The sequence below is a fragment of the Pseudomonas californiensis genome (assembly GCF_021147775.1).
GTDB classification, from domain to species: Bacteria; Pseudomonadota; Gammaproteobacteria; order Pseudomonadales; family Pseudomonadaceae; genus Aquipseudomonas; species Aquipseudomonas californiensis.
Window position 1 is genome coordinate 230,685 of record NZ_JAGTPK010000002.1, and the last position, 57,671, is coordinate 288,355.

At 58.7% G+C, this 57,671-nt stretch carries 44 protein-coding genes, 3 tRNA genes and 2 pseudogenes (2 of these 49 cut by a window edge); 27 read left to right on the forward strand and 22 right to left on the reverse strand.

Annotation, left to right across the window (positions count from 1 at the left end; genetic code table 11):
• From KDX37_RS03170 to KDX37_RS03200, 7 genes are all read right to left on the reverse strand, one after another.
• Positions 1–849 carry the 5' end (the start) of a vWA domain-containing protein gene (locus tag KDX37_RS03170; protein WP_231651223.1) on the reverse strand. The gene continues 870 nt to the left of window position 1, outside the view, so only the first 849 of its 1,719 coding nucleotides appear in the window; its start codon is at positions 847–849; its stop codon lies off the left edge, out of view.
• Positions 846–1,904, reverse strand: a complete 1,059-nt coding sequence (locus KDX37_RS03175; RefSeq protein ID WP_231651224.1) for a vWA domain-containing protein — start codon at positions 1,902–1,904, stop codon at positions 846–848. Before KDX37_RS03175 ends, KDX37_RS03170 begins: the two co-directional genes overlap by 4 nt.
• Positions 1,897–2,391, reverse strand: coding sequence for a DUF4381 domain-containing protein (locus KDX37_RS03180; protein ID WP_231651225.1), 495 nt, complete (start codon positions 2,389–2,391; stop codon positions 1,897–1,899). Before KDX37_RS03180 ends, KDX37_RS03175 begins: the two co-directional genes overlap by 8 nt.
• The gene (locus KDX37_RS03185; RefSeq protein ID WP_231651226.1) at positions 2,388–3,332 is read right to left on the reverse strand and encodes a DUF58 domain-containing protein; all 945 of its coding nucleotides are present in this window, start codon (positions 3,330–3,332) and stop codon (positions 2,388–2,390) included. Before KDX37_RS03185 ends, KDX37_RS03180 begins: the two co-directional genes overlap by 4 nt.
• Positions 3,333–3,336: 4 nt before the next feature.
• Positions 3,337–4,296 (reverse strand): AAA family ATPase, encoded by a 960-nt coding sequence (locus tag KDX37_RS03190; protein WP_003342804.1) that lies wholly within the window; start codon positions 4,294–4,296, stop codon positions 3,337–3,339.
• Between the two features lie 239 nt (positions 4,297–4,535).
• Positions 4,536–5,282 (reverse strand): amidohydrolase family protein, encoded by a 747-nt coding sequence (locus tag KDX37_RS03195; RefSeq protein WP_231651227.1) that lies wholly within the window; start codon positions 5,280–5,282, stop codon positions 4,536–4,538.
• Positions 5,283–5,324: 42 nt separating this feature from the next.
• A complete protein-coding gene (locus KDX37_RS03200; protein WP_231651228.1) occupies positions 5,325–5,684 on the reverse strand; it encodes a hypothetical protein in 360 nt (119 codons plus the stop codon).
• Positions 5,685–6,064: 380 nt separating this feature from the next.
• Between KDX37_RS03200 and KDX37_RS03205 the strand changes: the two genes are divergently transcribed.
• Positions 6,065–10,921: an NAD-glutamate dehydrogenase gene (locus KDX37_RS03205; RefSeq protein WP_231651229.1), complete on the forward strand. Its 4,857-nt coding sequence runs from the start codon at positions 6,065–6,067 to the stop codon at positions 10,919–10,921.
• Positions 10,922–11,023: 102 nt separating this feature from the next.
• Here KDX37_RS03205 and KDX37_RS03210 read toward each other — a convergent pair whose 3' ends face one another.
• Entirely contained in the window at positions 11,024–11,920 is an 897-nt protein-coding gene (locus KDX37_RS03210) for a DMT family transporter (RefSeq protein WP_406641146.1), read from the reverse strand.
• A gap of 92 nt (positions 11,921–12,012) precedes the next feature.
• On the opposite strand from KDX37_RS03210, the gene KDX37_RS03215 reads away from it, so the two are divergent.
• Positions 12,013–13,344, forward strand: a complete 1,332-nt coding sequence (locus tag KDX37_RS03215) for an aminotransferase-like domain-containing protein (RefSeq protein WP_231651231.1) — start codon at positions 12,013–12,015, stop codon at positions 13,342–13,344.
• Between the two features lie 505 nt (positions 13,345–13,849).
• On the forward strand, positions 13,850–14,401 hold the full coding sequence (locus KDX37_RS03220; RefSeq protein WP_231651232.1) for a DsbA family protein: 552 nt from the start codon (positions 13,850–13,852) through the stop codon (positions 14,399–14,401).
• A 63-nt stretch (positions 14,402–14,464) separates the two neighbouring features.
• Here KDX37_RS03220 and KDX37_RS03225 read toward each other — a convergent pair whose 3' ends face one another.
• The 3 genes from KDX37_RS03225 to KDX37_RS03235 are packed head-to-tail and all read right to left on the reverse strand — an operon-like array spanning position 14,465 to position 15,988.
• Positions 14,465–14,896 (reverse strand): carboxymuconolactone decarboxylase family protein, encoded by a 432-nt coding sequence (locus tag KDX37_RS03225; RefSeq protein ID WP_231651233.1) that lies wholly within the window; start codon positions 14,894–14,896, stop codon positions 14,465–14,467.
• Between the two features lie 28 nt (positions 14,897–14,924).
• On the reverse strand, positions 14,925–15,545 hold the full coding sequence (locus KDX37_RS03230) for an FMN-dependent NADH-azoreductase (RefSeq protein ID WP_231651234.1): 621 nt from the start codon (positions 15,543–15,545) through the stop codon (positions 14,925–14,927).
• On the reverse strand, positions 15,542–15,988 hold the full coding sequence (locus tag KDX37_RS03235; RefSeq protein ID WP_231651235.1) for a GNAT family N-acetyltransferase: 447 nt from the start codon (positions 15,986–15,988) through the stop codon (positions 15,542–15,544). The genes KDX37_RS03230 and KDX37_RS03235 overlap by 4 nt, the downstream gene beginning before the upstream one ends.
• Before the next feature lie 97 nt (positions 15,989–16,085).
• Here KDX37_RS03235 and pdxR point away from each other — a divergent pair, with 97 nt between their 5' ends.
• Positions 16,086–17,486: a MocR-like pyridoxine biosynthesis transcription factor PdxR gene (gene pdxR / locus KDX37_RS03240; RefSeq protein ID WP_231651236.1), complete on the forward strand. Its 1,401-nt coding sequence runs from the start codon at positions 16,086–16,088 to the stop codon at positions 17,484–17,486.
• A gap of 98 nt (positions 17,487–17,584) precedes the next feature.
• On the opposite strand, the gene acnB is transcribed toward pdxR, so the two are convergent.
• Positions 17,585–20,185, reverse strand: coding sequence for a bifunctional aconitate hydratase 2/2-methylisocitrate dehydratase (gene acnB / locus KDX37_RS03245; protein ID WP_231651237.1), 2,601 nt, complete (start codon positions 20,183–20,185; stop codon positions 17,585–17,587).
• A gap of 400 nt (positions 20,186–20,585) precedes the next feature.
• On the opposite strand from acnB, the gene KDX37_RS03250 reads away from it, so the two are divergent.
• The 6 genes and pseudogenes from KDX37_RS03250 to KDX37_RS03275 form a co-directional block, all read left to right on the forward strand.
• Positions 20,586–21,056: a DUF1289 domain-containing protein gene (locus KDX37_RS03250; protein WP_231651238.1), complete on the forward strand. Its 471-nt coding sequence runs from the start codon at positions 20,586–20,588 to the stop codon at positions 21,054–21,056.
• Positions 21,057–21,137: 81 nt separating this feature from the next.
• Positions 21,138–21,749: a tRNA-(ms[2]io[6]A)-hydroxylase gene (gene miaE, locus KDX37_RS03255; protein ID WP_231651239.1), complete on the forward strand. Its 612-nt coding sequence runs from the start codon at positions 21,138–21,140 to the stop codon at positions 21,747–21,749.
• 171 nt (positions 21,750–21,920) lie between these two features.
• Complete coding sequence (locus KDX37_RS03260; protein ID WP_231651240.1) at positions 21,921–22,409, forward strand: MarR family winged helix-turn-helix transcriptional regulator; 489 nt, start codon at positions 21,921–21,923, stop codon at positions 22,407–22,409.
• Positions 22,406–23,889 (forward strand): annotated as a pseudogene (locus KDX37_RS03265) (efflux transporter outer membrane subunit). The gene KDX37_RS03260 and the pseudogene KDX37_RS03265 overlap by 4 nt, the downstream one beginning before the upstream one ends.
• A gap of 5 nt (positions 23,890–23,894) precedes the next feature.
• Positions 23,895–25,115: an HlyD family secretion protein gene (locus KDX37_RS03270; RefSeq protein WP_231651241.1), complete on the forward strand. Its 1,221-nt coding sequence runs from the start codon at positions 23,895–23,897 to the stop codon at positions 25,113–25,115.
• Positions 25,116–25,160: 45 nt separating this feature from the next.
• A pseudogene (locus KDX37_RS03275) lies at positions 25,161–26,717 on the forward strand (DHA2 family efflux MFS transporter permease subunit); the annotation flags it as partial.
• A gap of 78 nt (positions 26,718–26,795) precedes the next feature.
• Here KDX37_RS03275 and KDX37_RS03280 read toward each other — a convergent pair.
• Complete coding sequence (locus tag KDX37_RS03280; RefSeq protein WP_231651243.1) at positions 26,796–27,548, reverse strand: UDP-2,3-diacylglucosamine diphosphatase; 753 nt, start codon at positions 27,546–27,548, stop codon at positions 26,796–26,798.
• A complete protein-coding gene (locus tag KDX37_RS03285) occupies positions 27,545–28,048 on the reverse strand; it encodes a peptidylprolyl isomerase (RefSeq protein WP_231651244.1) in 504 nt (167 codons plus the stop codon). The genes KDX37_RS03280 and KDX37_RS03285 overlap by 4 nt, the downstream gene beginning before the upstream one ends.
• A 207-nt stretch (positions 28,049–28,255) precedes the next feature.
• Between KDX37_RS03285 and KDX37_RS03290 the strand changes: the two genes are divergently transcribed.
• Both KDX37_RS03290 and cysS read left to right on the forward strand, forming a co-directional pair.
• On the forward strand, positions 28,256–29,950 hold the full coding sequence (locus tag KDX37_RS03290; protein ID WP_231651245.1) for a glutamine--tRNA ligase/YqeY domain fusion protein: 1,695 nt from the start codon (positions 28,256–28,258) through the stop codon (positions 29,948–29,950).
• A gap of 24 nt (positions 29,951–29,974) precedes the next feature.
• The gene (cysS, locus tag KDX37_RS03295) at positions 29,975–31,366 is read left to right on the forward strand and encodes a cysteine--tRNA ligase (protein ID WP_231651246.1); all 1,392 of its coding nucleotides are present in this window, start codon (positions 29,975–29,977) and stop codon (positions 31,364–31,366) included.
• 281 nt (positions 31,367–31,647) lie between these two features.
• Here cysS and KDX37_RS03300 read toward each other — a convergent pair whose 3' ends face one another.
• Positions 31,648–33,516 carry a sigma-54-dependent Fis family transcriptional regulator gene (locus KDX37_RS03300; protein WP_231651247.1) on the reverse strand — a complete coding sequence of 623 codons (1,869 nt, stop codon included), beginning with the start codon at positions 33,514–33,516 and terminating at the stop codon, positions 31,648–31,650.
• Positions 33,517–33,816: 300 nt separating this feature from the next.
• On the opposite strand from KDX37_RS03300, the gene KDX37_RS03305 reads away from it, so the two are divergent.
• The 6 genes from KDX37_RS03305 (at position 33,817) to KDX37_RS03330 (ending at position 39,857) form a co-directional block, all read left to right on the forward strand.
• Positions 33,817–34,911: an ABC transporter ATP-binding protein gene (locus tag KDX37_RS03305; RefSeq protein ID WP_231651322.1), complete on the forward strand. Its 1,095-nt coding sequence runs from the start codon at positions 33,817–33,819 to the stop codon at positions 34,909–34,911.
• Positions 34,911–36,020 (forward strand): ABC transporter ATP-binding protein, encoded by a 1,110-nt coding sequence (locus tag KDX37_RS03310; RefSeq protein WP_231651248.1) that lies wholly within the window; start codon positions 34,911–34,913, stop codon positions 36,018–36,020. The genes KDX37_RS03305 and KDX37_RS03310 overlap by 1 nt, the downstream gene beginning before the upstream one ends.
• The gene (locus tag KDX37_RS03315; RefSeq protein ID WP_231651249.1) at positions 36,017–36,886 is read left to right on the forward strand and encodes a carbohydrate ABC transporter permease; all 870 of its coding nucleotides are present in this window, start codon (positions 36,017–36,019) and stop codon (positions 36,884–36,886) included. The genes KDX37_RS03310 and KDX37_RS03315 overlap by 4 nt, the downstream gene beginning before the upstream one ends.
• Positions 36,887–36,896: 10 nt before the next feature.
• A complete protein-coding gene (locus KDX37_RS03320) occupies positions 36,897–37,697 on the forward strand; it encodes a carbohydrate ABC transporter permease (protein WP_231651250.1) in 801 nt (266 codons plus the stop codon).
• A gap of 12 nt (positions 37,698–37,709) precedes the next feature.
• Positions 37,710–37,982 carry a DUF2160 domain-containing protein gene (locus tag KDX37_RS03325; protein ID WP_231651251.1) on the forward strand — a complete coding sequence of 91 codons (273 nt, stop codon included), beginning with the start codon at positions 37,710–37,712 and terminating at the stop codon, positions 37,980–37,982.
• A gap of 69 nt (positions 37,983–38,051) precedes the next feature.
• Positions 38,052–39,857 carry an ABC transporter substrate-binding protein gene (locus KDX37_RS03330; RefSeq protein WP_231651252.1) on the forward strand — a complete coding sequence of 602 codons (1,806 nt, stop codon included), beginning with the start codon at positions 38,052–38,054 and terminating at the stop codon, positions 39,855–39,857.
• A gap of 104 nt (positions 39,858–39,961) precedes the next feature.
• On the opposite strand, the gene folD is transcribed toward KDX37_RS03330, so the two are convergent.
• The gene (gene folD / locus KDX37_RS03335; protein WP_231651253.1) at positions 39,962–40,816 is read right to left on the reverse strand and encodes a bifunctional methylenetetrahydrofolate dehydrogenase/methenyltetrahydrofolate cyclohydrolase FolD; all 855 of its coding nucleotides are present in this window, start codon (positions 40,814–40,816) and stop codon (positions 39,962–39,964) included.
• A gap of 296 nt (positions 40,817–41,112) precedes the next feature.
• Between folD and KDX37_RS03340 the strand changes: the two genes are divergently transcribed.
• From KDX37_RS03340 to KDX37_RS03380, 9 genes are all read left to right on the forward strand, one after another.
• Positions 41,113–41,189: transfer RNA gene (locus KDX37_RS03340), tRNA-Arg, on the forward strand.
• A gap of 50 nt (positions 41,190–41,239) precedes the next feature.
• Positions 41,240–41,315: transfer RNA gene (locus KDX37_RS03345), tRNA-His, on the forward strand.
• Positions 41,316–41,371: 56 nt separating this feature from the next.
• Positions 41,372–41,456: transfer RNA gene (locus tag KDX37_RS03350), tRNA-Leu, on the forward strand.
• 371 nt (positions 41,457–41,827) lie between these two features.
• Positions 41,828–43,138: a trigger factor gene (tig, locus tag KDX37_RS03355; protein ID WP_231651254.1), complete on the forward strand. Its 1,311-nt coding sequence runs from the start codon at positions 41,828–41,830 to the stop codon at positions 43,136–43,138.
• A gap of 91 nt (positions 43,139–43,229) precedes the next feature.
• Positions 43,230–43,871 carry an ATP-dependent Clp endopeptidase proteolytic subunit ClpP gene (gene clpP, locus KDX37_RS03360; protein ID WP_002552734.1) on the forward strand — a complete coding sequence of 214 codons (642 nt, stop codon included), beginning with the start codon at positions 43,230–43,232 and terminating at the stop codon, positions 43,869–43,871.
• Between the two features lie 106 nt (positions 43,872–43,977).
• Entirely contained in the window at positions 43,978–45,261 is a 1,284-nt protein-coding gene (gene clpX / locus KDX37_RS03365) for an ATP-dependent Clp protease ATP-binding subunit ClpX (RefSeq protein ID WP_231651255.1), read from the forward strand.
• 207 nt (positions 45,262–45,468) lie between these two features.
• Complete coding sequence (gene lon, locus KDX37_RS03370; protein WP_231651256.1) at positions 45,469–47,865, forward strand: endopeptidase La; 2,397 nt, start codon at positions 45,469–45,471, stop codon at positions 47,863–47,865.
• A gap of 146 nt (positions 47,866–48,011) precedes the next feature.
• Positions 48,012–48,284 carry an HU family DNA-binding protein gene (locus KDX37_RS03375; protein WP_002552737.1) on the forward strand — a complete coding sequence of 91 codons (273 nt, stop codon included), beginning with the start codon at positions 48,012–48,014 and terminating at the stop codon, positions 48,282–48,284.
• A gap of 205 nt (positions 48,285–48,489) precedes the next feature.
• Entirely contained in the window at positions 48,490–50,367 is a 1,878-nt protein-coding gene (locus KDX37_RS03380) for a SurA N-terminal domain-containing protein (RefSeq protein WP_231651257.1), read from the forward strand.
• Positions 50,368–50,418: 51 nt separating this feature from the next.
• On the opposite strand, the gene fabI is transcribed toward KDX37_RS03380, so the two are convergent.
• The 6 genes in view from fabI to KDX37_RS03410 are tightly spaced (at most 18 nt apart) and all read right to left on the reverse strand, a layout consistent with a single transcriptional unit that may run on beyond the window.
• Entirely contained in the window at positions 50,419–51,213 is a 795-nt protein-coding gene (fabI, locus tag KDX37_RS03385) for an enoyl-ACP reductase FabI (RefSeq protein ID WP_231651258.1), read from the reverse strand.
• An 18-nt stretch (positions 51,214–51,231) separates the two neighbouring features.
• Positions 51,232–52,842, reverse strand: coding sequence for an ABC transporter ATP-binding protein (locus KDX37_RS03390; protein ID WP_231651259.1), 1,611 nt, complete (start codon positions 52,840–52,842; stop codon positions 51,232–51,234).
• Between the two features lies 1 nt (position 52,843).
• A complete protein-coding gene (locus KDX37_RS03395) occupies positions 52,844–53,863 on the reverse strand; it encodes an ABC transporter permease (RefSeq protein WP_231651260.1) in 1,020 nt (339 codons plus the stop codon).
• A 1-nt stretch (position 53,864) separates the two neighbouring features.
• Positions 53,865–54,938, reverse strand: a complete 1,074-nt coding sequence (locus tag KDX37_RS03400) for a microcin C ABC transporter permease YejB (RefSeq protein ID WP_231651261.1) — start codon at positions 54,936–54,938, stop codon at positions 53,865–53,867.
• A gap of 1 nt (position 54,939) precedes the next feature.
• Complete coding sequence (locus KDX37_RS03405; RefSeq protein ID WP_231651262.1) at positions 54,940–56,796, reverse strand: extracellular solute-binding protein; 1,857 nt, start codon at positions 56,794–56,796, stop codon at positions 54,940–54,942.
• Positions 56,796–57,671: the 3' portion of an extracellular solute-binding protein gene (locus tag KDX37_RS03410; RefSeq protein ID WP_231651263.1), read on the reverse strand. 951 nt of this gene lie beyond the right edge of the window; the window shows 876 of its 1,827 coding nt (coding positions 952–1,827); the start codon falls outside the window, past its right edge; it ends in the stop codon at positions 56,796–56,798. The genes KDX37_RS03405 and KDX37_RS03410 overlap by 1 nt, the downstream gene beginning before the upstream one ends.

Below are 57,671 nucleotides of genomic sequence, written 5' to 3' on the forward strand. Positions count from 1 at the left end.
ACTTCGCAGATCCTCTTCATCGTTGCGAGCCTGACGGTAGCTGCCGCCCACCTGATCGGCAAATTCATTGAGGCTGGTGCTGTCCAGGCGGGAAACCAGAATCGCACCTTGTTCATCCTTGAGCAGGCTGCCGTTCTCCTGCGTTACCGGGGCGCCGTCGGCAGTGCCCACGCCGAGTATCAGCAACGGCGGCGATTGTCCGCGTAACGCGTCATGAATGCCTTGGCGTTCCTGTTCGCTCAGCGACGAGCCGATCAGCAGGATACGGCCCTGGCCCAGCGCGCCCTGCTTGAGCAATTGCAGCGCTTTTTTCACCGCCAGATCGGCGCGTTGACCCGCGACCGGCATGATCGACGGCTTGATGGCTTCCAGCAGATTGTGGCTGGTCACCAGGTCGTCGGAAAGAGGCACCAGCGTATGGGCACTGCCGGCGTACACCACAATGGCAGTCTGCGAGTCACTGCGTGCCTGCAACAGGTCGAGCAATTTACGCCGTGCCTGTTCCAGTCGTGTGGGAGACACATCGGTGGCGAGCATCTGCGGTGTGAGTTCCAGCAGCACCACCAGAGGATCCACCGGTTTCTGGCTGATCTGCTCGACCCGCTGCCAGCTGGGGCCAAGCAGCGCGAGCAAGGCCAGCAACCACGCAAGGCTCAGCACGATCCACGGGAGCTTGCTGTTACCGCCACGCCCGCCATTCAGCAACACTGAATGGAACGCGGCTGGCAGGAGGATCTGCCAACGTCCTGCGCGCTTTTGTCGATGCCACAGCTGCCATATCAAGAGAATGAGCAACGGCACGATCAGCAACCACCAGGGACGGAACCAGTGCGGCCAGAGAGCGATCATCGTGACCTCCGCAGGCGATCGAACCGTTCGCGCCAGCCGATGGCCCTCCAGCGTGCAAGCAGCCGTTGCAGCGCGTTGTTCGGCCACAGGTCGCGCACCACCAGACCTGCGCTCAGCAGCAGCGCCAGGGCCAGCGGCCATTGGTAAAGCACCATCGCCGGGCGGGCTTGAGTGGGTTGCTGGGCAACGGGTTCGAGTGCGTCAAGGGTGGCGCGGATCTTTTCCAGTTGATCGCCGTCGCGTGCGCGGAAGTACTGACCACCGCTGATGCTGGCGATCGTCTTGAGGGTCGGCTCATCCAGGTCCAGGCTCGGGTTCAGCTCCAGCATGCCTTGAACCCCGCTTTGATCGGGGTCTGCACCAATGCCGATAGGATAGATTTTCACGACTTCTTCGGCGGCCAGACGTGCAGCCGTGATCGGGTCGATCTGCCCGCCATTGTTGGCGCCGTCGGTGACCAGTACCAGCACCCGGCTGTTGGCGGGGCGTAACCTCAGGCGTTTGAGGGCCAGGCCGATGGCATCACCGATGGCGGTGTTTTTGCCTGCGATGCCGATTTTTGCCTCATCAAGCCAAATGCGTACAGTACGTCGGTCGAAGGTCAGCGGCGCCTGAACGAAGGCCTGGCTGCCGAACAGAATCAGGCCGACGCGATCACCTTCGCGACCTTCCAGAAAGTCCCCGAGCAGATGCTGGACCAGCACCAGTCGGCTGACTTCATCGGTGCGCCACTGCATGTCGGGGTAATCCATGGAGCCGGACACATCCACTGCCACCAGCAGGTCGCGGCCGCTGGCGGCCACGGGCAGCGGCTCGCCCAGCCATTGCGGGCGAGCGGCAGCGATCAGCAACAATAGCCAGATCAGCAGAAAAGGCGCGCGTTGCCGCCACGCTGGCAGGTTGGCCTTGGCACGGCGTCCGCTGAGCCCTTCCAGTTCGCTGAGAAAACTGACCTTGAGCGCCGCCTCACCGCTGTCGGCCGTGGGCAGCACCACGCGCATCAGCCACGGCAATGGCAGCAAGGCAAACACCCACGGCCAGACGTACTCAAACATGCTTGCGGATCCAGGTGTCGACCGCCTGCGTCAGCCCGGTGATGGCTTTGTCATCGAGCCTGCATTCAGGCTTGTACGCGCCCTCGACCAGAATCATCCAGCGAGTCAACCCTGCGGCCGGGCAGCGATTGTCGAGAAACGCCAGCCATTTTCGGCCATTGAGCGTGTGGCTCTGGCTGTGCGGGTAGTGGTTGCGGCACAGACGCTTGAGGAGCCCGTTGATCTGTTGCAGCCATGCACCGGCAGGTGCGCCGTCATAGGGTTTGGGTAGGCTGGCCAGTTCGACCAGCGCTGCGGCGCGAACCGGATCGAGGGGCTGTTCGGCGCGGGCTTTGCTGGTCTTGATCGGCAGCATCGTGCGCAAACGCCAAAGCCCCCAGCCCGCTGCGGGGATCAACAGCAATAATAGCCACCAGCCCGGTGCTGGCGGCCAGAAACCAACGGCTTCGGGTGCGATCAGAGGTTGTAGCTGATCAAGGGGATTCATTTGCGTTTCGCCGGACGCTGGGCATTCAGGAACTCGCGCAACTGCTCGACGAGTCCGAGCTGAGTACTGAGCGGTATGAGCAGCACACGCAGTTTTTGCGCGAGCAGCTCCCAGCGTGCCGAACGTTCTTCGCCCTGAGCGCGATAGGCGCGGCGCATTTCCGGGTCGAGGGTGTCGAGTTCCAGTTGCGCACCGCGTTCGGCAAAACGCAGCAGGCCGGCAGCGGGTAACGCGCGGTCCAGCGGGTCGGCGAGCGGCAGCAGCAACAGGTCGCTGTGCCGCGACAACAGACTCAATTGCTGTTCGGCTGCATCGGACAGGGCGCGCTCGTCGCACAACACGATCACCAGACTGCCCGGGCGCAATACTTCACGGGCGCGTCGCAACGCAGTGCCGAACGCATCGCGGTCAGCGGGGATTTCAGTGTGCAGCGACTGATTGACCCGCACCAGCCTATTGAGCAACTGCAACAGGCTCTGCTTGCTGCGTCGCGGTTTGATCTCGTAATGCTCGTTGTCGCCAAACACCAGCCCGCCGACCCGGTCGTTGTGTTCCAGCGCCGCCCAGCCCATCAGCGCCGCTGCCTGGGCGGCGAGTACCGACTTGAACATCAGGCCCGAGCCGAAGAACAAGCGGCGGCTCTGTTCCACCAGAATGAAAATGGGCCGCTCGCGTTCTTCATGGAACAGCTTGGTGTGTGGCTCCTGGGTCCGAGCAGTGACGCGCCAGTCGATACTGCGCACATCGTCGCCAGCCTGATAGACCCGCACCTGATCGAAGTCCACGCCACGGCCACGCAACTTGGAGTGGTGCAGGCCAATCAGCGGACTGCGTCGACTGGGCGTCGAAAACAGCTGCACTTCTCGAACGCGATGACGCATCTCGATCAGTTCGCTGAGGGTGACACGAATGCCCGGCTGGGGGATCAGGTAGGGTTGCATGAGATCAGGCGACGGCGACGACGTCGAGGATCCGTTGAATCACGCGGTCCTGATCGATGCCCGCAGCTTCGGCTTCGAACGACAGGATGACCCTGTGACGCAGTACGTCGAACAGAACCGCTTGAATGTCTTCAGGGCTGACGAAATCACGTCCGGCCAGCCATGCGTGGGCGCGGGCGCAGCGGTCCAGCGAAATGGAACCCCGTGGGCTGGCGCCATAGGCGATCCACTCGGCCAGCTCCGGGTCGAACTTGGCAGGCGTACGGGTGGCCATGACCAGCTGCACAAGGTATTCCTCCACCGCGTCAGCCATGTACAAACCGAGTATTTCCTTGCGTGCAGCAAAGATTGCCTGTTGGCTGACGCGACGTTCCGGCTTGGTTTCGCCGTTCAGGGCCTCGCCGCGCGCCTGCTGGAGAATCTTGCGTTCAACGGCTGCATCGGGGAAGCCGATCTTGACGTGCATCAGGAACCGGTCGAGCTGCGCTTCGGGCAGCGGGTAAGTGCCTTCCTGCTCGATCGGGTTCTGAGTGGCCATGACCAGAAACAACGGCGACAGGTCGTAGGTGCTGCGCCCCACGCTGACCTGACGCTCGGCCATGGCCTCAAGCAGTGCCGACTGAACCTTGGCTGGCGCGCGGTTGATTTCATCCGCCAGCACCAGATTGTGGAAGATCGGGCCCTGCTGGAACACGAAGCTGCCGGTTTCGGGGCGATAGATTTCGGTGCCGGTGATGTCGGCGGGCAGCAGGTCAGGCGTGAACTGGATGCGGTGAAATTGTGCCTCGATGCCTTCGGCCAGTTCTTTGATGGCTTTGGTCTTGGCAAGCCCCGGAGCACCTTCGACCAGCATGTGGCCGTCGGCGAGCAGGGCAATCAGCAGGCGTTCGATCAGCTTTTCCTGGCCGAGGATTTGCGTTGAAAGAAATGTTCGCAGCGCAATCAGCGCTTCACGATGTTCCATCGGTGACGGTTCCTGGCAGGGTAATCAGCTGTTTCGGTCGACCGATAGCTGGGGGCGATACTTTAATCCATCCAGGCTGTTATCGACTAACGACTAGAGCGTTTTTTATAGTGTTTAGAGACAAGTAAGACGTTTATTTGGGAATTGCCCTACAACTTGCGTCTGTTGCGTGTAGGGAACGGTGGTCATTAGGCTGTTGTTCAGCGCCGTAATACCACCGTATTTGTTTAAAATCCGTGTCAAAGCCGGTAAAAGTGTGCCGCATTTTCCCACAAGACTTTGTGTGCCCCTGTCTCGCCCAGCGCCTCGGTCACCAGGTCGATGTCATTTTTCTCGAACGGTCTGGGCGCCCGAGTCGACGGCAGGTCGGTACCGAACATCAGCGCGTCTGGATTGGCGGCGTATAGGTCTTTCAAGGCAGCCTGCACCGGAAAGTCGACACGCCCAAAGCCACACGCCTTGATCCGCACGCCGCGCTCGGCGAGACGCAGCAAAACCGGCAGGCCTTCGGCACTCAGGCCCAGATGATCGACGCTGATTGCGGGCAGTTTGCTGATTCTGTCTTCGATCTCGGCCAGCTCGCGGGAGTCGATGTACAGCTCCGAGTGCCAGCCTGCCTGCCGGTGAACCCGTAGTGCCAGTGCTTCCAACTGATCGAGTTGTTCTGAACCGCCGCGCTTGAGGTTGAAGCGCAGCGCGCGCACGCCGAAGCCATTGAGGGTTTCCAGCTCTGCGTCGGTGACGGAAGCAGGCAATTGCGTGACGCCGACAAAGCCCGGCCCCAGACGGCGCAGCGCCTCTTGCAGATACCTCTGATCAAAGCCTTGAAACGAACCGGACACCACGGCACCCCCGACAACGCCCAATGGCTCGACGACCGCCAGATAATCCTCGACGCCAAAAGGCTCGGGCAGAAAGCCGTTGTTGGCCTGGAGCGGGAAGTGCGGGTCAATGATGTGGCAATGGGCATCAAATATCCGGGGCATGGCTGACTCCTGTTGGCGAGGTGAGGGTGCGGACAATTGCGATCAGTTGATCTCGCTGACGTAAGTACCGACATCTTTCAGAATGATCTGCAGCGTTTCTTGTATGTCCTGCAGACTGCTCGCAGGTGTGCTGTGCTGGATCTCGTACTGCTCGTGACCGTCGAGCTGCTTGCCGTCCGCAGGCGTCAGTTCCACCAGCAGGCGCTGTGCGCTAAACGTTACCTTCAGGGTCGACACGGTCAGGGTCTTGTCATCGCGAACGGTGATGTCCACTTCGTTTTCATCAGGGAAGCGCGACAGTGAAAACAGCTCGCCTTGTTCGGAATGGCAGCACAGCAGGGCCATATCGTCGTATTCGTCGTCGCAAGGGTCGGCGATGAAGCTGTCGGTCTTGATGAGCATAGGGGGTTCCAAATGGCGGGCCGGGAGGATGAGTTGCGGATTTTGCCACTCCCGGATGAATTTTATCGGTCAATATTGGCACGACCGTGCGGGCTGGGCTGCTGACTGATGACCGAATATGTCGCAGCCTCGTAAGTAGTGTCGTGTCCGCTCTCGTTAAGCTGCACCAAAGACGAGCAGTCGTGTAAAAAGGACTGCCGTACCTGCCGATTTTTCTGGCAGGCACCCCGGAATTCAAATGTGACTACCCGGACACATCAGGCGTTAGTACTTTAGCTTTACACTCGATCCGGTGGTGCCGGTGCAATTGGATGCCCGCACCCACGGTCGCAACACCTTCTTCAAGCCTCCCCAATAAAAGCCAAAGCGGAGTACCACAGATGGCGTTCTTCACCGCAGCCAGCAAGGCCGACTTCCAGCATCAACTGCAATCGGCACTGGCTCAGCACATCAGCGAACAGGCTCTGCCACAAGTGGCGCTGTTCGCCGAGCAATTCTTCGGCATCATTTCTCTGGATGAACTGACTCAGCGTCGTCTGTCAGACCTGGCTGGCTGCACGCTGTCTGCCTGGCGTCTGCTGGAGCGCTTTGAGCACGCGCATCCACAGGTACGGGTGTACAACCCTGATTACGAGCGTCACGGATGGCAATCGACTCACACCGCCGTTGAAGTGCTGCATCACGATCTGCCATTCCTGGTCGACTCGGTTCGTACCGAGCTGAACCGCCGCGGCTACAGCATCCATACCCTGCAAACCACCGTACTGAGCGTGCGTCGCAGCGCGACCGGCGAGTTGCTTGAGCTGCTGCCCAAGGGCGCGGCCGGCGACGACGTGTTTCAGGAATCGCTGATGTATCTGGAAATCGACCGCTGCGCCAACGCCAGCGAGTTGAACGTGCTGGCCCGCGAGCTGGAGCAGGTACTGGGTGAGGTGCGTGCTGCGGTAGAAGATTTCGAACCGATGAAAGCCCGCCTGCACGAGCTTTTGGCGAGCATTGATGCCAACGAATACAACACCGATGTCGAAGAAAAAGCCGAGATCAAGGTCTTTCTGCAATGGCTGGTGGACAACCACTTCACGTTCCTCGGTTATGAAGAATTTGAAGTCAGCAACGATGCCGAAGGCGGTCAGCTGGTTTACGACGAGTCGTCTTTCCTCGGCCTCACCAAGCTGCTGCGTCCGGGCCTGAGCCGTGAAGAGCTGCACATCGAAGATTACGCAGTCAAATACCTGCAAGAGCCCAAGCTGCTGTCCTTCGCCAAGGCCGCCGTGCCTAGCCGTGTGCATCGCCCTGCGTATCCTGACTTTGTCTCGATTCGTCAGATCGATGCGTCCGGCAAGGTCATCAAGGAATGCCGTTTCATGGGCCTGTACACCTCGTCCGTGTATGGCGAGAGCGTCCGGCAGATCCCGTACATTCGTCGCAAGGTCGCAGAAGTAGAGCGTCGTTCCGGTTTCGATGCCAAGGCGCACCTGGGCAAGGAGCTGGCGCAGGTGGTAGAAGTCCTGCCACGTGATGATTTGTTCCAGACCCCGATTGACGAGCTGTTCTCCACGGTCATGTCGATCGTGCAGATTCAGGAACGCAACAAGATCCGCGTGTTCCTGCGCAAAGACCCGTACGGCCGCTTCTGCTACTGCCTCGCCTATGTGCCGCGCGATGTCTATTCCACCGAAGTACGCCAAAAGATCCAGCAGGTACTGATGGATCGCCTGAAGGCCAGCGACTGCGAATTCTGGACGTTTTTCTCGGAGTCCGTACTGGCGCGTGTGCAGCTGATTTTGCGCGTTGACCCCAAGATCAATCTGGAAATCGACGTTTCCCAGTTGGAAAACGAAGTCATCCAGGCGTGCCGTTCGTGGAAGGACGACTACGCCAGTCTGGTGGTCGAAAGCTTCGGTGAAGCCCACGGCACCAATGTGTTGGCCGACTTCCCGAAAGGTTTCCCGGCAGGTTACCGCGAGCGCTTCGCGGCGCATTCGGCTGTGGTCGACATGCAGCACGTGTTGAGCCTGAGCGAAACCAATCCGTTGGTGATGAGTTTCTACCAGCCGCTGGCCGGTGATCGCCAGCAACTGCATTGCAAGCTGTACCACGCCGATACGCCGCTGGCGTTGTCCGACGTGTTGCCGATTCTGGAAAACCTCGGCCTGCGCGTGCTGGGAGAGTTCCCGTATCGCCTGCACCACGCCAATGGCCGCGAGTTCTGGATTCATGACTTTGCGTTCACGTACGGCGAAGGCTTGAATCTCGATATCCAGCAACTCAACGACACGTTGCAGGACGCGTTCGTACACATCGTGCGCGGCGATGCCGAAAACGATGCGTTCAACCGCCTGGTGCTGACCGCCGGCTTGCCATGGCGCGACGTGGCGCTGCTGCGTGCCTACGCCCGTTATCTGAAGCAGATTCGTCTGGGCTTTGACCTGGGCTATATCGCCAGCACCCTGAACAACCACACTGACATCGCCCGCGAGCTGACGCGTCTGTTCAAGACCCGTTTCTATCTGGCCCGCAAACTCGGCTCGGACGATCTCGACGACAAGCAGTTGCGTCTCGAACAGGCCATTCTGACCGCTCTGGACGATGTTCAGGTGCTCAACGAAGACCGCATCCTGCGTCGTTATCTGGACCTGATCAAGGCGACCCTGCGTACCAACTTCTATCAGGCCGATGCCAATGGCCAGAGCAAGAGTTACTTCAGCTTCAAGTTCAACCCGCGTCTGATTCCCGAGCTGCCCAAGCCGGTGCCGAAGTTTGAAATCTTCGTTTACTCGCCACGTGTCGAGGGTGTGCACCTGCGCTTCGGCAACGTTGCCCGTGGCGGCCTGCGCTGGTCGGACCGCGAAGAAGACTTCCGTACCGAAGTGCTGGGTCTGGTCAAGGCTCAGCAGGTGAAAAACTCGGTCATCGTGCCAGTGGGCGCCAAGGGCGGTTTTGTTCCGCGTCGTCTGCCGACTACCGGCAACCGTGACGAAGTGCAAGCGGAAGCCATCGCGTGCTACCGCATCTTCATTTCCGGTCTGCTGGACATCACCGACAACCTGAAGGAAGGCACACTGGTGCCGCCGGTCAACGTGGTTCGCCACGATGACGACGACCCGTATCTGGTGGTTGCGGCCGACAAAGGCACCGCAACGTTCTCCGACATCGCCAACGGTATCGCCATTGACTACGGCTTCTGGCTGGGCGATGCGTTTGCCTCGGGTGGCTCGGCCGGTTACGACCACAAGAAGATGGGTATCACCGCCAAGGGCGCGTGGGTCGGTGTGCAGCGTCACTTCCGTGAGCGCGACATCAACGTTCAGCAGGACAGCATCAGCGTGATCGGCATCGGCGACATGGCCGGCGACGTGTTCGGCAACGGCCTGTTGATGTCCGACAAGCTGCAACTGGTCGCCGCGTTCAACCACCTGCACATCTTCATCGACCCGAATCCGGACCCGGCCACCAGCTTCGTCGAGCGTCAGCGTCTGTTCGACCTGCCGCGTTCGGCCTGGACCGACTACGACACCAGCATCATGTCCGCTGGCGGCGGTATCTTCCCGCGCAGTGCCAAGAGCATCGCGATCACCGAGCAGATGAAAGCGCGCTTCGACATCAAGGCCGACAAGCTGACCCCGACCGAACTGCTGCACGCGCTGCTCAAGGCACCGGTGGACCTGTTGTGGAATGGCGGCATCGGCACCTATGTGAAGTCGAGCGAAGAGTCCCATGCTGACGTAGGCGACAAGGCCAACGACGCTCTGCGTGTCGACGGTAACGAGTTGCGCTGCAAAGTGGTGGGTGAGGGCGGCAACCTGGGCATGACCCAGCTTGGCCGTGTCGAGTTCGGCCTCAACGGCGGCGCGACCAACACTGACTTCATCGACAACGCCGGTGGTGTGGACTGCTCCGACCACGAAGTGAACATCAAGATCCTGCTCAACGAAGTGGTGCAGGCTGGCGACATGACTGAAAAGCAGCGTAACCAGCTGCTTGAAAGCATGACCGACGAAGTGGGTCACCTGGTTCTGGGCAACAACTACAAGCAGACTCAGGCACTGTCTCTGGCAGCACGTCGTGCTTTCGAGCGCATCGCTGAGTACAAGCGCCTGATGAACGACCTTGAAGTGCGCGGCAAGCTGGATCGCGCCATCGAGTTCCTGCCGGCCGAAGACCAGATCGCCGAGCGCGTAGCGGCGGGCCATGGCCTGAGCCGTGCCGAACTCTCGGTGCTTATCTCCTACAGCAAGATCGACCTCAAGGAAGCCTTGCTGGAATCCCGTGTGCCGGATGATGACTACCTGGCCCGCGACATGGAAACGGCGTTCCCGCCATCGCTGGGCGCCAAGTTCTCCACGGCCATGCGCGGTCACCGTCTGAAACGCGAGATCGTCAGCACCCAGATCGCCAACGACCTGGTCAACCACATGGGCATCACCTTCGTGCAACGACTCAAAGAGTCGACTGGCATGAGTGCCGCGAATGTGGCCGGTGCTTACGTGATCGTGCGTGACATCTTTCACCTCCCGCACTGGTTCCGTCAGATCGAAGCGCTGGATTACAAAGTGTCTGCCGAAGTCCAACTGGCGCTGATGGATGAGCTGATGCGTCTCGGGCGTCGTGCCACGCGCTGGTTCCTGCGCAGCCGTCGCAACGAGCTGGATGCCGGTCGTGACGTAGCGCACTTCGGTCCGCACATCGCTGCACTGGGCCTCAAACTCGACGAACTGCTGGAAGGTCCGACCCGCGAAGTCTGGCAGACCCGTTATCAGGCGTATGTCGAAGCCGGTGTGCCTGAGTTGCTGGCCCGCATGGTTGCAGGCACCAGCCACTTGTACACGTTGCTGCCGATCATCGAAGCGTCTGACGTCACCGGGCAGAACGCTGCCGACGTGGCCAAGGCTTACTTCGCAGTGGGCAGTGCGCTGGACGTGACCTGGTACCTGCAACAGATCAGCAGTCTGCCAGTGGAAAACAACTGGCAGGCGCTGGCGCGTGAAGCGTTCCGCGACGACATCGACTGGCAGCAGCGCGCAATCACCGTATCGGTCCTGCAAATGCCTGACGGCCCGGCAGACATCGAGGAGCGTCTGGCGCTGTGGCTTGAACAGCACTCGCTGATGGTCGAGCGCTGGCGCGCCATGCTGGTCGAGCTGCGTGCGGCCAGCGGCACGGACTACGCCATGTATGCCGTCGCCAACCGCGAGCTGCTTGACCTGGCCATGAGCGGGCAGACCGTCACCGTCTGACTGTCCTGACAGGCTGTAACGTTGAAAAACCCCACGTCGAAAGGCGTGGGGTTTTTTATTGTGTGTGGCTGGATGGGTCTCAGGGCTGTGTCGTGAGGTTCTTCACGTTGAAAAGCGTCTGGCCCCGGCTACGCACACAATGACCGCCAGGGTCACGCCGAGCATGCCGAGGCTGACGGGCTCATCCAGCAGAGTGGCGGCCAGTGTCAGGCCGAAAAAGGGCTGCAGAAGCTGAAGCTGGCCGACCGCAGCGATGCCGCCCTGCGCCAGACCGCGGTACCAGAACACAAAACCGATCAGCATGCTGAACACCGACACGTAGAACAGACTGCTCCATGCCGGGGCGCTGATGTCGGCGAATGTGGGTGGCCTGAGAAAAAAGCTCAGCGCCAGCATGACCGGCAACGCCAGCACCAACGCCCAACAGATAACCTGCCAGCCGCCCAGTGTTCGAGAAAGCCGTGCACCTTCCGCATAGCCCAGCCCGCAAGCGACGATCGCCAGCAACATCAGGATGTCACCAGTTACAGAGGCGGTGATGCTTTGCGACGCCGCGAAACCCACCACCGTCGCGCTGCCGGCTATCGAAAACACCCAGAAGATCGGCTTTGGGCGTTCGCCGCCGCGCCATACGCCGAAGATCGCTGTCATCAGGGGCAGCAAGCCGACGAAGACGATGGAGTGCGCAGACGTCACATGCTGCAGAGCCAACGCCGTCAGCAACGGAAACCCGACCACAACGCCCAGTGCCACAATGGCCAACGAAAACAGCTGTGATGTAGCCGGACGTTTTTCCCTGAAAATGGCCAGCATGCACAGCGCCAGAAGCCCGGCAATGGTGGCGCGTGCGGCAGTGAGGAAGACCGGATCGAACTCCGTTACCGCGATACGCGTGGCGGGCAGGGAGCCGCTGAAGATCAATACGCCGATCAGTCCGTTTACCCAGCCGCTGATCGGTCTGCCGGTCTCTTTCGCCGGACGGTTCATTGCCTGTTCCATGGCTGCACTCGCGCTGTTCAAAGGAAGTTGATTGCGGCATCGTAGAGCGGCAATTCAGCACAATCAAAAAATTGTCATGGATACAGTCCGCTATGCCTCGTTCGCGCTACAAGTCCCTGGTCGACAGGTTCGCTGCAGATATCCGGTCGGGACATTTACCGCCGGGTTCGCGCTTGCCCACCCATCGTAAGCTCGCGACCACAGAGGGGCTGGCGCTGGTAACGGCCACGCGTGTCTACGCCGAGCTGGAAGCAATGGGGTTGGTCAGCGGTGAAGCAGGGCGGGGCACGTTCGTCCGCGAGACAGCGTTGTCGCCGGGGCTGGGTGTTGACCAGAAAGAAGTCGCGGTCGGCATGATTGATTTCAACTTCAATTACCCGGCGCTGCCAGGTCAGGCAGAACTGCTGCGCAAGGCTTTGCGCCAGTTGGCATTGTCCGGCGATCTTGAAGCGTTGTTGCGTTACCAGCCTCACGCAGGCCGCCTTCATGAGCGTGCTGCTGTCGCCTGCCATTTGCATGTGCGCGGGCTGGTGGTGGACGCCGGGCAGGTGCTGATCGTCAACGGCGCGCAGCAGGGGCTGGCTGTCGCCATGATGGCGCTGTTGAAACCCGGCGACGTGATAGCGGCGGATACGCTGACCTACTCAGGCTTCAAGGTGCTGGCTGAAACCCTGCATCTGGAGGTGCTGCCCATCCCCGTGCTTGAGAACGGTCCGGATCTGGACGCGCTTGAAGCGCTGTGCCACCAACGTTATGTCAAAGCCGTGTACGCCATGCCCACCCTGCACAATCCACTTGGTTGGGTGATGGACGCGGCTCAGCGACAGAAACTGGTGACGATTGCACGACAGCACGGGTTGCTGATCATCGAGGACGCGGCGTACGCCTTTCTGGTCGAAAACGCCCCCGCGCCGCTCGCGCAGCTTGCCCCGGAGCGGACAGTTTATGTGTCGGGGCTGTCCAAGAGTGTTGCCACGGGCCTGCGGGTCGGGTTCGTGGCAGCGCCGGTCGACAAGGTGCATGTCATGGAACGTACCCTCCGGGCGACCACCTGGAACACGCCAGGTGTCATGACGGCCATCGCCACCGGCTGGCTCGAGGACGGCACCGTCCTGCAACTGGAGACAGAAAAGCGTCGTGATGCGCAGGCCAGGCAGGCTTTGGCGCGTGAGGTGCTGGCAGGCGTTCACTTTCTGAGCCACCACGCTTCGTATTTTCTGTGGCTGCCGCTGCCAGAAGACGCGCGTGCAGATCAGGTGGCCATGGCCTTGTTACGCCAGAACGTCGCCGTCTCGACAGCCGAGCCATTTGCGATTGCTGGCAGCGCGCCGCATGCCATTCGTATCGCGCTGGGTTCCGTGGGCATGGAAGACCTGCGCCGAGGGCTCGAAAAGGTCAGAGACGCGGTTCTGGTCTATTCGTAAGCCAGCGGTGCAAAGAAAGCCCAGTCCGACACACTCAAAAACAAACAGCGCCTTTCTACCCCAATAGCCGCCACACCGAAGAGTGCGACGCAAGGTGCAGCGACCGCCGGATCAGTGTCAGGACCAAGGGATCCGCCGCAGACCTACCCAACCTGAGCCAGGGCTTCACCCACTTTGGCCCCATCAAAATGGGTCGCCGAGGGGCGAAAAGGTGACCTGAGCCGAGCGCAGAGACCACTGAATCCGCAGCTCAAGAAAGTGACCTGCTGATACATCTGCCCGACATGTATTGCCTGACAAACAGCCTTCGCGAGCAAGCTCGCTCACGACGCCGCACTTCACAATCCGTGAGTGTGTGAAATCTGGGGGTGAGCTTGCCGACGAGGGGCCAATGTATTCAACGAAAACCGAGCGGGTTGACGTAGCCAGCAGGTTTTTTGACACTCCTGATCATTGTGGTAGTCCGATAGGCACTCATTCGCCCGTTTTCAGAGGAGAATTCATCATGCACGCAGACGCACTCACATGGGGCTACGGGCCTCGGACGCTTGAAGTGTTCCTTGAGCCAACCTGCCCGTTCTCGGTCAAGGCCTTCCTCAAGTTCGACGAGCTGTTACAGCAGGCTGGCGAAGACCACCTGACTTTGAAGATCCGCCTGCAATCGCAACCCTGGCACATGTACTCGGGCGTCATCGTCCGTTGCATCCTGGCGGCCTCGATGCTTGAAGGTGGCAAGGCAGCCGCAAAGACAGTGATGGCCGCCGTTGCCGCGCATCGCGAAGAGTTCGAGTTCGAGTTCGAGCATCACGCCTGTGGCCCCAATATGGACGCCACACCGAACGACATCATTGCTCGCCTTGAGCGTTACAGCGGTATCGCGCTCGCCGAAGCCTTCGCTTTGCCAGAGCTGGAGCACGCGGTCAAATGGCACTGCAAATACGCCCGGCAGAACGGCATCCATGTGTCTCCGACCTTCATGGTCGACGGTCTGGTGCAGCCCGGCATGAGCAGCGGCGATACGGTTGCACAGTGGTTGACTCAGCTTCAGCTGGGTTGACAGGGCGCCGCTGTCTGCTTGTCTCCGGTGACCGGTTTCGGCAGCGCAGCGGCATCGTCGCGTCTAGAGTTTCATGCCCACAGCCAAGCGATTGAACGCATTCATCAGTGCTGCCGCGAGAGTCAGATCCGAAATTTCTGCGTCAGTGAAAAGTTTTTTCAACGGCTCATAGAGCTCATCCGGTGCGCCTTTTTCGCTGACATGGGTCAGCGTCTCGGCCCACGCGAGCGCTGCGCGTTCACGTGCATCGAACAATTCGCTGATCCGCCAGCCGGCCAGACAGTCGAGCTTTGCCTGCGGCACTTCGCAGTCACGCAGGGTTTGTGAATGCTTGCCAAGGCAGAACGAACAGCCGTTGATCTGCGATATCCGCAAATAGATCAATTCGAGCAGCGGCAGCCCCAATGAACTTTCTGCCAGCGCATCGTTGGTGACGAGCAGGCCTTTGTAGGCCGCCGGTGAGAGTGAGGGGAAGGGCAGTCTGAGTTGGCTCATGGTAAAACTCCTGTGAGAAAAGATGGGTTCAGGCGCAGGTCAGCTGGCTGAACAGCGGTTGCAACACCAGCTTGCGGCGTGCCTGATCCAGCACCGAGCGCACCTCGTCCTCGCTGGAAACCAGGCCCTGCAGATAGGTGAAGTGGGTGTCGAAAAGCCCCAGGGTGTTCAGTACGACCCGCAGGTAAGAAGTCAGAAAGTCCGGTTGCCGGGCACCTTCGCCCTGGTGATACCCACCGGAACCGACCAGCACGTAAACCGGGCGGTCGACCAGAAGTCCGGTTTTGCCTTCTGGTCCCGAACGGAAGGTGCGCTCGATCCGCAGTACGTAGTCAATCCACAGTTTCAAAGCAGCAGGCAGCGAAAAGTTGTGCATCGGTGTAGCAATGATCAGCACATCGCAGGCTTCCAGTTCCCGAATCAGCCCCTCCGAAACATCGAACACCGGAGCATCAAACGGCGTCCTGGTGGTCAGGGCTCGCGCGTACTCAAGTCCCAGCGGGGGCAGAGGAATCGTGCCCACTTCGCGCTGAGTCAATCGAAGATTCGGGTATCGATGCCTGAGCGAGGCCACCAGTTCCAGCGCCAATTGGTGGGCATGGGAAGCGCTGCCCTGCGGGCTGGCGTTTATCAGCAGCACATTGTTCATTGCGGACTCCTCGCCAGTAGGCTCTGTGTGAAATGCATACCTTTGGCCAAAAGCCCCTGACGGAAGTAGAAACGCTGGGCCAAGGCCATGTGCAACCCGGTGTCCAGCACCAGGTGATCGCAGTCGCGCCTTGTAGCTTCTTCGCGAACTCTGCTCAGCAGGCTGGCACCCAGCCCTTGACGATGCATATCCGGATCGACGACCAGGTCGTCAACGTAGATGAAACGGCCATACAGCAGGTTTTCCAGCTCGCGGTAGCCTGCCAGCCCGACCATCGTCTGATCCCGGCAGGCGGCCAATAACCGATATCCCTGGGTGAGTTGTCGACTCAGCTGTTGGCGGTAGGTCTGCTCATTCGTGAGGTGCGGCCGCAGTGTCTGCATCAAGCCGAAGCTCTTGCGCAGGTCTGCGTCGGTGTCCAGATGCTCGAAGGTGTACGTCATGTTCGTCGTGCCCTTGCTCGGTGGTGCGGAGAAGGGCTTACTTTAGAGGTGTAATGGCATAGGCTATAGAGCCAAAAATTGAACAAACGACTAGGCCATGGCATTTTCCTTTGAGCTGGATCGTGATCTCAACGCACCTGTATACCGCCAGCTGTATCAGCGCTTTCGCGAGTGCATTGCTGACGGCCGTTTATGTGCAGGCGACCGGGTTCCGGCTGTTCGTGCGCTGGCCGCAGAGTTGAATCTGGCCCGTGGCACAGTCGAGGCGGCGTATCAGCTTTTGATTGGCGAAGGCTATCTGATCTCGCGAGGGCCGGCCGGGACGATTGTTTCGCCGCACCTTTCACGTCAGGCTTCGCCTGTGCCGCGCGCAGCAACGATCCCCGGCGACTATCAGGCAATTCACACCGGAACTCCTCCGCTCGCCTTGCAGATGGGGCTGCCAGCGCTGGATGCTTTTCCCCGCAAACTATGGACAAGGCTGGCGGCTCGTCAGTTGCGGGGTTCCGGTTTTGAGGGGCTGGTCTATCCCGAGGCGCGTGGTCACGCCCCGTTGCGTGCGGCCATCGCGAGCTATCTGGGTATCTCTCGTGGCATCACCTGTAATGCCGAGCAAGTGTTCGTGTGCGCGGGTTATCGCGCCTGCCTGGACTTGATCAGTCGTACCTTGATGAGGCCGGGCGATGTCTGTTGGGTGGAAGACCCGGGTTATTTCATGGCGAGCGAGACGCTTGAACAGGCTGGCGCGCAATTGGTACCGGTCCCGGTGGATGAGGAGGGCCTGGACGTGATGCAAGGTATCGCGCTTGCCCCGACAGCGCGCTTTGCCGTGGTTACGCCAACCCATCAGAGCCCGCTGGGAATGTCATTGACCCTGGCGCGTCGATTGGCGCTGCTGAGCTGGGCCAATCAGCAGGGCAGCTGGATCATCGAGGATGATTACGACAGCGAATACCGCTACCTCGGCAAGCCTCTGCCGGCGCTCAAAAGCCTTGATGAGCAGGGGCGCGTGCTCTACACCGGTACGTTCAGCAAGGTTCTGTTTCCGGGATTGCGTCTGGCCTATCTGGTGGTGCCGCCGGAACAGGTCGAGACGTTTGCGCGTCAGGCAGATCGTTTGCACAACCATTGTCCCCAGCTCTTGCAGGCCACAGTCACGGCTTTTCTCAGTGAAGGGCACTTTGCGCGCCATCTGAACAAAATGCGCAGCCTGTACGCGCTTCGTCGCCAATGGTTGATCGATGCACTGAAGTGGCAGTTTGGCGAGCGGCTGCAGATCAATCCGCAGGCGGGAGGCATGCATCTGGTTGCCATCCTGAAGACAGGAAGCGACGTGAATATCACCGGGCGTGCGAAGCGGGAAGGGCTGGCCATCGAGCCGTTATCGAAATGGTACCGGCGCGCAACACCCCGGAACGGCCTGGTCATCTGCTTCACCAATGTCGCGAGCGCTGAGCAGGCAGCGGCACTGGCGCTTCGGTTGGCGCAGGTGCTGTAGCGTCATGTTCATGGCAGTTGGAGGGAATACCACCTGAACCATGGGCATAAAAAAACCCCATCACGAGGATGGGGTTCTTTTAACGCAGTGTTACGTGCTTACACTTGAACGGCCGGGATGTTGGCGTTCGCAGCGGCTTCACGGAACTCGGCGATCTGATCGAAGCTCAGGTAGCGGTACACGTCCGCTGCCATGGTATCGATCTGGTTGGCGTAGCCCATGTATTCCTCGACAGTCGGCAGGCGACCCAGGATCGAAGCAACGGACGCCAGCTCGGCCGAAGCCAGGTAGACGTTCGCGCCGTCACCCAGACGGTTCGGGAAGTTACGGGTCGACGTCGACACAACGGTCGAATTCGGTTCTACGCGTGCCTGGTTACCCATGCACAGCGAGCAGCCCGGCATTTCCATGCGTGCGCCAGCCTTGCCGTAGATGCCGTAGTAGCCTTCTTCGGTCAGCTGGTGAGCATCCATCTTGGTCGGCGGCGACAGCCACAGACGCGTCGGCAACTGGCCCTTGACCTGATCCAGCAACTTGCCCGCAGCGCGGAAGTGGCCGATGTTGGTCATGCAGGAACCGATGAACACTTCGTCGATCTTCTCGCCTTGTACCGAAGACAGCAGGCGGGCATCGTCCGGGTCGTTTGGCGCGCAGAGCACAGGCTCTTTGACGTCGGCCAGGTCGATTTCGATGATTTCAGCGTATTCGGCGTCAGCATCGGCTTCCAGCAGCTCAGGGTTGGCAACCCAGGCTTCCATGGCCTGAGCACGACGTTCCAGGGTGCGCGGATCGCCGTAACCCTGATCGATCATCCAGCGCAGCAGGGTGATGTTCGAGTTCAGGTACTCGATGATCGGCTCTTTGGCCAGCTTGATGGTGCAACCGGCAGCCGAACGTTCGGCCGAAGCGTCGGACAGCTCGAAAGCCTGCTCGATGCTCAGGTTCTCAAGACCTTCGATTTCCAGAATTCGACCGGAGAACGCGTTCTTCTTGCCTTTCTTCTCTACGGTCAGCAGGCCAGCCTGAATCGCGTAGTAAGGAATGGCGTGAACCAGGTCGCGCAGGGTGATGCCAGGTTGCAGCTTGCCCTTGAAGCGAACCAGAATCGACTCGGGCATGTCCAGCGGCATGACGCCGGTGGCCGCAGCGAACGCAACCAGACCGGAACCGGCCGGGAAGGAAATACCGATCGGGAAGCGGGTGTGCGAGTCACCACCGGTACCGACGGTGTCCGGCAGCAGCATGCGGTTCAGCCAGCTGTGGATGATGCCGTCGCCCGGACGCAGGGAAACACCGCCACGGGTCATGATGAAATCAGGCAGCGTGTGGTGAGTCTTGACGTCGATAGGCTTCGGGTAAGCCGCGGTGTGGCAGAACGACTGCATGACCAGATCGGTCGAGAAACCCAGGCACGCCAGGTCTTTCAGCTCGTCGCGAGTCATCGGGCCAGTGGTGTCCTGGGAACCGACGGTGGTCATTTTCGGTTCGCAGTAGGTGCCCGGACGGATACCTTCTACGCCGCACGCCTTGCCGACCATCTTCTGCGCCAGGGTGAAACCCTTGGTGCTTTCAGCTGGCTGATCAGGCGTCTTGAACAGGTCGAATGCAGGCAGGCCCAGTTCGGCGCGAGCCTTGCTGGTCAGGCCGCGACCGATGATCAGAGGAATACGGCCACCGGCACGGACTTCGTCCAACAGCACCGGGGTTTTCATTTCAAAGGTGGTGATGACTTCGTCGCTGTCGTGTTTGCACACTTTGCCAGCGTACGGGTAAACGTCGATCACATCGCCCATGTTGATGTTCGAAACATCGAATTCGATCGGCAGAGCGCCCGCATCTTCCATGGTGTTGTAGAAGATCGGAGCGATCTTGCTGCCGAAGCAGAAGCCGCCGGCGCGCTTGTTCGGTACATAAGGAATGTCGTCGCCGAAGAACCACAGTACCGAGTTGGTCGCAGACTTACGCGAGGAACCGGTACCGACTACGTCACCGACGTAAGCGATAGGGAAACCCTGGCCGCGCATTTCTTCGATCTGCTTCATCGGGCCGATGGAGCCTTGTACGTCCGGCACGATACCTTCACGGGCCATTTTCAGCATGGCGAGGGCGTGCAGCGGGATGTCAGGACGCGACCAGGCATCAGGAGCCGGAGACAGGTCGTCGGTGTTGGTTTCGCCAGTGACCTTGAAGACGCGCAGGCTGATCTTGTCGGCCAGCAATGGACGCTTCTTGAACCACTCGCCGTCAGCCCAGGACTGAAGAACGGCCTTGGCGTGGGCGTTGCCGTTCTTGGCTTTTTCAGCCACATCGTGGAAGGCATCGAACATCAGCAGCGTGTGCTTGAGTTGTTCGGCAGCGACGGGCGCCAGGTCGGCATCTTCCAGCAGGTCAACCAGCGTCACGATGTTGTAGCCACCTTGCATGGTGCCCAACAGTTCGGTTGCACGTTTTTTGTCGATCAGGGGAGAAGTGGCTTCGCCCTTGGCCAGGGCAGACAGAAAACCGGCTTTGACATAAGCAGCTTCGTCAACACCTGGTGGAACGCGATTGGTGATCAGATCGACAAGGAAAGCTTCTTCGCCAGCCGGAGGATTTTTCAGCAGGTCAACGAGACCGGCAGTTTGTTCGGCGTTAAGCGGCTGGGGCACGATACCCTGGGCGGCACGCTCTTCGATGTGTTTACGGTAGGCTTCAAGCACAGTATTACCCTCATCAGTGGTCCCAAATGGGTGTCCGGGACGCTCATCCAGAAACCGTACGCACCCACGCAATGCTTTTGAGCATTGTTGGCAGGGTGTCGGCAGTTCCTTACAGAAGCTGTTTTCAAAGTTTTACGCCTGCAGGACGGGGGGAGTGGCGGTCGACATGGCCCTTCGTGATGAGGGAATGGCCTGTCGACGCCGCACTGCGGGGTTAACTTGACTGTGCTCGTGACGCTTTGAAAACAGCTTCTAACGGACATTGGCGCCTTAAAAGGCTCGCTGATTCTACGGCAAAACTTTGCTAAAGGTAAGTTAGACCCTACATCTTCAGGGGTGACCCTGCTTAGACAAAGGGCTAACATGAGCCCTTGTTTCGCCTTCCCAAGCCCCGCCAGCCATGCCTGAACACATCATCAAAACACCCTGCGTCGGCCTTTGCTCCACTGTTTACGGGGATCTGGTGTGTCGTGGGTGCAAGCGCTTCCATCACGAAGTCATTCATTGGAACGGCTACAACGAAGACGAAAAAAGAGCGGTATGGATGCGCCTAGAGCAGCTGCTGGTTCAGGTGATGACCGCCAAGCTCGAAGTCTTCGATGCCGAGAAACTGCGTTTGCAGCTTGTTCAGCGCAAGATCCGCTTTGTGCCGCATCAGTCCGAGTATTGCTGGGCCTACCAGTTGATCGCGCGCGGCGCGCGGGTGATCAGCCAGGTCGAGGCGTACGGGTTTGTGCTGTTGCCGGAGTTTCGCAACTGGTCGCTTCCGGAGCTTCGCGACGCGATTGACCGGGAATTCTTCCTGTTGTCCGAAGCCCATTATCAGCGCTATATCGCGCCAGGCTTTCTGAAGGATGCGTTTGGCGGCTGAACCGTGCTGCGCATTTGTGTCGCGAGACGTCGATGCCCCTCGTATAATGCCGGGCTTTGCCTCTCCGTGATCTGTGAGCTTATGTACCCGATCCCTGAAATCGAAGCCTTTCTGTTGTGCCGTACCCCCGACAGTTGGGTGCAGGCCGCGCTGCGCAACCTGGATATCCTGTTGATCGATCATGCGAACAACGAGAAGAAGGCCGCCGGGGCAGCGTTTCAGTTCATGTTCCAGTACAACGACAAGTTCGATCTGTTGAGCAAGATGTCGCGCCTGGCCCGTGAAGAGTTGCGCCATTTCGAACAGGTGATCAGCATCATCAGAAAGCGCCAGATCCCCATGGCCAACATCAGCTCGGCGCGTTATGCCGGTGCCTTGCGCAAGCTGGTGCGCAACCATAATCCTTATCGGCTTACTGACGCGTTGATCGTCGGTGCGGTCGTTGAAGCCCGCTCCTGCGAGCGCTTTGCGGCGCTGGTGCCGCATCTGGACGAAGAACTGGCCAAGTTCTATGGCAGCCTGCTCAAGTCTGAAGCACGGCATTTTCAGGATTATCTGAAACTCGCCCATACCTACGGTGACAAGGCCGACGTCGATGCCAAGATCGAAGAAATACTGCTCGCCGAGCGGGAACTGATCGAAAGCCCGGACGAAGAATTCCGTTTCCACAGCGGTGCGCCCATCGCCGCCTGATTTCATGAGGCTGCCAAACCAGCCCCGCGATTGCCCCCTGAAAAACGACCGCCTCACCAGCGGTCGTTTTTTTATGCCGATTTAGTAAGCAAGCTAACAAAAGCTTTGACATTGGCTGCCTAGGCAGTAATATTTTGCAATCACTGCCTAGGCAGCTTTCTAGGTGAGCTCTTGAAACATTTTAGCCCGGACAATTTCGATTCCAGCCTGATGGGCCTTCTGGTCGGGCGCACCAATGCGCTCAAGGACCGGATGCTCGACAAGTATTTGCTGCCTTATGGCGTGACGTTCGCTCAGTTCAAGGTGCTGATCATCATTTCCCAGTTCTCGACCGACACCCCGGTCGAATTGTGTCGGCACTTGTCTCTCGACAGTGGTTCGATGACCCGCATGCTTGACCGGTTGGAGCAGAAAGCACTGATCGTGCGCACCCGTTCGGCTACCGACCGACGTCAGGTGCACGTTGCACTTACCGAGCAGGGCCAGACGTTGTCCGACCTGTTGCCGAAAATCGGTGCCGACGCGATGAACGACACTTTTGCAGCGCTCGACAAAGACGAAGTGGACACCCTGCGACGGATTCTCACCAAGGTTCTGGTGTCGGTCGATGACCACATCACCCTGACCAGCCTGAGCTTCAAACCCAAAGGTACGAAATGAACGGTACGACGCTGCGTGCAGGCACAAGCCTGCTCGTCATGGCACTGATTCTGGCCGGATGTGCCAACTCCAGTGGCCTGGTTCCGGAAGGTCAACAACTCGATGCCCGTAACCTGCAGGCAGGCAAGAGCCTGAGCGGGGTGACGCTGTCAGTCGCGGCCTGGCCAAAAAGTGGCTGGTGGACGGCGTTGGGTGATCCGCAGCTGGACCGCTTGATCGCCGAAGCGCTGCGTGAAAGTCCGGACATGCAGGTGGCAAGCGCCCGCGCGCATCAGGCCATGGCTGAAGCCGATGCGGCCAATGCCGAGCGCATGCCGACAGTCGATGCGGGCGCCAGCGTCAGCCGTGCGCGTCTGGCGCGGGATCAGGACCCGCTGGGAGTGGGGGATCGTTACAGCACCGTGCGAAATATCAGTGCCAACCTCAATTACAACTTCGATCTGTGGGGCGGGCAGCGTGCCAGCTGGGAGGCTGCATTGGGCCAGGCTCGTGCCGCCGAGATCGATCAGCGTGCCGCGCAACTGACGCTGGCCGCCGACGTTGCGCGTGCCTACTGCGATCTGGGGCAGGCATACATTGTGGGTGATCTGGCCGCTGAAGACCTCAAACGTACTCGGCAGATGCTCGACCTGAGCAGCAGTCGCCTCAAAGCCGGTATCGACAGTCAATACCAGTATCAACAGACCGAAAGCCTGGAAGCGAGCTCCCAGGAGTCGTTGCTCAATGCCGAAAAGCGTCTGCGCAGCGCGAAGATCGCACTGGCTGTTTTACTGGGCAAAGGACCTGATCGTACAGCCGACCTGGCGCGGCCGAATGTTCTGCAACCTGCGGCAGTGGCGCTTCCTGCGTCGCTGCCTGCCGAGCTGCTGGGTCGTCGTCCGGACCTGGTTGCGGCTCGCTGGCGGGTCGAATCTGCGAGCAAGAGCATTGATGCCAGCAAGACCCGGTTTACCCCAACCTCAACCTGAGTGCATCGGCCGGCGCCGAGTCATTGCTGGGCGATGCCATGTTTGGCACGGCCAGCCGCTTCTTTGCGATCAAACCGACGATCTCGTTGCCGCTGTTCGATGGCGGTCGTCTGCGTGCCGATCTGGATGCGCGGGACGCCGATTACGAACTGGCCGTCGCGCAGTACAACAAGACGCTGGTCCGTGCGCTCGGCGATGTCAGTGACACCATCGGTCAGTTGCGCGATATCGACGGGCAAATCAAGGCGCGTCAGCGCGCTACCGACATCGTCAGGCAGTCCTTTGACACGGCAACCCAGCGTTATGGCTCGGGCATCGGCAACTATCTGGATGTGCTGTCCATCGAGCAGCAATTGCTCCAATCACAACGCCAACTGGCTGATCTCAACGCTGAACGAATCGATCTTTCGATCCAGTTGATGCAGGCCCTGGGTGGCGGCTTTGAAGGGCAGGACCCTTCGCAGGCGGCCACCTCGGCTGACTCATCAACTGATTCGCGAACTACAAGATAATCGTCATGGCCACTGCCGCCGCTGAAAAATCCAATGCACCCGAACAAGAGTCGGGTGCCGAACAGAAAAAACAGAACCCCGGCAAGCGCAGGTTTCTGCTGCTGTGTGTGGCCGTGATCGTGGTCCTTGCAGGCCTGGGCGTCTGGGCATGGCACGAGTTTTATGGTCAATGGAGTGAAGAAACCGACGACGCCTATGTCAACGGCAACGTGGTTGAAATCACCCCCTTGGTTACCGGGACCGTGATCAGCATCGCGGCGGACGATGGCGATCTGGTTCGCGAAGGTCAGGTACTGCTACGTTTCGACCCGAGCGATGCACAGGTCGGTCTGCAAAGTGCCGAAGCCAACCTTGGCAAGGTTGTGCGTCAGGTTCGCGGCCTCTACAGCAATGTGGACGGCATGAAGGCGCAACTGGCCGCGCAACGCGCTGAAGTGCAGAAAGCTCAGGACAACTACAACCGTCGTCGCAACCTGGCAGCGAGCGGGGCGATTTCCCAGGAAGAGCTGTCCCACGCCCGCGATGATCTGACCAGTGCGCAGAGCGCCCTGAACAATGTGCAGCAACAGCTGAGCAGCAGTGCGGCGCTGGTGGACGACACAGTCATCTCGTCGCACCCCGATGTGAAGGCTGCCGCCGCTCAGTTGCGTCAGGCGTTTCTGGCCAATGCACGCACCACGCTGGTTGCGCCGGTTACTGGCTATGTCGCCAAGCGCACCGTGCAGTTGGGGCAGCGCGTACAGCCAGGCACCGCGACCATGGCGGTCATTCCGCTGGATACGCTGTGGATCGACGCCAACTTCAAGGAAACCCAGCTGGGCAAGATGCGTATCGGTCAGCCGGTCGAGATCAGCGCCGACCTGTATGGCGGTGACGTGAAATACAGCGGCACCATCGACAGTCTCGGCGCAGGTACCGGTAGTGCGTTCGCACTGCTGCCAGCGCAGAACGCCACCGGTAACTGGATCAAGATCGTCCAGCGTGTACCGGTACGCGTGCACATCAACCCGGAAGAGCTGACCAAACACCCATTGCGCATTGGCCTGTCGACCACGGTCGAGGTCAATCTGCACGATCAGAGCGGCCCGACGCTGGCGCAACAGCCCCCCAAGCAGGCGGCTTTCAGTACCGATGTCTACGCCGAGCAGTTGGCTGATGCCGATGCCTTGATCGAGCGCCTGATCCACGAAAACAGTGCATCGGGCGTCAAGACAGCCAAGCGCTGATCCGCCAGTCCTCAGGCCCCGGCTCGCGCGCCGGGGTCCCGTTATCGTCTCCAGGGATTTGCGATGAGCAACAATGCCCCCGCTTCTTTTACGCCCCCAAGCCTGCTGCTGTGCACCATTGGCCTGTCGCTGGCGACGTTCATGCAAGTACTCGACACGACGATTGCCAACGTTGCCCTGCCGACCATCGCCGGGAATCTGGGCGTCAGTTCGGAGCAGAGCACCTGGGTGATCACCTCATTCGCGGTCAGCAACGCGATTGCCCTGCCGCTGACCGGGTGGTTGAGCCGCCGGTTCGGTGAGGTCAAGCTGTTCCTCTGGGCGACGATCCTGTTCGTGCTGGCTTCGTTTTTGTGCGGCATCTCTCAGTCGATGCCTGAGCTGGTGGGCTTTCGCGCTTTGCAGGGTATCTTTGCGGGGCCGCTTTACCCGATGACACAGACCCTGCTGATTGCGGTCTATCCGCCTGCCAAACGGGGGATGGCATTGGCATTGCTGGCGATGGTCACGGTCGTCGCACCGATTGTCGGGCCTATCCTGGGGGGCTGGATTACCGACAGCTACAGCTGGCCGTGGATCTTTTTCATCAATATTCCTATCGGCCTGTTCGCGGTGTTTGTGGTGCGCATCCAGATGGCCAAACGGCCGGTGAGCACCAGTCGGCAGCCGCTGGACTATATCGGCTTGCTGACTCTGATCATCGGTGTAGGGGCATTGCAGGTCGTGTTGGACAAGGGCAATGATCTGGATTGGTTCGAGTCGAACTTCATCGTGATCGGCTCGGTCATTTCACTGATTGCGTTGACGGTATTCGTGATCTGGGAGATGACGGACAAGCATCCGGTGGTCAATCTGCGGTTGTTCGCCTACCGTAACTTTCGCATTGGTACGCTGGTGATGATCGGCGGTTATTCGGGGTTCTTTGGTATCAACCTGCTGCTGCCTCAGTGGCTGCAGACCCAGATGGGCTACACCGCAACCTGGGCCGGTCTTGCGGTTGCACCGATCGGCATCCTGCCGGTGTTGATGTCGCCCTTTGTCGGCAAGTACGCGCACAAGTTCGACCTGCGTCTGTTAGCGGGTCTGGCGTTTCTGGCCATGGGCTTGAGCTGTTTCATGCGCGCGGGCTTCAATAATGAAGTGGACTTCGAGCATGTGGCGCTGGTGCAGATGTTCATGGGGATCGGCGTGGCGTTGTTCTTCATGCCGACCCTGAGCATTCTGCTGTCGGACCTTCCACCGAATCAGATTGCTGACGGCTCCGGTCTGGCAACTTTCCTGCGGACCCTGGGCGGCAGTTTTGCAGCATCGCTGACCACCTGGATCTGGGTTCGCCGCGCTGACCAGCATCATGCGTATCTGAGTGAAAACATCAGCACCTTCGACCCGGCGACCCGTCATGCGCTGGACGCACTGGGCGGCCCCAGCCCGCAAGCGTACGCACAGCTGGAGCAGACGCTCACCAGTCAGGCCTACATGATGTCCACGGTGGATTACTTCTACATGCTGGGCTGGATGTTCGCCGGCCTTATCCTACTGGTCTGGCTGGCCAAACCACCTTTTGCCGCCAAGGCCGGACCGGCCGCCGGGGGAGGGCACTGATCGAGTGGCAGCTTGCGCAAGCGGGCTGCCCTGTCGTCGGGTAATTGGAGTGTCAAGCTCAGTAAACCGGCCCGGGAGTCAGCCTGAGTTCAGCAGCGCAACGGTTTCGGGCGCGAAGTCGAATGAGCTCAGACTGAAGCCCTGTTCGTCGACCTGCAGCGTCCAGCCCTGACGATCCCAGTCACCGAGCACGATACGTTTTGCCGATTCGTCGCCGATCTGCAACTTGTGAATGGCTGGGCGGTGCGTGTGGCCATGGACCAGAGTGCGCACGCCAAATTGCTGCATGACCCGCGGGACTTCTTCGGGGGTCACATCGACGATGTCGTTGGCTTTCATGCGGGTCTGCGCCTGGCTCTCGTTGCGCAGCTTGCGCGCCAGTTTGTGGCGGGTGCTCAACGGAAGGTGGCGCAGGATGAAGAGGGTCAGGGGATGGCGCAGGTAGCGGCGCATCTTGATATACCCTTCATCGCGGGTGCACAGGCTGTCGCCGTGCATCAACAGCACGGGCTCGCCGCTCAACTGCACAACGCTTGGATCGCTCAGCAGCGTACAGCCCGCCGCCTTGCAGAAACCTTTGCCGATCATGAAGTCGCGGTTGCCGTGCATCAGATAAATTCGGGTGCCACTGTCGCTCAGTTCGCGTAATGCCTTGCAGATTGAAAGCTGGAACGGCGACATGGCGTCGTCACCGATCCAGACTTCAAAGAAATCTCCGAGGATGTACAGTGACTCGGCTGTGCGAGCCCGGCCAGCGAGCAGATCCAGAAACGCCCGGGTAATGTCCGGGCGTTCTTGCTGAAGGTGCAGATCGGAGATCAGCAGTATCACTCAATGATCTCTGCTTTTTCGATGATCACGTCTTCAACAGGTACGTCCTGATGGCCGGCTTTGCTGGAGGTCGCAACGCCTTTGATCTTGTCGACAACATCGGTGCCTTCGACGACTTCAGCGAACACCGCGTAGCCCCAGCCCTGAGTGGTCTTGGCGCTGTGGTTCAGGAATGCGTTGTCAGCGACGTTGATGAAGAACTGGGCAGAGGCCGAATGCGGCTCCATGGTACGGGCCATGGCAACGGTGTACTTCTTGTTGGGCAGGCCGTTGTCGGCTTCGTTCTGGATGCTTGGACGTTTGTCTTTCTTTTCTTTCATGCCTGGCTCGAAACCGCCGCCCTGGACCATGAAGTTGCCGATCACACGGTGAAATACGGTGTTTTCGTAATGGCCAGCATTTACGTATTCGATGAAGTTGGCAACGGTCAGCGGCGCCTTCTCGGCATTCAGTTGCAGAACGATGTCGCCGTGGTTGGTGGTCAGTTTAACTTTGGACATATAGATAGTCGCTCTCTAGGCATTCATGAAAGGGGCAATATCACCCTGACGCGCAGTTTACAGGCGAGGTTACATTTTTCGCGGTTTTTGCACCTTTTATACCCTCAAATGCGCACTCTGTTGTCAGGGGCTTGACAGCTTCGGCTATGATAAGCGCTTTGATTTCGTCGGCCTACCCTGGCCGCGCACTGTATGCCCAAGGATCTTATGAGCAAGCCCACTCCAGAACTCGCTGCGAATTCAAAGGCAGGAGCAGTCGTTCCTACCAACTTCCTGCGTCCCATCGTGCAGGCTGACCTGGATTCAGGCAAGCACACCCGGATCGTGACGCGCTTCCCGCCGGAGCCCAACGGTTACCTGCACATTGGCCATGCCAAGTCGATTTGCGTGAACTTCGGTCTGGCCAACGAGTTCGGTGGCGCGACGCACTTGCGTTTCGATGACACCAACCCGGCCAAGGAAGATCAGGAATACATCGACGCCATCATGAGCGACGTAAAGTGGCTCGGCTTCCAGTGGGCAGGTGAAGTGCGCTATGCCTCGCAGTATTTCGATCAACTGCACGACTGGGCCGTCGAGCTGATCAAGTCCGGCAAAGCCTACGTGGATGATCTGACCCCCGAGCAGGCACGCGAATACCGCGGCACCCTGACCGAGCCGGGCAAGAACAGCCCGTTTCGTGAGCGCAGTGTCGAGGAAAACCTGGACCTGTTCGCCCGCATGAAAGCCGGTGAGTTCGAAGACGGCGCGCGCGTGCTGCGTGCCAAAATCGATATGGCATCGCCGAACATGAACCTGCGCGATCCGATCCTGTACCGTATTCGCCACGCTCATCACCACCAGACCGGCGACAAGTGGTGCATCTACCCGATCTACGACTTTACTCACGGTCAGTCGGATGCCATCGAAGGCATCACTCACTCGATCTGCACTCTGGAATTCGAGAGCCATCGTCCGCTGTATGACTGGTTCCTGGACAACCTGCCGGTGCCGTGCAAGCCCCGTCAGTATGAGTTCTCGCGCCTGAACCTGAGCTACACCGTCACCAGCAAGCGCAAGCTCAAGCAACTGGTCGATGAAAAGCACGTCAGTGGCTGGGATGATCCGCGTATGTCGACGCTGTCCGGTTTCCGCCGTCGCGGCTATACCCCGACGTCGATCCGCAATTTCTGTGAGATGGTCGGTACCAACCGTTCAGACGGTGTGGTCGATTTCGCGATGCTCGAATTCAGCATCCGTGACGACCTGGACCGTAACGCGCCACGCGCCATGTGCGTGCTGCGTCCACTCAAGGTCGTGATTACCAATTACCCGGAAGGTCAGGTCGAGAAGCTGGAGCTGGCGCGTCATCCCAAGGAAGACCTGGGTGTGCGTGAACTGCCGTTCGAACGCGAAATCTACATCGACCGCGACGATTACATGGAAGAGCCGCCAAAAGGCTACAAACGTCTTGAGCCCAACGGCGAAGTGCGTCTGCGTGGCAGCTATGTGATCCGTGCCGACGAAGCCATCAAGGATGCCGACGGCAATATCGTCGAGCTGCGCTGCTCCTACGATCCTGACACCCTGGGCAAGAATCCCGAGGGCCGCAAGGTCAAGGGTGTTATCCACTGGGTGCCCGCCGCGGCCAGCGTCGAGTGCGAAGTCCGCCTGTACGACCGCCTGTTCCGTTCGGCAACACCGGACAAGGCTGAAGACGGCGCTACCTTCCTGGAAAACATCAACCCTGACTCCCTGCAGGTGCTGACAGGTTGTCGTGCTGAACCATCGCTGGCTCACGCGCAGCCGGAAGACAGGTTCCAGTTCGAACGCGAAGGTTACTTCTGCGCCGACATCAAGGACTACACACCTGATCATCCGGTATTCAACCGCACAGTGACATTGCGGGATTCCTGGACCTGACGTTCGACGTCTGAGGGGCAGTACGTGCTTTCGATTTACAACACGCTCACCAAGAGCAAAGAAGTCTTCAAACCGCTGGATGGCAACAAGGTGCGCATGTACGTCTGCGGGATGACCGTGTACGACTACTGCCATCTGGGCCACGGTCGCAGCATGGTGGCGTTCGACCTGGTGACCCGCTGGTTGCGGTTCAGCGGGTACGAGCTGACGTATGTGCGCAACATCACCGACATCGACGACAAGATCATCAACCGTGCGCGTGACAACGGCGAGTCTTTCGACGCGCTGACCGCTCGCATGATCGATGCCATGCACGAGGACGAGGCGCGCCTCAATATCCTCAAGCCGGACATGGAGCCGCGAGCCACCGATCACATTCCGGGCATGCACGCCATGATCCAGACGCTGATCGACAAGGGCTATGCCTACGCGCCGGGTAATGGCGATGTGTATTACCGTGTCGGCAAGTTCGTGGGTTACGGCAAGCTGTCGCGCAAGAAGATCGAAGACCTGCGCATCGGTGCACGCATCGAGGTGGATGAGTCCAAGGACGATCCTCTGGATTTCGTGCTCTGGAAAGGCGTCAAGCCAGGCGAGCCGAGCTGGGAGTCGCCTTGGGGGCCTGGACGTCCGGGCTGGCACATCGAATGCTCGGTGATGTCTACCTGCTGCCTGGGTGACACTTTCGACATTCATGGCGGCGGCAGCGATCTTGAATTCCCGCACCATGAAAACGAAATTGCGCAGAGCGAAGCAGCGACCGGCAAGACCTACGCCAATGCGTGGCTGCACTGCGGCATGATCCGGATCAACGGCGAGAAGATGTCCAAGTCGTTGAACAACTTCTTCACCATCCGCGATGTGCTGGAGAAGTATCACCCGGAAGTGGTGCGCTACCTGCTGGTGTCGAGCCATTACCGCAGCGCGATCAATTACTCCGAAGACAGCCTGCGCGAGTCCAAGGCTGCGCTGGAGCGTTTCTACCACGCGCTCAAGGGCTTGCCGGTGGCTGAGCCAGCCGGCGGCGAGGCCTTCGTCGAGCGTTTCAGCGCGGCGATGAACGACGACTTCGGTACACCCGAGGCTTGCGCGGTGCTGTTCGAGATGGTTCGCGAGATCAACCGTCTGCGCGATGCCGATCCGGCTGCTGCAGCGGGTCTGGCGGCACGCCTGAAGCAGCTGGCCAGCGTCCTGGGCGTGTTGCAGCTTGAAGCCGATGACTTTCTGCGCGCAGGCGCCGAAGGTCGGGTCGATGCGGCTGAAGTGGAGGCACTGATTCAGGCGCGTCTGGCAGCGCGTGCGGCCAAGGACTGGGCTGAATCCGACCGCATCCGTGACCAGATCACTGCCATGGGCGTGGTGCTGGAAGACGGCAAGGGCGGCACTACCTGGCGCCTGGCTGACGCGTCGTCCTGACCGTCAGCGTGTCACGGTTTTTCTCGCCGGCTGGATGTTCAGCCGGTGAGGCATCCGCAGCTCAGTTATCCCCAAGGCAAATCTTCGCGAGCAAGCTTGCTCCCACGATTACGGAATAAAGCACTTTCGTGGGAGCGAGCTTGCTCGCGAAGGGGCGGTATGCTCACCAAAGAGGTGAGCTCAATACCCACATTGGCGTCAGCGCCAAGAGACGACCCGAGTCGAGCGTGGGGGCCACTGAGTTCACACTCCAAAGCGCAGGTTGGTTCTTCCTGAGGCGGTCAAACGATGTGCTGTTCCCTGAGCCTTTTGTAGAGCGTATTGCGGCTGACGCCCAGCCGTTTGGCCAATTGTGAAATGTTGCCGCCAGCCGCCTTCAACAGGTGGTTGAGGTCATCGCCGGGTTGCATGCGGGCTTTGATCACCAGGTCGGGGCAGAAATCATCGACCGGCTCACTCACCTGCATGTCCATCTGTGCATCCAGCAGGAAATCCTCCGGCAAATGCTCTATCCCGATCGGCTGCTCGTCCGCCAGTGCCAGCGCTACCTGTATCACACTGTTGAGCTGGCGCAGATTGCCCGGCCAGCCATGGTGTTCGAACAGCTCCAGCACTTCGCGCGAAAAGCCCGCACGTTGATGGGCGTCCCGATGACGCTCCCAGATCCGTTGGATCAAGGCGTGCTTGTCGCTGCGCTCGCGCAACGGCGGCAATTCGATGTTCAGGCCGCTGATCCGGTAGTACAAGTCCTGGCGAAAATGCCCGGCCTGTACCTGATCGCGTAACGTGCGGTTGGTGGCTGAAATCAGACGGATGTCCACGGGATACAGCTCACCGTCGCCCAAGGGTTGGACGCAGCGCTCCTGCAACACGCGCAACAGGCGCGCTTGAACTGACATCGGCATGTCACCGATCTCATCCAGAAACAATGTGCCTTTGTGAGCCTTGCGGATCAGGCCGATGCTGCCTTTCTGGCTGGCGCCGGTAAACGCCCCCTTGGCGTAGCCAAACAGCTCGGCTTCGACCAGGTCGGCCGGGATCGCTGCGCAGTTGACGGCAATCAACGGTTGGCTGGCGCGCGAGCTGGCCTGATGCAAGGCTTTCACGAACACCTCTTTGCCAACCCCGGTTTCGCCATGGATCAGCAGCGGAATGTCTTTTTCCAAAAGACGCTGTGCCTGATGCACGGCTTTTTCGACTCTGGCATCGCCCAGGTTGATTGCTTGCAGGTCCAGGCTGCGCGGCGCTTCGGCAATCGGTTGAGGCGCTTGAACGGCATGCAGTTTCAGCGGCTTGCGCGTTGGACGCTTGAGCAGGCATTGAAAGCGGTTGTTGCCGAGCGCATGCAGCGCAAACGGCCGTGCTTCGGTCTCGCTGAGCAGTTGCAGAATGGGGCATTTGAACAGTGTTTCGATACTGACGCCGGACAGCCTGACGCCCAGCAGGTTATCGGCACGGCGGTTGGCACACAGAATCTGGCCGCTTTCATCGAAAATCAGCAGGCCTGCCCATTGGCTGTCGAGGTTGTTCAGGCCGGTGTTGAAGATCAACTGGAAATGGGTGTCGCGGAACTGATCCAGAATCAGACGGTTTTCTACCGACTGGCTCATCATCTTGACCATACCCAGGGTGTGGGAGGGTGGCAGGAAGCTGTCGCTGGAAACGTCCAGTACCGCGATGATGCGGCGGTCGGCGTCGAAAATCGGTGAGGCAGAGCCGGTCATGAAACGGTTGGCCTTGAGAAAGTGCTCGTCGGGTTCGATGTGAACTGCTTGCTCGCACGCCAGTGCCGTACCGATGGCATTGGTGCCTGTGCTTCTTTCGCTCCAGCTCGCGCCAGCCATGAAGCCCTGGTTTTGTGACGAGTCGACGAACCTTTGGGAGCCCCACGACTTGAGCAACTGACCTTGAGGGTCGGCCAGCATGATCAGGCAATTGGAATTGCTCAGGATGTTTTCGTAGACCGGCAACACTTCCTGGTGAGTGGTTTGCACCAGCCCCTGATGACGTTCCAGCAGCCGCGAAACCTCCGCCCCCGGCAATTGGCCGAATGAAGGGCGTGTCTGATGACTGAGGCCGAAGTCCCGGCAGCGAGTCCATGAGTCCTGAACGATGATGTCGTGAGCAAGCGAAGTGCTGGATTGAGCCATTAGGATGCCTGCGAGTATGACGTGTTGTTTTTGTTTTTAATGTCTCGCCGCGTGACCACCCAAGCCCGTGACGTGCATCCAGTGTCGTTCAGAATTGTTCAAAGTCAATGCTCATTTTGTTCAGGTGTTCAGCGTTTACTGTTCATTTTTGTTCAGCTGCGAAAGGTCGCTGAGCCTGCCGATACACGCGAACGCTCTGGCTCGGGCCTTACCGGTTGAAGGATGGAATTGGCACGAATGTCGCTATCTGTCTTTCAGTCACGCATTTCCCTTAAAGAAAAAAACAACAAAGGGCACGCCATGTCACTCACGCTTGAGCACGTCAGCCGTGTCGTCGATGGTCAAACATGGATCGACGACGCATCCCTGAGCTTTGAGCCAGGATCATTCAACGTTCTGCTGGGGCGAACCCTGTCCGGCAAAACCAGCCTGATGCGCCTGATGGCCGGGCTGGACAAGCCCGACAGCGGGCGTGTGCTGATGAACGGGGTCGATGTCACGCAACGACCGGTTCGTCTGCGCAACGTCTCGATGGTCTATCAGCAGTTCATCAACTATCCCAGCATGACGGTGTTCGAAAACATCGCCTCGCCGCTGCGTCAGGCTGGCATGTCGAAGGACATGATCCACAGCCGCGTGAACGAAACCGCGAAGATGCTGCGCATCGATAAATTCCTGCAGCGCCATCCGCTTGAGCTGTCCGGTGGGCAACAGCAGCGCACCGCCATGGCAAGGGCGCTGGTCAAGGATGCAGAACTGATTCTGTTCGACGAGCCCTTAGTCAACCTCGACTACAAGCTGCGCGAAGAGCTGCGTCAGGAAATGCGTGAACTGTTCGCGGCGCGCCACACCATCGCCATTTACGCCACCACCGAGCCCAACGAAGCGCTGGCACTGGGCGGTACCACCACTATCCTGCACGAAGGCCGAGTGGTGCAGACTGGCAAGACCCCTGAGGTTTATCACAGGCCCAGCACCGTGCTGGCGGCCGAGCTGTTCTCCGAACCGCCGATCAACCTGATGCCGGGGCGGATCGAAGGCAATGAAGTGAGTTTCGCCAATTTCGTGCATTTCCCGCTCAATGTGGACCTGCGCGCCATCGGTGACGGTGAGTACCGTTTCGGCGTGCGGCCCAGCCACTTGAGTCTGGTGCCCTCCAACGATGACGACCTGGAACTGGCCGTCACCGTGGAACTCGCCGAAATCAGCGGCTCGGAAACTTTTCTGCATGTGCGCAACGAACTCTTTTCGCTGGTGCTACACCTGCCAGGCGTTCACGCCTACGACGTCGATGCGCCGATCCGGGTGTATATCCCGACTCACAAATTATTTGTATTCGATCAGCAGGGCGGCCTGATTCAAGCGCCGGGCCTGCGCATGGCGAGGGTTGCCTGATGGCCGAGATCCGTTTGCAGAACCTGGCCCACAGCTACAGCGCCAACCCGGGCCCGGACGATTACGCGATTCGCGAGATGAGCCACATCTGGGAGCAGGGCGGGGCTTATGCCCTGCTGGGGCCTTCGGGATGCGGCAAGTCCACGTTGCTCAATATTATCTCCGGGCTGCTGAGTCCTTCTCAGGGTCAGGTGCTGTTCGATTCCAAAGTGGTCAACGATCTGCCGCCCGAGCACCGCAACATTGCTCAGGTTTTCCAGTTTCCGGTGATCTACGACACCATGACGGTGTTCGATAACCTGGCGTTCCCGCTGCGCAATCAAGGCATGGACAAGGCGCGTATTCTTGCCAAGGTCAATGAAATCGCCGATGTGCTGGACCTGCAGCCGTTACTTAAAAAGAAGGCTCGCAACCTGACGGCGGATGAAAAGCAGAAGGTGTCCATGGGCCGCGGGCTGGTGCGTGATGACGTATCAGCCATCCTGTTCGACGAGCCGCTGACGGTTATCGACCCGCATTTGAAGTGGAAACTGCGCCGCAAGCTCAAGCAGATTCACGAGCAGTTCAACATCACCATGGTCTACGTCACCCACGACCAGTTGGAGGCTTCGACCTTCGCGGACAAGATCGCGGTGATGTATGGCGGCCAGATCGTTCAGTTCGGCACGCCTCGTGAACTGTTCGAAAAGCCTCGGCATACGTTTGTCGGCTACTTCATCGGCAGCCCCGGCATGAATCTGATCGAGGTGCAGCCCCAGGGTGATGGTGTCGGCTTTGGTGATGTTCACGTGCCGCTGTCTGGTCTGTTGCAACAATTGATTGCGCGCACCTCGTTCACCAGCCTGAAGATCGGCATTCGGCCCGAGTTCGTGCATGTGTGGGAAGGCCCGTATGAGGATGCGATGTGCGCCGAGGTGGTGTACGTCGAAGATCTCGGCACCTACAAGATCCTGACGCTGTCGCTGGCCGGGCAAAAGCTCAAAGTGCGTATGCCTGAAGACAAACCGGTGCCACAAGGTCAGGCGTGGATCAGTTTCCCCTCGCAATGGCTGATGGTGTACGCCGATGACTTCCTGCTTGAGCCCACTCCAGAGCGAGGCGCGCCATGAATAACAAGGTCCAGAACAACAAGGCGTGGTGGCTGGTACTGCCGGTCTTCCTGCTGGTGGCATTCAGCGCCATTATTCCGATGATGACGGTGGTCAACTATTCGGTGCAGGACATTTTCGACCAGTCCAGCCGCTACTTTGTGGGCGCCGACTGGTTCAGGCAGGTTCTGCAGGATCCGCGTCTGCACGATTCGCTGCTGCGTCAGTTCATCTACTCGGGCAGTGTGCTGCTGATCGAGATCCCATTGGGTATCGCGGTTGCACTGTGCATGCCGACCAAGGGCCGCTGGTCGACGGTCTGCCTGATTCTGATGACCATTCCGTTGCTCATTCCCTGGAACGTGGTGGGTACCATCTGGCAGATCTTCGGTCGTGGTGACATTGGTCTGCTGGGTTATACGCTGAACAATGTTTTCCACATCAATTACAACTATGCGGCCAACGCGTCGGATGCCTGGGTCACAGTGCTGGTCATTGACGTCTGGCACTGGACGTCGCTGGTGGCGCTGCTGAGCTACTCCGGGCTGCGGGCGATTCCGGACGTTTATTACCAGGCGGCGCGGATCGACCGGGCTTCGGGCTGGGCGATATTCCGGCACATTCAACTGCCGAAGATGAAGAGCGTGCTGTTGATCGCTGTGATGCTGCGGTTCATGGACAGCTTCATGATTTACACCGAGCCGTTTGTGCTCACCGGTGGTGGTCCGGGTAACGCCACCACTTTCCTCAGCCAGACCCTGACGACCATGGCCCTCGGACAATTCGACCTTGGCCCGGCAGCAGCTTTCTCGCTGGTGTATTTCCTGATCATTCTGCTGGTGTCGTGGGTGTTCTACACCGCCATGACCCACAGCGAAAAGAATTGAGGATCTGGTCATGGGTCTGCGCAAAATCATACCGTTGTGGATTTACCTGCTCTTTCTGTTGGTGCCGATCTATTGGCTGGTCAATATGTCGTTCAAGACCAACACCGAAATCCTTGGCGGCCTGACGCTGTGGCCGCAGGATTTCACGCTGGCAAACTACAAGGTGATCTTTACTGACGAGAGCTGGTACAGCGGTTACATCAATTCGCTGTACTACGTTTGCCTGAATACCGTGATATCGCTGAGTGTTGCTTTGCCAGCGGCCTATGCGTTTTCACGCTATCGTTTCCTCGGCGACAAGCACCTGTTCTTCTGGTTGCTGACCAACCGCATGGCGCCACCTGCAGTGTTTCTGCTGCCGTTCTTCCAGCTATATTCGTCTATCGGTCTGTTTGACACGCACATCGCCGTAGCGCTGGCGCATTGCCTGTTCAACGTACCGTTGGCGGTGTGGATTCTGGAGGGCTTCATGTCGGGGGTTCCGAAAGAGATCGACGAAACTGCCTACATCGACGGTTACAGCTTTCCCAAGTTCTTCGGCAAGATTTTCATCCCGCTGATTGGCTCCGGTATCGGTGTGACGGCGTTCTTCTGTTTCATGTTTTCCTGGGTCGAGCTGTTGCTGGCGCGCACCCTGACATCGGTCAACGCCAAACCCATCGCGGCAGTCATGACGCGTACGGTGTCGGCATCGGGTATTGACTGGGGGGTGCTGGCGGCGGCGGGAGTACTGACTATCCTGCCGGGCATGCTGGTGATCTGGTTTGTTCGCAACCACGTGGTCAAGGGCTTCGCCCTTGGTCGTGTCTGAGGAGGGCGAGATATGGAATGGATGGCCTGGACACCGCTGACAGCGGCCTTTTTCGGCGGTATTGCATTGCTGCTGGCAGGCATGACGGTCTGGGAGCTGAGCTCCCCGGGTGTCGAAAAACGTGGTTTTCTACCGATCGTCACCAGTCGTGGTGATCGGCTGTTCATCGGACTGCTGGTAAGTGCCTACCTGCACTTGCTGGTCATCGGCGTGACTGACTGGAGTGTCTGGGTCGCCTCGCTGATATCGCTGGTGTGGTTGTTGGTCGTAATGCGTTGGGGGTAGCCGAGCTATTGTTTTCGTACCGGAACCCGGTCGAAAGACGGGCTGCGTAATCATCATCTAGAGGTGTCTATGTTCTACAAAAACAACAAGCTGAGACATAGCGTGGCGTTGGCTTCGATGCTGGCGTGCAGTGGATTGAGCGTGACGGCCTGGGCAGATGCCTATCAGGATGCCGCGAAAAAATGGGCAGGTACTGAGTTCAAGCCTTCGACCCTCAGCTCCGAGCAGCAACTGGCGGAGCTTGAGTGGTTCATCAAGGCGGCCGAGCCGTTCCGTGGCATGGACATCAAGGTGGTGTCGGAAACCCTGACCACGCATGAGTACGAATCGAAAGTGCTGGCCAAGGCCTTCACTGAAATCACCGGCATCAAGGTCACTCACGACCTGCTGCAGGAAGGTGATGTGATCGAGAAGCTGCAGACCGCCATGCAGTCGGACAAAAGTATCTATGACGGCTGGGTCAATGACTCGGACCTGATCGGTACGCACATGCGTTACGGCAAGGCCATGTCGCTGACTGATCTGATGGCCAGTCCGGAAGGCGCCAAGGCGACATCGCCAACGCTGGACCTCAAGGACTTCATCGGTACCTCGTTCACCACGTCGCCGGAAGTGAAAGACGCGTCCGGCAAGGTCATCGTCGAATCCAAGCTGTATCAACTGCCCGACCAGCAATTTGCCAACCTGTACTGGTTCCGCGCCGACTGGTTCGAGCGTGCTGACCTGAAAGAAAAGTTCAAGGCCAAGTACGGTTACGAGCTGGGTGTACCAGTCAACTGGTCGGCTTATGAAGACATTGCCAAGTTCTTCAGCGAAGACGTCAAGATGATTGACGGCAAGAAAGTTTACGGCCACATGGACTATGGCAAGAAAGACCCATCGCTGGGCTGGCGCTTCACCGATGCCTGGTTCTCGATGGCGGGCAGCGGCGACAAGGGCTTGCCGAACGGCTTGCCAGTGGACGAGTGGGGTATCCGCGTAGAGGCCTGCCATCCGGTGGGTTCCAGCATCACCCGGGGTGGCGATACCAACGGCCCGGCTGCTGTCTTCGCAACCCAGAAGTACATCGACTGGCTCAAGGCCTATGCACCGCCTGAAGCAGCTGGCATGACGTTCTCTGAATCCGGTCCCGTGCCGTCTCAGGGTAACGTTGCCCAACAGATCTTCTGGTACACCGCTTTCACGGCCGACATGACCAAGCCTGGCCTGCCAGTGATGAACGCCGACGGCACGCCGAAGTGGCGTATGGCGCCTTCACCCAAAGGTCCGTACTGGAAAGAAGGCATGAAACTGGGCTATCAGGACGTGGGTTCGTGGACCTTCCTGAAGTCTTCCGACGAGAAAAAACGTCTGGCGGCCTGGCTGTATGCGCAGTTCGTGACGTCCAAGTCGGTATCGCTGAAGAAAACCATCGTCGGCCTGACGCCGATCCGCGAGTCGGACATCAACTCCAAGGAAATGACCGAGCTGGCGCCTAAACTCGGTGGTCTGGTCGAGTTCTACCGCAGCCCGGCTCGCGTGCAATGGTCGCCGACCGGCACCAACGTTCCGGATTATCCGAAGCTGGCGCAGTTGTGGTGGAGCCATGTGGCTGAAGCTGTAACCGGTGAGAAAACCGCCCAGGCTGCACTGGACGGGCTGGCCAAGGACCAGGATGCGATCATGACGCGCATCGAGCGTTCCAAGGTTCAGGATGCCAGTGGTTGTGCACCGAAGATGAACCCTGAAACCTCGGCCGAAGAGTGGTACACCAAGGCAGAGAAGAGCAACGGCGCGTTCCTCGCACCACAGCGCAAGCTGGCCAACGAGAAACCGAAGGGTGAAACCATTGCTTATGCCGACCTGCTGAAAAGCTGGGAAGCTGCCAAGAAGTAAGCGGTGAAACAGCCAGTCATGGCGAAATGCAAAACGGCACCTCTTGAGGTGCCGTTTTCATTGGTGCGTTTTGCAGCGGTGCTGATCGCAGTCCGCAGCAATGATCAGTCGTGCAGGGTTTCTGCTGCGTACAACGTGTTTTCCAGCAGGCAGGCGCGGGTCATCGGGCCTACGCCGCCAGGGACCGGAGTGATCCAGCCTGCGCGGGGCAGGGCGGTTTCGTACACGACGTCGCCCACCAGCTTGCCGTCAGCCTGACGGTTGATGCCGACATCAATCACGATGGCGCCGGGCTTGATCCACTCACCCTTGACCAGGCCAGGCTTGCCAGCGGCGACCACCACCAGGTCAGCACGGCCCACATGGCCCGCCAGATCCTTGGTGAAGCGATGCGTTACGGTGACGGTGCAGCCACCCAGCAACAACTCCATCGCCATGGGGCGACCCACGATGTTGGATGCGCCGACAACGACGGCATCCATCCCGTACAGATCGACACCGGTACTTTCCAGCAGGGTCATGATCCCTTTCGGGGTGCACGGGCGCAGCAGAGGAATGCGCTGGGCGAGACGGCCGACGTTATAAGGATGGAAACCGTCCACGTCCTTGTCCGGGCGAATGCGCTCGAGCAACAAAGAAGCGTCCAGATGCGCGGGCAATGGCAATTGCAGCAGGATGCCATCGACAGCGGCGTCCTCATTGAGGCGATCGATCAACTCGGTCAGCGCAACCTGAGTGGTGTCGGCTGGCAGGTCATAGGCCTGTGAGATAAAGCCGACTTCCTCGCAGTCCTTGCGCTTGTGAGAGACATACACCTGGGAGGCGGGGTCGCTGCCCACCAGAATCACCGCGAGGCCCGGCGTGCGCAGGCCTTGCTGGCGACGTTCGGCGACACGTTTGGCGATCTGCTGGCGCAGGCTGGCGGCGATCGCTTTGCCGTCGATTAGTTTTGCAGTCATGACGCGTGATTAACCATCGAGAGGAAATAAAATGAGCGCGCATTCTCGCATGACATGACGCGAGGGCAAAGGCGCGTCATCGGCATATTCAGCTAACTCCTTTATCTTGCTGAATTTTTTTTAAAAAAGAGTTGACGACCTTGGGGGGCGTCTATAAGATTCGTCGCACTTGCCGGGCAGAGCCCAGCACTGGTTAAGCTAGCACTGGTTGATTAGGTCAGGCAGAGTTGCAAATCGGCTCGGTGTGATTGAAAGCCTTTTAATTTGTTCTCCTTAAAAGAATGCAGATTATATAAGTGCCCGTAGCTCAGCTGGATAGAGCATCCGCCTTCTAAGCGGATGGTCGCAGGTTCGAGTCCTGCCGGGTGCGCCATTCAAGGCAGCTTTGGCGCAGCAAGTAAGTTGTACCGGTCACGCAATATGGTGGGCGTAGCTCAGTTGGTAGAGCACAGGATTGTGACTCCTGTTGTCGTGGGTTCGATCCCCATCGTCCACCCCATATTAAGAAGGGCGCCAGACTTATAATCTGGCGCCTTTGCTTTAAAAGTTTCTAATGCGGATGTGGTGGAATTGGTAGACACACTGGATTTAGGTTCCAGCGCCGCAAGGTGTGAGAGTTCGAGTCTCTCCGTCCGCACCAAGATACAAGTAGCCTGAGTGATTCTATCGGGTTGCGAGAAAAAGCCGCCTAGTGCGGCTTTTTTTGTTTCAGCGTATTGGTTTCATCGTCTCGCTGGTCCGGTGGCCTGCTGCCGCTGGTCGAGTGGGGCGCGCTACGTGGATGGAATCGGTAGTGGTCCGGCGCAGATGCTTCCTTACATGAAGGCCGTGCCAGACGCTTCGCCGACTGTGCGATGTGATTGTTCGCCTCGCCGGTCGACGCTCCGATTTCTTCCTCTTAACCTGCCCTTTTTCACTAGGGTGACTTCTTGAGAATGACCCACTAGAATGCATGCCCTTGATTCTGGGGTCGGAAACGGCCGGCTAACGTCTGTGCAACGAGGAATATCCATGCAAGTTTCTGTTGAAAATACTTCCGCTCTTGAGCGCCGCATGACCATTGGCGTGCCTGCCGAACGCATCGAGACTGAAGTCAACAAGCGTCTGCAGCAGACCGCCCGTAAAGCCAAGATCCCGGGCTTCCGCCCAGGCAAAGTGCCTATGAGCGTTATCCGTCAGCGTTATGAAGATGGCGCGCGTCAGGAAGCACTGGGTGATCTGATTCAGGCTACCTTCTATGAAGCAGTGGTCGAGCAGAAGCTGAACCCGGCTGGCGCACCATCGGTAGAGCCCAAGTCCTTCGAAAAGGGCAAGGACCTGGAATACATCGCCACGTTCGAAGTATTCCCTGAGTTCACCGTTGCCGGTTTCGACGGCATCGCGGTAGAGCGCCTGTCTGCTGAAGTGGCCGACGGCGATCTGGACAACATGCTGGAAGTGCTGCGCAAGCAGAACGTCCGTTTTGAAGAGGCCGCTCGCGCCGCTCAGAACGAAGACCAGCTGAACATCGATTTCGTGGGCAAGGTTGACGGCGAAGTCTTCGCTGGCGGTTCTGCTACCGGTACCCAGCTGGTTCTGGGTTCTGGCCGCATGATCCCTGGTTTCGAAGATGGTCTGGTTGGCGCCAAGGCGGGCGAAGAGCGCGTTCTGAACGTCACGTTCCCGGACGATTATCAGAACCTTGAGCTGGCCGGCAAGGCAGCCGAGTTCACCGTCACCGTCAACACTGTTTCCGAGCCAAAGCTGCCTGAGCTGAACGAAGAGTTCTTCAAGCAGTTCGGCATCAAGGAAACCGGCATCGACGGCTTCCGCACCGAAGTTCGCAAGAACATGGAGCGCGAGCTGCGTCAGGCGATCAAATCCAAGGTCAAGAATCAGGTCATGGACGGTCTGTTGGCTGCCAACCCGATCGAAGTGCCTAAATCGCTGCTGGAAAACGAAGTAAACCGTCTGCGCGTGCAGGCTGTTCAGCAGTTCGGCGGCAACATCAAGCCTGACCAACTGCCGGCAGAGCTGTTCGAAGAGCAGGCCAAGCGTCGCGTTGAGCTGGGTCTGATCGTTGCTGAAGTCGTCAAGCAGTTCGACCTGAAGCCTGATGACGCTCGCGTTCGCGACCTGATTCAGGAAATGGCTTCCGCTTACCAGGAGCCTGAGCAGGTCGTGGCCTGGTACTACAAGAACGAGCAGCAGATGAACGAAGTACGTTCTGTTGTGCTCGAAGAGCAAGTTGTAGATACTGTTTTGCAGAAAGCTAGCGTGACCGACAAATCGGTCTCCTACGAAGAAGCTGTCAAGCCGGTGGAAGCTCCAAAAGCCGACTGATTTCTCCTTTCGTTCGAAAACACTCACAAGCCAGCCTTCGCGCTGGCTTGTGCGTATTCAAGACTCGACTATTTGGGAGTGAATGCAGGACATGTCCCGCAATTCTTATATTCAGCAGAACTCTGACATCCAGGCCGCTGGCGGCCTGGTCCCGATGGTTATCGAGCAGTCCGCCCGTGGCGAACGCGCCTATGACATCTACTCGCGCCTCCTCAAGGAGCGGGTGATCTTTATGGTTGGTCCGGTAGAGGACTACATGGCCAACCTTATCGCGGCGCAACTGCTGTTCCTTGAAGCGGAAAACCCGGACAAGGATATCCATCTCTACATCAACTCACCGGGCGGTTCGGTGACTGCAGGCATGTCGATCTACGACACCATGCAGTTCATCAAGCCTGACGTGTCGACCATCTGTATCGGTCAGGCGTGCAGCATGGGTGCGTTCCTGCTGGCTGGCGGTGCAGAGGGCAAGCGTCACTGCCTGCCGAACTCGCGCATGATGATTCACCAGCCACTGGGCGGTTTCCAGGGGCAGGCGTCGGACATCGACATTCATGCCAAGGAAATCCTGCATATTCGCCATCGTCTGAACTCGTTGCTGGCGCATCACACCGGTCAAAGCCTTGAGACCATCGAGCGTGATACCGAGCGTGACAACTTCATGAGCGCAGAGCGAGCAGCTGAATACGGCCTGATCGACTCGGTGATCAACAAGCGTCAAATGCCTGCCTAAGCGGCTCAAAATGTAGGGGGTCGGCTCAGCTGACCGCCTGCGGACTTGAAAAAGCCCGCAATAGCCTTCATCTTGTGTTGCAAGCCTACCGGATTGGATCGATCGAATGACTGACACCCGCAACGGCGAGGACAACGGCAAATTGCTCTATTGCTCCTTCTGTGGCAAAAGCCAGCATGAAGTGCGTAAGTTGATTGCCGGCCCCTCGGTCTTTATCTGCGACGAGTGCGTCGACCTGTGCAATGACATCATCCGCGAGGAGGTGCAGGAAGCACAGGCTGAAAGCAGCGCGCATAAATTGCCTTCGCCTAAAGAAATCAGCGGCATCCTTGACCAGTATGTAATCGGTCAGGAGCGTGCCAAAAAGGTTCTCGCAGTAGCGGTGTACAACCACTACAAGCGTCTGAACCAGCGCGACAAGAAAAACGATGACGTGGAACTCGGCAAAAGCAACATCCTGCTGATCGGCCCTACGGGCTCAGGCAAGACGCTGCTGGCTGAAACACTGGCCCGCTTGCTTAATGTGCCGTTCACCATCGCTGACGCCACGACCCTGACCGAAGCAGGTTATGTCGGTGAGGACGTGGAAAACATTATTCAGAAGCTGTTGCAGAAATGTGATTACGACGTGGAGAAGGCCCAGATGGGCATTGTCTACATCGATGAAATCGACAAGATTTCGCGCAAATCCGACAACCCTTCGATTACTCGTGACGTTTCCGGTGAAGGCGTGCAGCAAGCCCTGCTGAAACTGATCGAAGGTACCGTGGCTTCCGTTCCGCCCCAGGGCGGTCGCAAGCACCCACAGCAGGAATTCCTGCAGGTGGACACGCGTAACATCCTGTTTATCTGCGGTGGCGCCTTCTCGGGCCTGGAAAAGGTCATTCAAAACCGTTCCACCCGTGGCGGTATCGGTTTCAACGCCGAAGTCCGCAGCAAGGAAGAAGGCAAGAAGGTGGGCGAGTCCCTGCGTGAAGTCGAGCCTGACGATCTGGTCAAGTTCGGTCTCATCCCGGAATTCGTGGGCCGTTTGCCTGTATTGGCCACGCTTGACGAGCTGGACGAGGCTGCGCTGATGCAGATCCTCACCGAGCCGAAGAACGCGCTGACCAAGCAGTACGCCAAGCTGTTTGAAATGGAAGGTGTGGACCTTGAGTTCCGCACTGACGCGCTGAAGTCGGTTGCTCGTCGCGCGCTTGAGCGCAAGACGGGGGCTCGTGGCTTGCGCTCCATACTCGAAGGCGTTCTGCTCGACACCATGTACGAAATCCCGTCGCAAACCGACGTGAGCAAGGTGGTGATCGACGAAAGCGTGATCGATGGCACGTCCAAGCCGTTGTTGATTTACGAAAACAGCGAGCCGCCTGCCAAGGTTGCTCCTGACGCGTGACAGGTAGTTCTGTCGCCGCGTGAAGAGACACGAAAGGGGGCCCAGCGGGTCCCCTTTTGCATTTTCAGCGCGCACGTTCGTCTTGTAGAAGAAACTGATCTTGACCGGACGGGGTGCTAGAGCTTGTTTTTTTCAGACACTACCCCCATCTTGGCTTCAAGCTAATTCCATGTGTTCCGGCCACTTGGCCGCCGTAGAGGCGAAATCATGAAGACCACCATCGAATTGCCTCTTTTGCCATTGCGTGATGTCGTGGTTTATCCGCACATGGTTATCCCGCTGTTCGTGGGGCGCGAGAAGTCTATCGAAGCCCTTGAGGCAGCGATGACGGGCGACAAGCAAATCCTGTTGCTCGCGCAAAGAAACCCGGCTGACGACGATCCTGACGAGCAGGCTCTGTATAGCGTCGGTACCATTGCAACCGTATTGCAGTTGCTGAAATTGCCGGACGGCACCGTCAAGGTGCTGGTCGAAGGCGAGCAGCGCGGTTCGGTAGAGCGCTTCATCGAAGTCGACGGCCATTACCGCGCTGAAGTCGCGCTCATTGACGAAGTCGACGCGCCGGACCGTGAGTCCGAAGTGTTTGTGCGCAGCCTGCTGGCTCAGTTCGAGCAATATGTGCAGTTGGGCAAGAAAGTCCCTGCCGAGGTCCTGTCGTCGCTCAACAGCATCGATGAGCCTGGTCGCCTGGTAGACACCATGGCGGCGCACATGGCGCTCAAGATCGAGCAGAAGCAGGAAATCCTCGAGATTATCGACCTGTCAGCCCGTGTCGAGCACGTGCTGGCCTTGCTGGATGCCGAAATCGACCTGTTGCAGGTCGAAAAACGCATTCGCGGTCGTGTGAAGAAACAAATGGAGCGCAGCCAGCGCGAGTATTACCTGAATGAGCAGATGAAGGCCATTCAAAAAGAGCTGGGTGACGGTGACGAAGGTCACAATGAAATCGAAGAGCTGAAAAAGCGTATCGATGCTGCTGGCTTGCCAAAGGATGCGCTGACCAAGGCGACTGCCGAGTTGAACAAGCTCAAGCAGATGTCGCCGATGTCTGCTGAGGCAACCGTGGTGCGCTCCTACATCGACTGGCTGGTTCAGGTACCGTGGAAGGCCCAGAGCAAGGTGCGTCTGGACCTGGCGCGTGCTGAATCCATTCTCGACGCCGACCACTATGGTCTGGACGAGGTCAAGGAGCGCATTCTCGAATACCTCGCTGTGCAAAAGCGCGTGAAGAAAATTCGTGGTCCTGTTCTGTGCCTGGTAGGTCCACCGGGTGTGGGTAAGACGTCTCTCGCCGAGTCGATTGCCAGCGCCACCAACCGCAAATTTGTCCGTATGGCGCTTGGCGGCGTACGTGACGAGGCTGAAATCCGTGGTCATCGCCGGACTTACATTGGTTCGATGCCAGGAAGATTGATACAAAAGATGACCAAAGTGGGGGTCCGCAACCCGCTGTTCCTGCTCGATGAAATCGACAAGATGGGCAGTGACATGCGTGGCGATCCGGCTTCGGCATTGCTTGAGGTTCTTGACCCCGAGCAGAACCACAACTTCAACGATCATTACCTTGAAGTCGATTACGACCTTTCCGACGTCATGTTCCTGTGCACTTCGAACTCGATGAACATCCCGCCAGCGCTGCTGGACCGGATGGAAGTGATTCGCCTGCCGGGCTACACCGAAGATGAAAAGATCAACATCGCCGTCAAATACCTCTCGCCAAAGCAGATTCAGGCCAACGGTCTGAAGAAGGGCGAGATCGAATTCGACGAGGAAGCGATCCGCGACATCATCCGTTATTACACCCGCGAAGCGGGCGTGCGGGGTCTTGAGCGCCAGATTGCCAAGGTCTGCCGCAAGGCAGTCAAAGAGCACACCCTGGAAAAACGTTTTGCCGTTCATGTCACGGCGGAGCTGCTTGAGCACTTCCTGGGCGTGCGTAAATTCCGTTACGGGCTGGCAGAGCAACAGGACCAGATCGGTCAGGTGACAGGCCTTGCGTGGACGCAGGTGGGCGGTGAATTGCTGACCATCGAAGCTGCCGTCGTGCCGGGCAAAGGTCAGTTGATCAAGACCGGTTCGCTGGGCGATGTGATGGTCGAATCCATCACTGCCGCGCAGACCGTCGTGCGCAGCAGGGCCCGTAGTCTGGGCATTTCAGCGGACTTCCACGAGAAACACGACACGCATATTCACATGCCTGAGGGGGCCACTCCGAAGGACGGTCCAAGCGCGGGCGTGGGCATGTGCACGGCGCTGGTGTCTGCATTGACCCAGATTCCGGTGCGTGCGGACGTGGCCATGACTGGTGAAATTACCTTGCGTGGGCAGGTGCTGGCGATCGGTGGTTTGAAGGAAAAACTTCTGGCTGCTCACCGTGGTGGTATCAAGACGGTCATCATTCCTGAAGAAAACGTGCGTGATTTGAAGGAGATTCCTGACAACATCAAGCAGGATCTGCAAATCAAACCCGTTAAATGGATTGACGAAGTCCTGCAAATTGCGCTGCAATACGCGCCGGAGCCCTTGCCCGATGTGGCTCCGGACAGGGTTGCGAAGGACGAAAAACGCGAGTCTGACTCTAAGGAAAGAATTAGCACGCATTAAGACTGGACAGGCTTCCTTGACAGCTTTTTAGAGCCCTTGTTATAAAGCGGCTCTTTAAAGCAAGTACCAGCAGGCCTTCCAGCGCTCGTTTTGCTTAACACCTAAAACTTAGAAACATACTCAATATAGAGATAAGGGGACTTAGAGTGAACAAGTCGGAACTGATTGATGCTATCGCTGCATCTGCTGATATCCCGAAAGCTGCTGCTGGCCGTGCGCTGGACGCAGTGATCGAATCCGTCACTGGCGCTCTGAAGGCTGGCGACTCGGTTGTTTTGGTTGGCTTTGGTACGTTCTCTGTCACTGATCGTCCTGCTCGCATCGGTCGCAATCCTCAGACCGGTAAGACGCTGGAAATCGCTGCTGCCAAGAAACCAGGTTTCAAAGCCGGTAAAGCCCTGAAAGAAGCTGTCAACTAAGCCTCTTCAAGCCTTTGCCCACTGGGCCGGATTCTTTCCGGCTCAGTGACGGAGCGGTGGTGCAATCGGTTGCAACACCGAAGGGTTCGAGCCCTCCCGCTCCGTCAGTTACGAGAAGGCGCATCCTCGGATGCGCCTTTCTTCTATCCGCTTTCTACCCACGCTCCGCGGTTGGTTAGCCGGTTCAACCGTTTTGGGGGACGCAATGCTGCAGAACATCAGGGACAATTCACAGGGCTGGATTGCCAAGACAATCATCGGAATTATCATCGCGCTGATGGCCTTCACTGGCATCGAAGCGATGTTTACCGCCACCAGCAACAAGCAGAACGCCGCTGAAGTCAACGGTGAGGACATCACTCAGAATGAGTTGAGTCAGGCCGTCGACATGCAACGCCGTCAGTTGGCCCAGCAACTGTCCCAGCAGTTGGGCAAGGATTTCGATCCTGCGATGCTGGACGAGAAGCTGCTGCGTGAATCGGCCCTCAAGGGGTTGATTGACCGCAAGCTGCTGCTACAGGGCGCAACCGACGCGAAGTTTTCGTTCTCCGACGCCGCACTCGATCAGCAGCTTTTGCAGACGCCTGAGTTTCAGGTCGACGGCAAATTCAGTGCTGACCGTTTCGACCAGGTAATCCGTCAACTGGGCTACAGCCGTATGCAGTTCCGCCAGATGCTTGGGCAGGAAATGCTCATCGGCCAGGTACGCGCAGGTGTAGCGGGCAGTGCGTTCGTGACCGACGCACAGGTTGAAGCGTTTGCCCGTCTTGAAAAGCAGACGCGTGATTTCGCTTCGCTGACGCTGCCGGCCGATGCCTCTGCGGTCAAAGTGACCGATGACGAAGTCAAGGCTCACTACGACCAGCACGCCAAGGAGTTCATGAGTCCTGAGCAGGTGGTGCTTGATTACATCGAATTGAAGAAGTCGTCTTTCTTCGACAAGGTGCAGGTCAAGGACGAAGACCTCCAGGCGGCTTATCAGAAGGAAATCGCCAATCTCTCCGAGCAGCGTCGTGCCGCGCACATCCTGATCGAAGTGAACGACAAGCTGAACGATCAGCAGGCCAAGGCCAAGATCGAAGAGATTCAGCAACGTCTGGCCAAGGGCGAAGACTTTGCGGCGCTGGCCAAGGAGTTTTCCCAGGACCCGGGTTCGTCGAACAAGGGTGGTGACCTGGGCTTCGCAGGCAAGGGCGTTTACGACCCGGCCTTTGAAGAGGCGCTGTATGCGCTGAACAAGGATCAGGTTTCGCAACCGGTACGCACCGATTTCGGCTGGCACCTGATCAAGCTTCTGGGTATTGAAGCGCCGTCGGTTCCAACTTTTGCCAGCCTCAAGGACAAGCTGACCAGCGACCTCAAGTCGCAACAGGTCGAGCAGAAGTTCGTTGAAGTGACCAAGCAGCTGGAAGACTCGGCGTTCGAATCGTCCGACCTGGCACAGCCGGCTCAGGATCTGGGCCTGAAGGTTCAGACCACTGCGCCGTTCGGTCGTGAAGGCGGTGAAGGCCTGACAGCCAACCGCGCTGTTATCCAGGCTGCGTTCAGCCCGGAAGTGCTGGAAGAAGGCTCCAACAGCAATACGCTGGAACTGGACCCGGAGACTGTCGTGGTGGTGCGCTCCAAAGAGCACCTGCAACCCCAGCAGTTGCCGCTTGAGAGCGTTGCCAGCTCGATTCGCGCGCAACTCCTGAAAGAGCACGCGAGTGCTGCCGTCAAGGCCAAGGGCGAAGCTCTGCTGGCTGGATTGCGCGACGGCAAGATCCCTTACGCGGCCAAGCAGGAAGGTCACGAATGGAAGGTCATGGAAGCGGTTGCACGTGGTCAGGAAGGTGTCGATCCTGCTGTTCTGCAAACCCTGTTCCGCATGCCCAAGCCTGATGGCAAGCCTGAGTTTGCGAGCCAGACGGCAGCAGATGGCAGCTTCGTGATCGTGCGCCTCAATGGCGTGAATCAGGCGGCTGCACCAACTGATGCAGAGAAGGCGCAATACCGCCGGTTCCTGTCATCGCGTGCTGGTCAGCAGGACTTCGCGGCGTTCCGTGCACAGCTGGAAAGCAAGGCGAAGATCGAGAAGTTCTGATTTCGAAATTCGCACAAAAAGTGCCGCTCGTGATGAGCGGCAGTTGGCGTTTTACTCTTCGATGTTGCCCATCGCGGTGGTGTTGAAGCCGCCGTCGACGTACATGATCTCACCGCTGATACCCGATGCCAGGTCCGAGCACAGGAATGCGCCGGCATTGCCGACTTCGTCGATGGTCACGTTACGGCGCAGAGGAGTCTGCGCTTCGTTGGCAGCCAGCATCTTGCGGAAGTTCTTGATGCCCGATGCGGCCAGAGTACGGATCGGGCCTGCCGATACGGCGTTGACACGGGTGCCTTCCGGACCAAGGCTGCCTGCCAGGTAACGAACGCCGGCTTCCAGGCTGGCCTTGGCCATGCCCATGACGTTGTAGTTGGGCATGGTGCGCTCTGCGCCCAGGTAAGACAGGGTCAGCAGGCTGCCATTACGGCCTTTCATCATTTCGCGGCCGGCTTTGGCCAGGGCCACGAAGCTGTAGGCGCTGATGTCGTGAGCGATACGGAAACCGTCGCGGGTGGTGGCTTCGGTGAAGTCGCCATCCAGCTGGTCGCCCGGTGCGAAGCCGACCGAGTGAACGATCACGTCCAGGCCGTCCCACTTCTTGCTCAGTGCTTCGAAGACCTTGGCGATCTCTTCATCGCTGGCCACGTCGCAAGGGAAGCACAGCTCAGGGTTGGAACCCCAGCCTGCGGCGAACTCTTCGACACGGCCCTTGAGTTTGTCGTTCTGATAGGTGAAAGCAAGCTCTGCACCTTCACGATGCATGGCGGCAGCGATGCCGGATGCGATGGACAGTTTACTGGCGACACCGACGATCAGGACGCGCTTACCGGCGAGAAAACCCATGTGTTGTTCCTCTTCAGGTTAATCGACAGCTACCGGCGCCAAAAAGGCGGCCTCCAGCAGCTGCTGTGTATAAGTATGTTGCGGTGCAGCGAAGATAGCCTGCGCTGCACCCTGTTCGACCACTTGGCCTTGTTTGACCACCATCAACTGGTGGCTTAACGCTTTGACGACAGCCAGGTCATGGCTGATAAACAGATACGTCAGGTTGTACTTGGTTTGCAGCGAGCGAAGCAGCTCTACCACCTGACGCTGTACTGTCCGGTCGAGTGCCGAAGTCGGCTCGTCCAGCAGAATCAGCGCCGGTTTGAGCACCAGCGCACGGGCAATTGCAATCCGCTGCCGCTGACCACCGGAGAACTCATGCGGGTAGCGGTGCCGTGTATCCGGATCCAGACCTACCTCCCTGAGGGCTTCGATGATCGCCGTTTCCTGCTCGGCGGCGGTGCCCATACCGTGAATTCGAAGGCCTTCCCCCACGATATCACTCACCGACATGCGTGGGCTCAAACTGCCGAACGGGTCCTGGAAGACGACCTGCATCTGTCGGCGCAGCGGACGAATCTGCTGCTGTGACAGGTTGTCCAGCGGCGTGCCGTTGAACCGAATGCTGCCCTGACTGGCGATGAGTCGCAAAATCGCCAGGCCCAGCGTCGATTTGCCCGACCCGCTTTCACCCACGATACCCAGTGTTTGCCCTTGTGGCAGGCTGAAGCGAATACCGTCTACCGCTTTGACGTGGTCCACGGTGCGCTTGAGCAGGCCTTTCTTGATCGGGAACCAGACTTTCAGGTTCTCGACTTCCAGTAACGGAGCACCCGCGGGGTTGGTCGAAGGACCGCCGCTGGGCTCGGCACTCAGCAAAACTTTGGTGTACGGATGCTGCGGAGCACGGAACAGCTCTTCGCACGATGCCTGTTCGACGATGCAACCGCGCTGCATGACACATACTCGGTTGGCTATTTGCTTCACAACGTTCAAATCGTGGCTGATCAGCAGCAGCGCCATGCCCATGCGCGCCTGCAACTGCTTGAGCAATTCAAGGATTTTCAGCTGCACCGTCACGTCGAGCGCGGTAGTGGGCTCATCGGCAATCAGTAGCTCAGGCTCGTTGGCCAGTGCCATCGCGATCATGACTCGTTGTCGCTGACCGCCTGACAGCTCGTGTGGCAGCGCCCTGAGGCGTTTGCGTGGTTCCGGAATGCCTACAAGCTCCAGAAGCTCCAGCGTGCGCTCGGTGGCCGCCTTGCCGGTCAGGCCTTTGTGCAGACCGAGCACTTCGTTGATCTGTTTTTCCACCGAGTGCAACGGGTTCAACGACGTCATCGGCTCTTGAAAGATCATGGCGATGCGGTTGCCGCGAATCGAACGCAGCTTTTTTTCTTCGACCTTCAGCAGGTCCTCGCCCGCGTAGCGAATGATGCCGCTCGGATGGCTGGCAATGGGGTAGGGCAGCAGGCGCAGAATCGAATGTGCGGTCACCGACTTGCCCGAGCCACTTTCGCCCACCAACGCCAGAGTCTCACCGCGACGAATATCGAAGCTGATGTTCTCGACCACCCGTTGGCGAGAGTCGCCTGTCACGAACTCGACCGCCAGATCGCGGATTTCGATCAGATTGTCATTGTTCATCTTATTTCCTTGGGTCGAAGGCATCACGCGCGGATTCGCCGATGAATACCAGCAGGCTGAGCATGACGGCCAGTACCGCAAAGGCACTGATGCCCAGCCATGGCGCCTGAAGATTGGACTTGCCCTGAGCGACCAGTTCGCCCAGCGAAGGCGACCCGGCGGGCAGGCCGAAGCCCAAAAAGTCCAGGGCGGTCAGGGTGCCGATGGCGCCGGTGAGGATGAATGGCATGAACGTCATGGTCGATACCATGGCGTTGGGCAGAATATGGCGGAACATGATTGCGCCGTTTTCCATGCCCAGCGCTCTGGCCGCGCGTACGTATTCCAGATTACGCCCGCGCAGGAACTCGGCGCGCACCACATCGACCAGGCTCATCCACGAAAACAGCAACATGATGCCCAGCAGCCACCAGAAGTTGGGCTGCACAAAGCTGGCGAGGATGATTAGCAGGTACAGCACCGGTAACCCCGACCAGACTTCCAGGAAGCGCTGGCCGAGCAGGTCGACCCAGCCGCCGTAAAAGCCCTGCAATGCGCCAGCGACCACGCCGATGATCGAGCTCAGAATGGTCAGGGTCAGCGCAAACAGCACCGAAATCCTGAAGCCGTAGATGACCCGGGCCAGTACGTCGCGGCCCTGATCGTCAGTACCCAGCCAGTTGTCTCTCGATGGCGGCGCGGGTGCCGGCACTTTCAGGTCGTAATTGATGCTCTGGTAGCTGTAAGGAATCGGCGCCCAGAGGGTCCAGCCGTCTTTGGCCGCCAGCAGCTCCTTGATGTAAGGGCTCTTGTAATTGGCCTCCAGCGGGAATTCTCCGCCGAAGGTGGTTTCCGGATAGCGTTCCAGGACCGGAAAGTACCATTGGCCGTCGTAACGTACGGCCAGCGGCTTGTCGTTGGCGATCAGTTCGGCGCCGAGGCTGAGGCCGAACAGGAGCAGGAACAGCCACAGAGACCACCAACCGCGCTTGTTGGCCTTGAAGCGTTCGAAGCGGCGGCGATTGAGAGGAGACAGCTTCATATCAATGCTTCCTGCTTTCGAAGTCGATGCGCGGGTCTACCAGCGTGTAGGTGATGTCACCGATCAGCTTCACCACCAGCCCCAGCAGGGTAAAGATGAACAACGTGCCAAACACCACCGGGTAATCCCGGTTGATCGCGGCTTCGAAGCTCATCAGTCCCAGACCGTCCAGCGAGAAAATCACTTCCACCAGCAGTGAGCCGGTGAAGAAAATACCGATGAATGCCGATGGGAAGCCTGCGATCACCAGCAGCATGGCGTTGCGGAACACGTGGCCGTACAAGACTTTGTGATTGCTCAGGCCCTTGGCCTTGGCGGTGATCACGTACTGCTTGCCGATTTCATCGAGGAAGCTGTTCTTGGTCAGCAGGGTCATGGTCGCGAAGTTACCGATCACCAGCGCTGTGACTGGCAGTACCAGGTGCCAGAAATAATCGAAGATCTTGCCTGCGGTGCTCAGCTCTTCGAAGTTGTTGGAGGTCAACCCACGGAGCGGGAACCAGTTGAAATAGCTGCCACCGGCAAACACCACGATCAGCAGGATCGCGAACAGAAATGCCGGTATGGCGTAACCGACGATGATCGCCGAACTGGTCCATACGTCGAACTGGCTGCCGTGGCGGGTGGCCTTGGCGATGCCCAGCGGTATCGACACCAGGTACATGATCAGGGTGCTCCATAACCCCAGCGATATGGAGACAGGCATTTTCTCGACAATCAGGTCGATGACTTTGGCGTCCCGGAAAAAGCTGTCGCCAAAATCCAGCGTCGCGTAGTTCTTGATCATGATCCACAAGCGTTCCGGCGCGGATTTGTCGAAGCCGTACATCCGCTCGATTTCCTTGACCAGTGCCGGGTCCAGGCCTTGTGCGCCACGGTAGTTGGAGCCTGCCACCGAAACCTCTGCGCCGCCGCCGGCAATGCGGCTGGTGGCGCCTTCGAAGCCTTCGATCTTGGCGATCATCTGCTCGACCGGGCCACCGGGGGCGGCCTGGATGATGATGAAGTTGATGATCAAAATGCCGAACAGGGTCGGAATGATCAGCAGTAGCCGTCGGAGAATATAAGCCAGCATGTTATTGCTCCGTGCTCGCCGGGGCGGCCTGGTCAGGTGACGGTGGAGGCCCTGCAACAGGCTTGGCGTCCGGTCTGGCCCACCAGGTCATCAGACCGATGTCCGATAGCGCTTCGGCTTTGGGGTGAGCAATGTGGTTCCAATAGGCGACGCGCCAGGTCTTGATGTGCCAGTTGGGCAACACGTAGAAACCCCACAGCAACACACGGTCCAGCGCTTTGGTGTGGTTGATCAGGCTTTCACGCGAGTCAGCATTGATCAGGCCGTTGACCAGCGTATCGACGGCGGGGTCCTTGAGGCCCATGAAATTGCGGCTGCCAGGGTTGTCGGCACCTGATGAATCGAAATACACCCGCTGTTCGTTGCCCGGCGAGCTGGATTGCGGAAAGCTGCTGACGATCATGTCGTAGTCACGCGAGCGGAGGCGGTTGACGTACTGTGACACGTCGGCGCGACGGATCACCAGTTCGATGCCCAGATCGCTCAGGTTACGCTTGTACGGCAGCAGGATCCGCTCGAACTCGGTCTGGGCTATCAGGAACTCCAGCTTCACCGGATTGCCCTGCTTGTCGACCATCTTGTCGTCGACGATCTTCCAGCCTGCTTCCTGCAATAGCTGGAACGCCCGGCGTTGTTGCGGTCGTATCATGCCGCTGGCGTCGTTCACCGGCAGCGTGAAGGCTTCGGTGAATACCCGGTCGGGGATTTTGCCGCGCAGCGGTTCGAGAATTTTCAATTCCGCAGCTGACGGCAGGCCGCTTGAGGCCATTTCCGAATTGTCGAAGTAACTCTTCGTACGGCTGTAGGAGCCGTTGAACAGTTGCTTGTTGGTCCATTCGAAATCCAGCAGCAAGGTCAGCGCTTCGCGCACGCGCACATCCTGAAACACCGGCTTGCGCAGGTTGAAGATAAAACCCTGCATGCCGGTCGGGTTGCCATTGGGGATTTCTTCTTTGATCAGTCGCCCGTCTCGAACTGCTGGCGTGTCGTAGGCGGTCGCCCAGTTTTTTGCGCTGGTTTCCAGCCAGTAATCGAATTGCCCGGCCTTGCCCGCTTCCAGGGCTACGGTGTTGTCGCGGTAGTAGTCGGTGGTCAGGACATCGAAATTGTACTGACCCTTGTTGATTGCCAGATCCTTGCCCCAGTAGTCCTTGACCCGCTCATAACGCACCGAGCGTCCTGCCTTCACGTCAACGACCTTATAGGGCCCACTGCCCAGCGGAAATTCCAGGTTGCCCTTGCTGAAATCCCGGGTTGCCCAGAAGTGCTTGGGCAGCACCGGAAGCTGGCCGAGGATCAACGGCAGCTCGCGGCTGTCGCTTTGTTTGAATTTGAACAGCACTCGCAGCGGGTCCTCGACGATCACCTGATCAACGCCTGCGTAGTAACCACGGTACATGGGCGAGCCATGTTCCATCAGCGTCTTGAAGCTGAACTCGACGTCTTCGGCGCGAATAGGGTGACCGTCATGGAAGCGTGCCTCGGGGCGCAGATAGAAACGCACCCAGGTGTTGTCCGGGGCTTTCTCGATCTTGCCCGCGACCAGACCGTATTCGGTAAAGGGTTCATCCAGACTCGATCGGGCGAGGGTGTCGTAGATCAGGCCGATGTCATCGGCGGCTACGCCCTTGTTGATGAACGGGTTGAGACTGTCAAAACCGCCAAAGCCTGACTGACGGAATGTCCCGCCCTTCGGCGCGTCCGGGTTCACATAATCGAAGTGCTTGAAGTCGGCCGGGTACTTGGGCGCTTCGTCGTAAAGGGTCAGTGCGTGCTGAGGTGCTGCCTGCACCGTGCAGGCCAGGCCGCTCAGCAGCAGGATCGCAGCCTGCGTGCGCAGGGAATGCAAAGGGTTCATCAAGGCTTCTCCAGAGACTTGAGCCACCACGCGCGCAGCCCCAATGTGTAGGGCGGGGTGGTGACCATGGCGAATCGATTGCGATAAGCAAGGCGATGATTGTTCAGGTACCAATTGGGAATGCTGTAATGCTGCGACAACAGCACGCGATCCAGTGCGCGGGCGGTTGCCACCTGCTCATCACGGGTCTGTGCGGCCAGCAGTTTGTTGAGCAGGCCATCGACCACCGGGTTGGCGACACCTGCATAATTCTTGCTGCCATTGATCGTGGCCTGGCTGGAATGGAAATACTGCCATTGCTCAAGGCCGGGGCTCAGTGTCTGCTGCAGAGTCATCAGGATCATGTCGAAATCGAACCGGTCGAGGCGCTGCTTGTACTGGGCACGATCGACGGTGCGAAGGCTCACGTTGATGCCCAGGCGTCGCAGGTCCTCGATGTACGGTTGCAGGATGCGCTCAAGGTTCGGGTTGACCAGCAGGATCTCGAAGCGCAACGGCTGTTTGTTCGCGTTGAGCAAACCCTGATCGGAAAGCTTCCAGCCAGCGTCTGCCAGCAGGCCCAGCGCCTTGCGCAAGGTGTCACGCGGCAGGCCGCCGCCGTCAGTTTTCGATGGGGTGAACGGTTGCGTGAACAGGCTCGGCGTCAGCACGTCGCGATACGGCGCCAATGCCAGCCATTCGGCGCCGATGGGCACACCTGTCGCAGAGAATTCGCTGTTGGGGTAGTAACTGATCGAGCGGGCATAGGCGTCGCTGAACAGCGTGCGGTTGGTCCATTCGAAATTGAACAGCAACCCCAGCGCTTCCCTGACACGTATGTCCGAGAACGCAGCGCGACGAGTGTTCATGAACAGGCCTTGGGTCTGGGTCGGAAT

Excerpts from the sequence above, each read along its gene's own strand:
- KDX37_RS03175 (WP_231651224.1), bottom strand. The coding sequence starts at position 1,904 with ATGTTTGAGTACGTCTGGCCGTGGGTGTTTGCCTTGCTGCCATTGCCG.
- KDX37_RS03180 (WP_231651225.1), bottom strand. The coding sequence starts at position 2,391 with ATGAATCCCCTTGATCAGCTACAACCTCTGATCGCACCCGAAGCCGTT.
- KDX37_RS03185 (WP_231651226.1), bottom strand. The coding sequence starts at position 3,332 with ATGCAACCCTACCTGATCCCCCAGCCGGGCATTCGTGTCACCCTCAGC.
- KDX37_RS03190 (WP_003342804.1), bottom strand. The coding sequence starts at position 4,296 with ATGGAACATCGTGAAGCGCTGATTGCGCTGCGAACATTTCTTTCAACG.
- KDX37_RS03195 (WP_231651227.1), bottom strand. The coding sequence starts at position 5,282 with ATGCCCCGGATATTTGATGCCCATTGCCACATCATTGACCCGCACTTC.
- KDX37_RS03200 (WP_231651228.1), bottom strand. The coding sequence starts at position 5,684 with ATGCTCATCAAGACCGACAGCTTCATCGCCGACCCTTGCGACGACGAA.
- KDX37_RS03205 (WP_231651229.1), top strand. The coding sequence starts at position 6,065 with ATGGCGTTCTTCACCGCAGCCAGCAAGGCCGACTTCCAGCATCAACTG.
- KDX37_RS03210 (WP_406641146.1), bottom strand. The coding sequence starts at position 11,920 with ATGGAACAGGCAATGAACCGTCCGGCGAAAGAGACCGGCAGACCGATC.
- KDX37_RS03215 (WP_231651231.1), top strand. The coding sequence starts at position 12,013 with ATGCCTCGTTCGCGCTACAAGTCCCTGGTCGACAGGTTCGCTGCAGAT.
- KDX37_RS03220 (WP_231651232.1), top strand. The coding sequence starts at position 13,850 with ATGCACGCAGACGCACTCACATGGGGCTACGGGCCTCGGACGCTTGAA.
- KDX37_RS03225 (WP_231651233.1), bottom strand. The coding sequence starts at position 14,896 with ATGAGCCAACTCAGACTGCCCTTCCCCTCACTCTCACCGGCGGCCTAC.
- KDX37_RS03230 (WP_231651234.1), bottom strand. The coding sequence starts at position 15,545 with ATGAACAATGTGCTGCTGATAAACGCCAGCCCGCAGGGCAGCGCTTCC.
- KDX37_RS03235 (WP_231651235.1), bottom strand. The coding sequence starts at position 15,988 with ATGACGTACACCTTCGAGCATCTGGACACCGACGCAGACCTGCGCAAG.
- pdxR (WP_231651236.1), top strand. The coding sequence starts at position 16,086 with ATGGCATTTTCCTTTGAGCTGGATCGTGATCTCAACGCACCTGTATAC.
- KDX37_RS03250 (WP_231651238.1), top strand. The coding sequence starts at position 20,586 with ATGCCTGAACACATCATCAAAACACCCTGCGTCGGCCTTTGCTCCACT.
- miaE (WP_231651239.1), top strand. The coding sequence starts at position 21,138 with ATGTACCCGATCCCTGAAATCGAAGCCTTTCTGTTGTGCCGTACCCCC.
- KDX37_RS03270 (WP_231651241.1), top strand. The coding sequence starts at position 23,895 with ATGGCCACTGCCGCCGCTGAAAAATCCAATGCACCCGAACAAGAGTCG.
- KDX37_RS03285 (WP_231651244.1), bottom strand. The coding sequence starts at position 28,048 with ATGTCCAAAGTTAAACTGACCACCAACCACGGCGACATCGTTCTGCAA.
- KDX37_RS03290 (WP_231651245.1), top strand. The coding sequence starts at position 28,256 with ATGAGCAAGCCCACTCCAGAACTCGCTGCGAATTCAAAGGCAGGAGCA.
- KDX37_RS03300 (WP_231651247.1), bottom strand. The coding sequence starts at position 33,516 with ATGGCTCAATCCAGCACTTCGCTTGCTCACGACATCATCGTTCAGGAC.
- KDX37_RS03305 (WP_231651322.1), top strand. The coding sequence starts at position 33,817 with ATGTCACTCACGCTTGAGCACGTCAGCCGTGTCGTCGATGGTCAAACA.
- KDX37_RS03310 (WP_231651248.1), top strand. The coding sequence starts at position 34,911 with ATGGCCGAGATCCGTTTGCAGAACCTGGCCCACAGCTACAGCGCCAAC.
- KDX37_RS03315 (WP_231651249.1), top strand. The coding sequence starts at position 36,017 with ATGAATAACAAGGTCCAGAACAACAAGGCGTGGTGGCTGGTACTGCCG.
- KDX37_RS03320 (WP_231651250.1), top strand. The coding sequence starts at position 36,897 with ATGGGTCTGCGCAAAATCATACCGTTGTGGATTTACCTGCTCTTTCTG.
- KDX37_RS03325 (WP_231651251.1), top strand. The coding sequence starts at position 37,710 with ATGGAATGGATGGCCTGGACACCGCTGACAGCGGCCTTTTTCGGCGGT.
- KDX37_RS03330 (WP_231651252.1), top strand. The coding sequence starts at position 38,052 with ATGTTCTACAAAAACAACAAGCTGAGACATAGCGTGGCGTTGGCTTCG.
- folD (WP_231651253.1), bottom strand. The coding sequence starts at position 40,816 with ATGACTGCAAAACTAATCGACGGCAAAGCGATCGCCGCCAGCCTGCGC.
- tig (WP_231651254.1), top strand. The coding sequence starts at position 41,828 with ATGCAAGTTTCTGTTGAAAATACTTCCGCTCTTGAGCGCCGCATGACC.
- clpP (WP_002552734.1), top strand. The coding sequence starts at position 43,230 with ATGTCCCGCAATTCTTATATTCAGCAGAACTCTGACATCCAGGCCGCT.
- clpX (WP_231651255.1), top strand. The coding sequence starts at position 43,978 with ATGACTGACACCCGCAACGGCGAGGACAACGGCAAATTGCTCTATTGC.
- lon (WP_231651256.1), top strand. The coding sequence starts at position 45,469 with ATGAAGACCACCATCGAATTGCCTCTTTTGCCATTGCGTGATGTCGTG.
- KDX37_RS03380 (WP_231651257.1), top strand. The coding sequence starts at position 48,490 with ATGCTGCAGAACATCAGGGACAATTCACAGGGCTGGATTGCCAAGACA.
- fabI (WP_231651258.1), bottom strand. The coding sequence starts at position 51,213 with ATGGGTTTTCTCGCCGGTAAGCGCGTCCTGATCGTCGGTGTCGCCAGT.
- KDX37_RS03390 (WP_231651259.1), bottom strand. The coding sequence starts at position 52,842 with ATGAACAATGACAATCTGATCGAAATCCGCGATCTGGCGGTCGAGTTC.
- KDX37_RS03395 (WP_231651260.1), bottom strand. The coding sequence starts at position 53,863 with ATGAAGCTGTCTCCTCTCAATCGCCGCCGCTTCGAACGCTTCAAGGCC.
- KDX37_RS03400 (WP_231651261.1), bottom strand. The coding sequence starts at position 54,938 with ATGCTGGCTTATATTCTCCGACGGCTACTGCTGATCATTCCGACCCTG.
- KDX37_RS03405 (WP_231651262.1), bottom strand. The coding sequence starts at position 56,796 with ATGAACCCTTTGCATTCCCTGCGCACGCAGGCTGCGATCCTGCTGCTG.